Genomic DNA, 56691 nt, shown 5'->3' on the forward strand with positions numbered 1-56691 from the left:
CGACGGCCAGCCTGCCGAGGTCGGGGCGACCGCGGAAGTAGCGGAGCCCTTCGCCCAGTTCGGAGACGAGCGCCTTGAAGGACACCTTGCCCTTGACGGGGCCCGTGGCGCCGGCGGGGGGCTGCGCCGGGGCCGTCACCGGGTCCGGCACGGCTCCGCCGGGGAGGCGTCCCAGGGCCCAGACGGTCACGGCGTACAGCGCGGCCACGGTGGCCAGACCCTGCCCGGAGCCGAGCGCGACGACGAAGCCGCCGAGGGCCGGGCCGAGGAGCTGGGCGAGGAACATCTGGGTGGACTGCACCGAGGAGTTGGCGCGGGGCAGCTGGTCCTTGTCGACCAGCCGGGGCAGCGCCGACTGCGCGGCGACGTCGACGAAGGTGCCCGCGCAGCCGATCGCGAAGGCGGTGACGGCGAGCAGCCACAGCGGCAGCCGGTCGAACACGGCCAGGAGGCACATCAACGTCATCAGGACCAGGCGGAGCCCCGAGGCCCAGCGCATGACCGTGCGCGGTTCGTAGCGGTCGGCGACGACGCCCGCGGGCAGGGTCGCGACCAGCCACGGCAGCCGGACCGCCAGGCCGACCATCGCGACGGCGAACGCCGACCGGGTGACGCCGAGCGCGAGCAGGGGCGTCGCGATGCGGTAGATGCCGTCGGCGAGGTCGGAGCTGACGACGGCGGACTGGTAGATGCGGAACGGCTTGCCCAGCGGCTTCCTGTCGGTGTGCGCGGCGCTGGGCCGGAGGAGGGTCAGCACGGCCGGTCCACGAGGACGACCGAGCTCATCCGGGCTCCGTGGTTGGCGTTGAGGACCTGCCCGCCGGCCGGGACGCCGTGCCGGACGAGGACGCCGGTGGCGCGCCCCCCGAAGAGGAACGGGCCGAGGACGAAGGGGACTTCGGCGCGTTCGACGGCACCCGTCTCGGCGTGCGAGAAGTCCATGGCGATGAGGTCGGGTTCGGCGAAGCGCTGGATGATGTACGGGTGGCTCGCCCGTGCCGCCGCGGCGAGACCCGCCTCCCACTCGGCGTCGGAGACCGTCGGACCGAGCAGGACCCCGGAACCCCCGTAGCCGCTCGTGGGCTTGAGCACCAGCTCGGCCCGGTGTTCGCGGGCATACGCGAGCAGCTCCTCGTCCATGACGCCCGGTGTGGACAGCAGCGCCGTCCACGGCACGTAGGTCTCGACGAGCTGCCGGTCGGCGGCGTCGAGGAGCTCCGCGTCGGCCCAGAGCCAGGCCAGCGTGGTCTTGTCGCTCAGCAGCCACGCCGCCTCGTCGGTGTGCATCCCGACCCGGTCGTCGCGTACGGCGCGGATCAGGGCGTCCAGGCCGGGGCTGGGCGGCTGGTCCCCCTGGAAGAGCCGGAACACGGCGTCCACGGGCCTGCCGTCGAACGTCAGCCGGCCGGTCTCGTCGGTGGTCAGGTCGTCCATGGCGCAGGCGACCGTGTCCAGGCCGTGACGGCGGCCGCTCTCGCACATCGGGGCCATCCACGCGATGAACGCCTCGGCGTTCTCCAGACCGGGCGGCGTCCCCTTGCTGAAGGCCGGGATGACGACGCGGGCTCCCTCGGGCAGTCCGAGGGACGAGCGGATGACCGCGGACCGGGCGTCGACAGCGGAGTCGGGGGCGCTGAAGACGGGCGTCCCCTCGCCGTCCAGGTCCTGGCAGACCTGGTGGAAACGGCGGGCCAGGAGATCGGCGTGGAGCGTGCCGCCGATGGCGCCGTCGATGTTGAACTCGACGAACAACGGCACGCCGGCGGAGTAGACGATGTCCGGCCGGGCGGAGACGAGCAGGTCGTCGCCGAGGACGTCGTCGTGACGCAGCAGAGGAGTGTCCTCCGCCGGCACCCGGAGGACCTCCAGCAGCTCCCGGACGGTGCCCGCCCGGCGCCGGCACGCCTCCAGGACCAGCCGCATCAGGCGCTGCGACACCACGCCGAGCTCGGCGTAGTGGTCCCGGTCGAGGAAGACCGGCCGAAGGGGCCGCCACGGGCCCTTGGATCCCGAGATCCCGTCGTGCACGTCCGCGACCCGGGACGCCGCGTGCTGGGTCAGCGCCTCGCGTACCGCCGCGGGAAAGCGCTCCCACTGATCACCCGAGGTGCTTCCTCCGGGCATGCCTGTTGCTTCCACAATCTCTCCTGTGTCCTCGCCGATGGCGCTACAGCGCGTACTTCGCGATCTCGAACCCGAGGACCTCCTCCAGATCCGCGATCAGTTCCAGACCGCGGGCTCTGGCCTGCTCGGTGGTCTCCGCCGGGAGGCAGCAGAAGCCGAAGACCGTGAAGTTGCCCATCTGCTTGGGGATGTGCTGTCCGCTGCTGAGGTTCAGGGAGTACGCGATCGGCCCGTGCTTCTCCTTGATCCGCTCGATCCGCTCCTCCACGCCCTCGGGGAGCACGCCGCCGGTCACGCTGCCGAGGGCGATGGAGATGCCGGCGGAGCCGAACGGCGGCTGCTGGACGGTGAATTCCTCGCCCAGGTGCTCCTGGACCAGCAGGCGGAACGGGTCGTCCCCCGTGATGTGCCGGTAGACGAACGGCGCCATGCCGCCCATGATCCGGCCGTTGACCTCGACCAGGACCGGGCCGTCCGCGCTCATGATGAACTCGACGTGGTAGAGGCCGACGGTCAGGCCGAGTTCGGTGAACACCGCCTGCATGTAGTCCTTGACGTCGGCCTGTTCCGCGCTGTTCAGACCGGCCGGCAGGACCGCCGCGACCTCGTATAGGGCGTTGTGCGTCGCCTGCTCACGGCGGGCGATCATGAAGATCTCGATCTCGCCGCCGTTGGCGACGATCTCCGCCGAGTGCAGGACGCCCTGGACGTACTCCTCCATGAGCAGCTCGGTGCTGACCAGGGTGGAGAGCGTGCGGCTCAGCGCCTCGCGCGAGGCCGGCAGCTCCTCGAAGTACGCGGTGACCTCGTCCTCGGTACGGGCGATGGCCACGCCCTCCTTGCCGGCGCTGCGGCTCGGCTTGATGACGACCGGCAGACCCAGGTCGCGGGCGGCGGCGAGGGCCTCCTCGCGGGTCTCCACACGGAGGTGGCGGGCCGAGCGGATGCCGGCGGCCTTCAGGGCGTCCCGGCAGCGGTCCTTGGTGACGGCTGTCTCCATGGACCGTACGGACGTCGTCCGGATGCCGAGGGCCTCGGCGGCCTTGACGGTGGGGACGACGGCCGGCTCGGAGGTGGTGAGGACGGCGTCGATCCGCCGGTCGGCGTGGATCTTCTTCAGGGCGTCGAGGAGGTCCGCCTCCAGGTGGTCGATGGCGACGACCTGGTCGGCGTGGGCGAGTGCCGCCCGTAGGCGCTCCTCCGGCGTCTTGCCGAGCTTGAGGGCGGAGGCGTCCCCGGGCTGGACGAAGGTCACGAAGTGGCCCATGTCCTTGGCGGATTCGAGGGCGGGGAGGGTTGGGCCGGTGCTGTCGACGAAAACTACGTGGGTCATGTCGGGGTGCCTCCTAGAACATGGGGTAGATCGAGGAATCCGGCTTGGTCTTCTTGGACGAGCCGAAGATCCGCCGGAAGAAGGACAGGAGGGATGTCATGGGGTGTGACTCCGTGGGTTCCGTGGGGGCGTGGCGAGGGCGCGGGGGTCGGGCCGCCTAGAGGAGCTGAAGCAGCTTCCTGGCGACGAAGTCGTGACCCTCGTCGTTGAAGTGGATCCGGTCGACGAACAGCCACTGGTCGTCGGTGATCGCGTCGGCGAGCACGGGGCTGAGGTTGACGAAGCCGACGCCCATCTCCTTCGCACCGGTCTCGATGCGGGCGGCGTAGTCGAGGTTGACCTCGGTGCGCAGGATGTCGCCGTAGGTCGCGGTGAAGCCGCCGATGGCGTCGAGCTCGGCGAAGATCTCCTCCTCCTCGGGGGAGCCCTTCGGGCGGACCCAGCCCGCGAGCGGCTGGAGGACGTAGGTGAGCTTGGCGCCCAGGTCCTCCGCGACCGTCTGCCACTGCCTGAGGTGGCGCAGAGTCAGGTCGGTGGCGTAGTCGAGCTGTTCCTCCATCGACGGGACGGGCTCGTCCTGCGCCGGGCGGGAGGGGTCGATGCCGCGCAGCCGCTGGAACATCGAGGGGGAGTCGGCGGCCTCGGCGGGCAGCGCGTCGAAGAACTGGCCGGCGTTGAAGAAGGCCCCGTGGTCGCCGCGCCGCGACTGCGGCTGGCGCGCCAGACCGAGGTTGTTGAATCCCGAGAAGAGGACGATCTCCTCGACCTTGGGCAGCAGGTGCCGGTAGAGGGTGAGCAGCAGCAGCTCCTGGGTGGAGTTGAAGCTGCGGCCGCCGAAGTTCAGCCAGGGCTCGGGGCGGGGGTCGCGGGCGGTCAGACGGGACGGCAGGGTCCAGTCGTCGCCGGCGGCTCCGATGCCGAAGACGGTGGAGCTGCCCGCGAGGAGGCGGACGGAGTCGATGCCGTCGTGGTCGGCCACGGAGACGGGCCGGCCGTCGGCGGTGGTCGCGTAGCGGAAGCCGACGGAGTCGGTGTTCACGGTCGTGGAGCGGTGGCCGGCGGGGTGGAAGTACATGAGGTACGGAAGCCAGCGGACGTCCCCGCCGTCGGTGAACTTGGCCTCGTAGTCCTGCATCTGTGGCGTGAGTCGGGCTCGCGCGGACATGGCAGTCATCATCCTTGGGTTGTTCAGAGTGTCTCGGTGGGGTTCAGTGGGTGGCCGTCGCGGGGCGGGCGTGGCCGACGGCTTCGAGCGCGGCGGCGACCTCCCGCCGTACCGCGGGGATGAGCCCCTGGACCGGGCGGGGCAGGTTCCCCTCGGAAACCAGCCCGAACTGCTCGGCGGCGGCCGACATCACGCGCAGGCTGCCGTGCTCGCGAAACAGGGCCCAGAGCGGCTCCAGCCCGTCGGATAGCCGGGTGGCGCGCTCCGCGTCGCCGGCGGCCGCGGCACGGGTGACGGCCAGGGCCGCCTCGGGCAGGAGTCCGCCGACGACCGAGTACCAGCCGTCGCAGCCAGCGTTCAGACCGGCGGCGGCCTCCCAGTCGCCGCTCACGCCGATGGTGACGCTATCGGGGATCACCTCGCGGATGGCCGCGACGTGCTCCCTGGCCCTGTCCGCTCCGGCGGGCACGCCGGGGATCTTGAGGGAGCCGACGTTCGGCAGGCGGGCGATCCGGCCGTACAGCTCCAGGGAGAAGTCCACGTGGGTGGTGCCGGGGTTGTCGTACACGCACAGCGGTACCGACAGCTCCCGCGTGACGTCCTCGTACAGGCCGAAGACCTCGTCGTCGGAGAGGGCCTGGTACGTCATCGGGGCCAGCAGCACCGCGCTCGCACCGGCGTTCTGCGCGTCCTCGGCGAGGGCCAGGACGTCGGAGGTGCGCAGGGCACCGATCCCGACCATGACCGGCGTGCCGGCCGCGGCGTCCACGGCGATCCTCGCGGCGCGGGCGCGTTCGGCGCGGTCGAGGTAGGCGTAGCTTCCGGTGGAACCGAGCGCGCCCACGGAGTCCACGCCCGCGGCGGCCAGCCGGGACACCAGACCGGCGTACGCCTTCTCGTCCAGCCCTCCGTCCCTGACGGGGGTCAGCGGGAAGGCGCTGAGTCCCGTGAACAGGGCGGCGGCGGTGTGCGCGACGGCGTTCACAGGCACGCCTCGACGACCTCGCCGAAGCGCTCGACCATCGCGTCGATGTCGGACTCGGTCACCACGAACGGCGGGGCGAACAGCACGTGGTTGCCGGCCACGCCGTCCACCGTGCCGTGTCCCGGGTAGAGGAGGAGGCCGCGGTCGAGGCCCTCCTTCTTCATCCGTCCGACGAGTCCCGCCCCGCCGAGCAGGGGGGCGCGGCTCTCCCGGTCCTGGACGAACTCCACCCCGGTGAAGAGGCCGCGGCCGCGGACGTCACCGACGTGCGGGTGGTCGGCGAACCGCTCCAGGAGTCCCTTGCGGAGCTGCTCGCCGCGGGCCCGTACTTGGGGCAGCAGGTCCTCGTCGACGATGGTGCGCTGCACCTCGAGGGCGATGGCGCAGGCCAGCGGGTGGTTGACGTGCGTCTGGCCGTTCTGGAGCACGCCCGAGCCGTTGCCCAGCGCGTCGTGCACGGAGGCGGAGACGAGGACCGCGGAGATCGGCTGGTACCCGGCGGCCAGTCCCTTGCCGACGGCGACGATGTCGGGCACCACGCCGTCCTCCAGGTAGGCGTAGTGGTGTCCGGTCCGGCCCATGCCCGCCATGACCTCGTCGAGGATCAGCAGCACGCCGTGGCGGCGGCACACCTCGGCGACCTTGGCCAGGTAGCCCGTGACGGGCGGCACGGCGCCGTTGGTGGAGCCGACCACCGTCTCCATGACGAAGGCGGCCACCCGGCCCGGGCCGGTCTGCCGGATCCGCGCGTCGAGTTCGTCGGCGAGCCGCTGGGCGTAGGCCGCCTCGGTCTCCCCCTCCGCCTGGTCGCGGTAGGCGTAGCAGGGCGAGACGAACTCGGCCGGGCCGAGGAGGGGTTCGAAGACCGAGCGGCGCTGGCTGTTGCCGGAGATCGCGAGGGTGCTCAGCGAGCTGCCGTGGAAGCTCTGGCGGCGCGCGATGAAGACCTGCCGGTCGCTCTCGCCGCGCTCGCAGTGGTACTGGTAGGCGATCTTCATGGCGAGTTCCATCGCCTCGGAGCCGCCGGAGAGGAACTGCGCGTGGGACAGCCCCCCGGACTGGCCGACCAGCAGCTCGGCGAGCTCCTCCGCGGGGGAGGTGGTGAAACTGCCGGCGTGGACCCAGGACAGGTCCCGGGAGTGCCGCTCCAGGGCCTCGGCGATGCGGGGGTGGCGGTGGCCGAGGCTGGAGACGGCCACGCCGCCGCAGGTGTCGAGGTAGCGCTGGCCCTCGCGGTCCTCCAGCCAGACGCCGTGGCCGCTGTCGGCCCAAACGGGCTGCTTGCCGATGTTCTTGTACAGGACGCTGGACACTACATTTCCCAAGCGGTCGGGGCGCGGTGCGCGCGGGGGCTGAATCGGGAGGTGCCGGTCACCTTGCGCAGGAGCGCGGCGGGCAGGCAGACGGTGACGAACACGAGGGCTGCGTAGAGGCGCAGGAACATCTCGGATCTCTTCCTGGATCGCGAACGGTGGGGGCCGGCCGAGGGCGGGAGCCGGCGGTGGCGCGGGACCGGATCAGTCGAGCGGGACCAGTTCGCGCCAGTCGACGGCCTCGACGAACTCCGGCTGGTCCGCCTTCACGAGCAGGAAGCGGCCGAGGACGAGGACGTCGATGCCCGTGCGCATGAAGCACTGGTACGCCTCCTGCGGCGTCCGGACGATCGGTTCACCGCGCACGTTGAACGAGGTGTTGACCAGGACGGAGCACCCGGTCTCCTTCTTGAAGGCGCGCAGGAGCCTGGTGAACTCGGGGTTGCGGTCCTCGTCCACGCTCTGGACCCGGGCCGAGAGGTCGACGTGGGTGATGGCCGGCAGGTCGGAGCGCACCTCGTTGATGCTGCCGAGGCCCGGGCGTGCCGCGTCCTCGCCCCGGTGCACGGCGATGTGGTCCGAGACCCGGGAGACCATGAGCATGTACGGACTCTCCATCCGGAGGTCGAAGTACTTCTCCACGTCCTCGCTGAGCACCGCCGGCGCGAAGGGCCGGAAGGACTCACGGAACTTGATCTTGAGGTTCATGGTCTTCTGCATCTCGGCGTTCCGCGGGTCGCCGATGATGGACCGGGCGCCGAGGGCCCGGGGCCCGTACTCCATGCGGTCCTGGAACCAGCCGACCACGGCGCCTTCGGAGAGGTGCCCGGCCGTGGCGGCGTACACGCTCGCGGCCGACTCGGGGTCGTCGGTGAGCTCGGTGAACGGGTAGCCGTTCCCGGTGAGGAAGTCGCGGATCTCCTCGTCCTCGTAACCCGGCCCGAGCAGCGATCCGCTCATCCCGTCGCGGAGGACGCCCAGGTGCGGGCGGCCCGAGACGGGAACGGCCGCGCTGAGCGCCGCGCCGAGCGCGCAGCCGGCGTCACCGGCGGCGGGCTGCACCCAGATCTCGTCGAACAGGCCGGACTCGCTGAGCTTGCCGTTGGACACGCAGTTGAGCGCGACGCCGCCGGCCAGGCACAGCCGCCGTTCACCGGTGAGCTCCGCCGCCCGCCGGGCGAGGCCGAGGACGGCCTCCTCGGTGACGACCTGCACGGAGGCGGCCAGGTCGCACTCGCGCTGGGTCAGCGGTCCCTCGGGCTCGCGGATCGGCCCGCCGAAGAGCTTCTCGAAGGCGGCGCCGACCATGCGCCGACCCTTGAGGTACTCGAAGTACTTCAGGTTCAGCGTGAAGGAGCCGTCCGGGCGCAGGTTGATCAGTTCGCGTCGGATCAGGTCGGCGTAGCGGGGTTCGCCGTACGGGGCCAGACCCATCAGCTTGTACTCGCCGGAGTCCACCTTGAAGCCGCAGTAGTAGGTGAACGCGGAGTACAGCATGCCGAGGGAGTGCGGGTACGAGATCGAGTTGACCAGTTCGAGGGAGTCCCCCCGGCCGTGCCAGAGGGTGGTCGTCTGCCACTCGCCGACGCCGTCGACGGTCAGGACCGCGGCGCTCTCGAAGGGCGAGGGGAAGTACGCGGAGGCGGCGTGGGAGCGGTGGTGCCGGGACGCCCGCGGCGTGGGCGGGGTGCCGCGGCCCAGGGTCAGCAGCTCCCGCTCGACCTCGTCGAGCGCGTTCCGCTTCCAGCGCAGCCACTGCGGGTACACGGCGTTGAAGGCGCGGAAGCCGCCCGGGCCGGAGCTGCGGAAGGACGAGCGCACCCGCTCGTACTTGAGGCCGGGGTCTTCGTAGTACGCGACCTGGGCGAGGTCGCTCAGGTCGATTCCGGCGTGGTCGAGGCAGTACCGGATCGCCTCCCGGGGGAAGGAGGAGTCGTGCCGCACCCGGGTGAAACGTTCCTCCTGCGCGGCGGCGACGACGACCCCGTCCTTGACGAGCGCGGCGGCGCTGTCGTGGTAATAGGCCGAGATTCCGAGGATGTACGAGGTCATCTATCCGATCACTTTCACTGCGGGGTGGTGCATCGAGGGCCGGGGCGCGGGGACGCCCTGTCCGGTCCGGGAGGCGACACCGGTGGGGAGGAGCCGTCGGAGGGAGCTCCGCAGCGCGGCCATCGGGCCGTCGTCCTCGGGGGGCACGGTGGCCAGGGAGGCGTAGCCGACGCGTACCCGCTCCCACTCGGCCCGGAGACGTTCGGGCTCGGCGGTCGTGATCCGGCGCAGATGGGTGTCGATGGCCTCGGCGGCCCATGCGGAGTGCCCGGTCGACACGTTGTCGATGGTGTTGTGGAGGTCGACGAAGTGCGTGCTGAAGCCGTAGTGCTTCAGGAAGCGGCGGGCGCTGCGGTAGCTGCCCCCCACCCCGGAGAGCTCCATGGCCAGGTTCAGGCCGAGGATCTCCGGGAGGAACGTCCGGGGCAGCTTGCCGATGGACAGCCAGTACACCGGCAGACGCAGCGACTCCTCGCGGACGCGCTCGTCGTAGGCGAACTCCCGGCTGCCGGTGGGCGGCAGCTCGACGCCCATCTGCCGCAGCCCGTCCCGGTAGATCTTCGGGTGGTTGAGCGGCATCTCTCCGTTGCCGAGCTCGTCCCAGTAGATCTCGAAGAGGGGGAAGCCGACCCGTGAGGATGCCAGGTGGACGTCGGTGAACCCCTGCAGCCAGGCACCGTCGATCAGGGTGAGCGGAGCGAGCTGCACGGTGGAGTCGACGATGTCCTCGCGCGAGGGCAGCGCGCCCGGGTCCGACTCCGTGAAGGCGAGGTCGTGCTGGTCGTGCTGGTCCAGCAGCCAGGCCCGCAGGCCCTCCCGGGGCCACGCGGCCGGCAGCGCCCGGCCGTCGCGGTCGACGTTCTCGCGGCTGGCTCGCAGCCAGGCCTGTACGTAGTCCACGGCGTAGGCCCGGCTCCACGGGGACAGCGCCCGGCCCTGGAGCTGGTAGTACGCCTCGCGCAGTTCCATCGCCACCTCGGCCGCCCCGGGGGACGGCGCGGAGGCCGGGCGGGGGGCCGGCGCGGGGTAGCCCGTGACCGGAGCGTCGGCCGTGTCGTCGTCCGGAGCGGCGGGGAGGCTGTCGATCCACCGGTTGATGACGTTGACGTCCTCAGGGGTGAAGATGCGGAACATCCGGCCGCGCGGTCCGATCAGTCCGCGGACCAGGGGGCTGCGCGCGTGGTCGCCCGGCCTCACGAGCTTGCTGCCAGCCAGAGCCCTGACCAGCGGCAGCGGTTCCGTCTGGGCCTCGCGGAACCACTGGGCCAGCGTCCGGTCGCCGAGCGTGAAGTCATGGTGGTACACGGCCGCCTCGCGGGCGCGCCGCCGGATCAGCTCGGCCAGGGCGCGCTCGGGCTCCAGGGCGGCGGCGCAGCGGTCGAGCAGCGCGGAGCTCCAGCGGTCCAGCGCGCTCGCCATCCATGCCGCGCCCTGGGCGACGCGTTCCCCGGCGCCCGGCACCTCGTCGGCACACAGGCCGGCGAGGCGCGCGGACAACGCCTTCGGGTCGTCGAGGCCGGTCTGTCCCGAGGCGGTGCCGGGGTCGAGCCGGGACCAGTCGATGGCCGACTCGCGGTACGGGCGCAGGGCGGCGAAGGCCGGGAGCAGGCCCAACGAGCGCCAGACGAGGTCCGCGCCGACGAGTTCGAAGAAGAACGCGTCACTGCGCCGGCTCATCGCGAGCAGGACGGCGGGGAGGGCGAAGAGCGCGTCGTCGATGTCCGCCACGCTCGCCAGCTCCTCGGCGGGCAGCGAGTGCTCGTGGAGCAACTCGCGCTCCAGGAGCAGCCGGTACTCGTCGTACCGGGAGGCCCGCGGCCTTCCGACACCGATGTCGTCGGCGAGCAGCGTCAGGGCCTGGAGCTGGAGGTCGTCCTCGAAGACGCCCGGCGCGCTCAGCCCCTGAAGGCAGACGCCGAGCACGGACGCCATCGGGAGCGCCTCCACCAGGAGGCCGCGGATCACCAGGTCGAGGGCCTCGGGGCTCTCGTGGGCCGCCAGCCGCAGCTGGTCGGCGTGCCGCACGTCCTCGCGTTGGCGCTCGACCTCGCTCAGGATCCGGTCAGAGGTGCCGGTGTCCCGCTGTTCGCGCTCCGGCCCGGCGACCTGTTCCATGAGCGTGCGCACCTGCGACACCTCGAAGAGCGCCTCGGGCTCTACGGCCTCTGCGTAGAGTCTCCGCCACACTGCCTGTTCCCCCATCCCTTTTCCGTGGCCATGACGTTGGCCATGACGTTGGCCATGGCATGCGACATGACGGACTTCAGAGCTCCGTCGAACCGCCGTGCTCGATCACGCACCCCACTGGGAGTCCTGCGGAGCGGGGCTTCCCCACTGCGAGTCCCGCAGGACGGCGCTTCCCCACTGGGAGTCCTGCGGAGCGGGGCTTCCCCACTGGGAGTCGCCCGGGAGGGCGACCGACAGGGAGCCGGTGCCCGCACCGACGAGACCGGCGATGACGAGCACGGCCTGGGCGCTCAGGGCAAGGCGAAGCCACAGCTTGGACATGTCAACCTCTGCTTTCGTCGTCCCCGGTCCGCGTGTTGTCAGCGGATCCCCCGGCGGGACTTCAACCATCATGAGGTGCGGTTTCAAGCCAGTGAGTTGCATTTGGCAGCATGAACAAGCAATGCGCAAACACGTAGGGGGGACATATGTGCACAAACCATGGAGATCCATCCGGAGACCTCTGCGAGACGGGTCTGCGGTACTACTCCGATCTGCTCGGTGACACGCCCCCGAAGGGGGAACCACCGCGCTGTTTGCTGGAGTTCGACCTGGTCAGAAGGCTGTCGAACGATGAGTACACACCCCTGGCGCCTCGGATGGCGACCTCGGCCCGGATGGGCCGCCTGGAGGAGGCGATCCAGGAGAAGCAGCGCGCTCTGGAGGCCATGCGGGCCTCGGTGTTCGAGGCGGAGCGTGTGTATTTGGACAGCCAGGTCTGGGGGAAGGCGCGCCTCATCCGTGAGATCCGCGGAGCCGAGGCCATCAGTACGACACTCTCGGCGGCCGTCCGTTCCTGCCGGCGGGAGCTGCTCACCGCCCAGCCCGGCGGCGGACGCCCGCAGGAGCTCCTGGAGACGGCCCTCGCCGACGACCTCAGCGCCCTGGGCCGCGGAATCCGGCAGAAGACCCTCTATCAGCACACCATCCGGTCCCACTCGCCGACGCTGGCCTACGCGGAACGGATCTGCGAGGCGGGCGGCGAGATCCGCACGGTGGACGAGGTCTTCGACCGCCTGATCATCTGCGACCGAGAGGTCGCGTTCGTCCCGGATCCCGAAGCGGTCCGCAGCGACCTCGCCCTCGCCATCGAGCATCCAGGGGTCGTCCGGTACCTGGTGGGCGTCTTCCACCACACCTGGCAGCGCGCCTCGCCGATCCACTCCGAAGCGATGAGCCACGTGATCCCGTCGGTGACCAACGACATCCGTCGCGCGGTGCTCCAGCTCATGATCGAGGGCCACACGGACGCGGTCATCGCCTCCCGCCTCGGCATGAGCCTGCGGAGCGTCACCAATCACATGCGCTGGGCCTCCGACCTGTTCGGCAGCCGCAGCCGCGCCCAGCTCGCCTACCGGATCGCGCGCAGCGGTTTCCTCGACGAGCAGAACGGCGACCCACCGGTCGCGGAAGCGTGTTGACGTCCGCTTCCGAGGCCACCGGTCTCCGAAATGGGGCCGAGGCGGAGCAATCCTGGAAGGGCCCACCGGTTCCGCCGACGGCATCGGCTGCAAGCGTGGCCGGCTCGGGCACCGTGTGAGGGTCCGCCGGCGTGGCTCCTGTACGAAGCCGACGACGCAGCGTCGCAGCCGCATCCGCTGCGGCCCTCGCCGCGGTGGCGACCGCCGCTTTCCTGGTGACCGACCGGGACACGGCGTCCGCGACCGCCTTCGTGCCGTCCGTACCCGAGGTGATCGCTCACCGAGGAGCGTCCGCCGTTGCTCCCGGAGAACACCCTGATCTCGGGGGAGGTAGCGCGCCAGACCGGAGCGGACCGGATCGAAAACGATGTCCGGCGGAGCCGGGACGGCGGCCTCTACGTGGTCCACGACGCAACCGTGGACCGGACGACCAACGGCAAGGGCAACATCGGCAAGCTGACCGCGGTCGGAGATCGACGCCCTGGAAGCGGGGTCCTGGTTCACGCCGGAGTACAAGGGAACTCGGATATCGACGCTGGACGCCCAGCTCCCGGACCTGCGAGAGCGCGGCGGGGAGCTTCCTGCTGGACATCACCGGAAGGCGGACATCGAGCGCATCATCCAGGCCGTACCATCTCCGCCGCCCCCGCGTCGGCCAGAAGGGAAGCCTTCCTTCACGCGCTGGAGACGGCCGCCGTGGCCGACCGCACGTGCAAGAAGCACGAGGCGGTCCGACACGCGCTGATGGCGTCGCTGCTCTGGGCGGATCTCCAGCCGACCGACTCACCGGTCGTCGACGTCAACTGTGACACCGAGCAAGGCCTTTTCCTATATGAGGCTCTGGGCGCCGGACGCTCCACCTACGCGGATCTCCGCGAGGGTGCGACCCGACTGCTGGAGATCAACAGGACACTTTCGTCGGTGTCCCGCAGCAGTGCCAGGTGCGGCAGGACGACGGTCTCCTGGGCGGCCAGCTCCGGGGACCAGGCGGTGAGTAGGTAGGGGGCGAAGCCTGGCTCGCTGGCGTGGAGGCGGCCGAGGAGATCCGTGGTGCTCTCGGTGCGCCGCACATCGCAGCGCAGGGGGTACTCGGGCATGGGGTATCCAGGTCCTTGACAGAGGAGCTGGTGCCCCGCCGAGGCGGGGCACCGGTCGGTCAGAAGTGGCGGTTCTCGGTCGGCCGGTCGGCTTCGGTGGCGGCCTGGAGCAGTTCCGTGAGGTCGTCGGGCTCGGAGGAGCGCTGGTCGATCCACCAGCCGGCACGGGTGATGGTGCGAGCGGCCCCCTCGATCTCCTCCCACTCGGTCTCGCTGGTCTCGCCTTCGAGGACCAGGGCGGTGTAGGCAGCGGCCAGGACCTGGTGGCGACAGCGCACACCCCAGGGGACCGCTCGCTCGGTCCCCTCCAGAGGAGGCATCCGGTACTGCTGTGACCAGGCTTCGGATTCGGCCTGCTCTTCGGCCCGCTTGGCCTCCAGCCAGGCGGCCTTGTCCTGCTCGTCGCCTTCCTTGGCGGCCCGCCAGCAGTCGGTGCACTCCTGCTTGGCGAGCCATTCGGCGAAGCCCGCGCGACGGTCGGCTGCCCGGTCGGACAGGTCGCGCTCGGCCTGATGGCCGCATGAGTGGGTGATCTGCCAGATGGTCTTCACGGCCATGGGAACTGCTCCTTACGGAAGTTGGGTCAGCGACTGCGGGAGAACGCGATGCGCGGGTCGACCGGCCGAGCCGCCGGAGCGGACGCGGGGACCGGCGCCTTGCCCTGGAGGCCGGCGCGGGCTGGGCTGGTGGCGAGCGCGGCGGCGCTGATGGGGGACTTGCGGGTGGTGAAGCCCTGACCGCGCTCGTGGCGGGTTGCCGGCGCGGGTGCAGGAGGGTGGCGCGCTGCTACGTCCTGGGCGAGACGGGGCTGCACTGCGACCTGGAGATCGGATCGGTGCATCGACACCGTGGCGCTCGCGACCTTCTCCAGGGCCTCGCTGCGGTCGACGGTGGTGGGCAGCGTGTAGATGTCCAGATCCAGGTTCAGCCGCCAGCCGTGTTCCTCCAGGACGAGTCGACCGCCGAGCGAGGAGGAGTGGTCGCTGGTGGCGGCCACGATGCCGAGTCGCGGGTGCTCGGCGATGGCGACGTCAGGTTCACCATTCGGGCCCTGGCCGCGTACGGGTGCTGCATCGTGTGCCAGAGAGGGGCCGAGCGCGGCGTCCACATCGACCCGGTAGCCAGCCTTGCGTAGCAGCTCGACTGCTCGGGTCGTACGACCTTCCCCGTCACGGTTCTGATTGGCCAGCGCGTACAGCGTCGGCTGGTCTGGGACGGGGTGGAAGTCGAAACCTTTCAGCATCCATGTGCTGGCTGCGAGGTTCTTCGGGCTCGCGGCGACGATGCCGTAGACGGGGTGGCGGCCGAAGGCCAGATCGGGCAACACGTCGTAGTGGCTGGGCATGGAAGATCCATCCGGTGGAAGCTCGGGGGCCGGGGCGGTCGACGGTCGTGGTGGTTCTGCTGGTGCAGGAGATGGCGCACTCCGAGGCGGGAAGCGGTCAGCGACCGGGTACGGACGGGGGATGGGGGGCCGTCAGCGCGGGACGCACGGCCGAAGCCGCTGGCAGTGGTGGTGGGCTCGTGCGCTGAGCGTTCGGTGAGAGCGCGAGGGCAGCAGTCACGCGCGGCGAGTCAGAGCCCGGCCGTGGAGGCACGTCGAGCTGATCGAGACGCGCGTCGACGGCGGCGAGCAACTTCGGGACACTGCCGCCGTACCGGGAGTGGGGACCGTCTGGCTCCGAGTCGTAGATCACTTCGTGGACTGTGGAGTCGTCGGGATGCCCGCGGGTCACCAGCCAGCTATCGGGATGTCCGGGCGGATGGCCGGCCGACGGCTCCTGGGGTGGCGAGATGATCAACGAACTACCGTCAGGGAGCCCGACGTGGACGATGTAGTCGCTGAGGCCGTACTCGACGGTGCACTCCAGACCGCGCTGCCGAAGGGGGACCGTGAGGTGTCCGTACCCGTGCTCCCGTTCCGGGGTGTCGGCATTGGCGTGCAGAGGGAGATGGGGGCTGGTGTGTGCGGTGACGGCTGCAGTCTCCTGCGGGAGGGAGACCGAGAACTGGTCGGGGTGCATGTGGTTTCTTCTCCGTGACGGGTGCCCCAGCAACCGACGGCGAGAGCCGCAGGCGCTGGGGCAGCGACGTTCCACGAGGATCCGGCGATTGACCGTTTTGGTGCCGCCGAGATTCGGTGCTACAGGCGTCAGCGGGAGCGACCTGGGGCGGCCGGATTCGATGCGGGCGGTGCCGGAGGCGAAGCTGGGGGTGTCCCGCGGTTGCCTGATGTGGACCGAGCGTGGGCCGCCTGGGCACGTTCAGTCTGCGGAGGCTGATCCGAGTTCGCCCGGCTGGCCAAGTAGTCGCCCGCACGCGCGAGCGCAGGGCCTTGTCCAGCTACAACGACACCGGCCCCGACGGCGATCATCCACCTCTCTCGGCCGCCGCGCTTGACTCGTTCCTTCACGGGATGCTGACCTGCGAGGATCTCATCGTCGCCGGGGGCCTGCGGGTCACCGACAACTCCACGGGCGTCACTTTCCTGCCCAGTTGCTGCGATGGCCTGGAGACCTGGCGCGACTGGCACCAGTTCGTCGACAACGGCAGCCTGCTCGGATTTGGCCACGACCCCGTGTCACCAATCGCGGAGCGCTTCGGCGACACCGTCCGGCTCACCGTCAACGCCGATCAGGCCGACAGTCCGGTGATCAAGCTGTCCGCAACCGAGCTCCGCCGCCTGCTCACCGGTGTCGAGCACGACCTCACCGACTTCCTCACGCTGGCAAGCGACTGGTCCGCCAGGTACCTGCCCGACCAGTGCGCCCCCGTCACAGCCGCCCTCGCCCGCCTTCTCGGCCTTCCCGCTCCGGCCATACCGCCGAAGCTCTCTAGTCCTTGAGTCCCCGGTAGGTCAGGGCGACCGTGTCACCCCGGACGTGCCGAGTCGGCTCAGACCTTGATCAGCTAGGTCTCCGCGTACAACGCGACCTCAGGAGCAGCTTCCACCCCTTGCCCGACCGCGCCGTGCACACACGCAGGGGTGAGACTGAGCGATCTCGGCAACTTGGCGTGAGCGTGCAAGTACTGTCTGCATCCGGAGTATCGGGCATTTGAAACGCTTACAAGAACAGGCGGAACAAACATGAGGACAGCCTTCCGCGCCTGCGCGATCGCCGCAGCGAACCTCTTGGCGGTGGCTCTGGCCACGACGGCGGGGCAGGCCACGGCTGCTCCCTCAGACGCTGCGTACCATGCGGAGGGGTGCCGTAACGACGGCACATCGTTCACGGACAGACTCATCCCCGGCCACTGTCTCCGGAACGGCGGCTACCGCCTGGAGATGCAGTACGACGGCAACCTTGTACTGTACTCCGGCTCCCGCGCCTGCTGGGCGAGCGGCACCGACGGGACCAACGAGGTCTACGCGAAGTTCTCCGGGGACTGGAAGCCCGACTCCCCCTACATGACGCTGGAGTCGCCCGTCGGCGAGCTGCGGAAGTACCGCGGGAAGTACACCGGGCTGCACAAGAGCGGGAACGTCAGCCTCAACAACAAGGGCGAGATTTGGATCGCCTACGGCAAGATGGCGGGCTGCTGACCCGGCGCCAGGACGGCACCGCCGACATCAGATGTCTCCCTTCCTCCTCAGGGCGAGGTCGCTGTTAAGCGAGGGCCGTCAGGCTTTGGGCGAGGGAGCGGGCTTCGGGTGTGAGGCCGTCGAGGATGTCTCGCGCGTAAGGGGTGTCGCGCCGGGCGGCAAGATCTTGGACGCTGGCCCACGTATCGGCGATCAGCTGCAGGGCTTGGCGCGCTTGATTGATGGTGTCCCGTCGTTGAACGAGGAATTCCTCGGCCCGCTGGTGTGCCTGGCGCCAAGTGACGTCCCCCTGTTCGACGAGCTGAGCGAGGGGCAGGGCGGTGTCACCGTCAGCCAGGCGGATGGCGTCGGCGGCGCGCACATGGCGCTGAAGTCGTTCGTCCTCTTGGCGTTCGTCGAGAGTACTGATGGCGTCATCGAGGGTGAGGAAGCCGTCGGTGACCTGCTCGGCGAGATCAGGGGCGTGCTCGCGAAGGCGGTCGTTCTGCTCTAGGAGGGCGGCGGTCCGGGCCTTGTGTTCGAGGGCGGTGCGGTATGCGGTGTCGAGGCTGATTTCTCCGGTGCGGACCTGTTCGGCGAGGTGGCGGGAGTAGTTGAGGACGACGTTGGCGGCGGACAGGCGGCTGCGGCTGAGTCCGTGGAGCTTGGCCTGCTCGCGCAGCGAGTGTCCCGAAACGGAACAAGCCATGGCGGTGATCATTGCCTGCTGGCCTTTGCTGATGTGCCGACGGAGCAGGTTGCCGCTCAGGATCACGTGCATGATGTCGTTGCCCGTGTAGGTGGTGAAGCGGGGTTCGACACCAGCGATCTTGCAGGCGGCGAGGCGGTTGCGGCCGTCGAGGAGGGTTCCGTCGGTGTCGAGGACGATCGGGTGGTGCTGGCCTTGGGCCTTGATGGACTCGGCGAGGTCGAGCAACTCGTCCTCGCTGATCGGGAAGTTGTCTGCGGTGGGGTGGATCTTCAGGGCGTACTCCTAGTCGGATAGCGGCTGTGGATCAGAGGGCGCGGCAAGGCCGGCCGGGAGAAATGGTTCGTGTCTGGGGCGACGGGGTCACCTCGTAGGAGATGAGGACCGCGGTGCCCCGCAACAGTGCTGCGGGGCACCGCGGAACTACCTCAGGGAGTTGGCGCGTGCGCGCAGGAGATCGTTGAGCACGCGCACCGGAGACGTGGGGCACATCGCGAGCCGGGCGTCCAGCGCTTCTTCCCACCGGTCAGTCAGCCCGAGCAGGAGGCGCTGGCGCATGCCGGCCGTGACGTGGGCGTAGCGCGCGGAGACCGAGCCGTCGATGTGTCCCATGCGTTCGTCCATGAGGACCTTCTCGGTGCCGAGGTCCTCCATCATCGTCCGGTGCGTGTGACGGAGGCCGTGGGGCGTAAGGCCCTTGGCGATGGGGAGCCAGCAGGCGTCCGCGCGCTGGCTCGCGCCCCGTCCCCGTGCCGGGATGCCGGGCCACGGCTCGCCGAGGATGGGCACCGGGCGGGCCTCCTGGGGTGCCTTCTTCGGATACCAGCCTGAGACCGCTGGGGTGAACAGCCAGGTGGCGAAGCCGTTTCGGCGCCAGTGGGCTGCATGCTCCGACGTGGTGCCGCCCCGTACGAACCCGAGGTCGGCGATCGCCTGCTCGACGCGGACTCGGGTGTCTTCCCGCACCCGGTCGGGATGGTTGAGGACGTTGGACACCGTCCCCGTGGACACCTCTGCGAGGCGGGCGACGTCGATGAGTTTCGCGCCCTGGTGGCCGCCGGTGCGCGCTGCTCCCTGGCCTCGGAAAACGTACGTCCTGCCGTGGCAGGGGCACGGCGTCGGCTTCGTACGGGCAATGTGGTTGAAGACCAGGGCGGACAGCCAGTCCATCGCGTCGATGGTGCGGTAGCTGTCGTCCTTGGGTGGGCAGCGCACCAGCTCGCCGCTGTCCAGCTCGTACAGCTGCCACTCGACTCTGAACGCGTTGTGGCGCACGAACTCCGTTTCCAGGCCGACGATTTCGCCCCAGCGCTTGCCGGTGTACCCCTTGAGGACCACGGCGACGAACTCATCGTCGCGGCCGGAGAGCAGCGCGGCCCGCTCAGCGGTGAGCAGGATGCCGAGCGCGTCGGTGACGACCTTCTCCGGGCCGCGGTCACGAGAACGGCCGGCGCGCTTGCCGCGCCCGCGCCGCCTTGCTGCCGGGTTGGAGGTGAGCAGGCCCTCGTCGATCGCGTCCTCGAAGATCAAGTGCAGCGTTGAGCGCCAGGTCTTGACGCTGGAAGCTGCGTACTCGGCCCGTTCCTTCTTCTCCCACAGCTCCACGTCCGTGCGCAGGACGCCAGCGAGCGCCTTGTCCTCGAACTCGGGGAGCAGGTGCTCCTCGATGTGGCGCCTGTAGTTCTGCATCGTCGAGGCGGCCAGGTCCTGGGCGGCGTACCAGCGGCTCGCGTACTCGCCGAAGGTCTCCTGGCCCAGCGCCGGGTCACGCCAGTCGCCCCGCCGGAACTTGTTCTCCGCCTCGGCTGCTGCCCGTTGGGCCTCGCCCTTGGTCGCGAACTTGAGCGGCTTGCCGTCCTCGCCGACGACGGTGAGGTGCTTGCCGGGCGCAATCTTGTACCGGCCGCGCCAGTAGTTTCCGCGCTTCTCGCCGAAACCCATGTGTCCCTCCCCTCCTTCGTCGTCGTCCTAGGCAGCGGTCCCGAACTGGCCCTGGCGGCCTCGGCGTGGAGGCCGGGCGCGCAGGCGAGCCATGGGCACAGCAGACGGCGACGAGGGCTGAGGGACAGGCGGCTTGCGGGCAGGGGCAGTTGCCGCCGGCCGCTGCGGGAGGGCAGGGCGGGCCTCGTGCATGCGAATGATCTCTGCGAGGTGCTCGCCGGTGAAACGGTAGGCGCGACCCACGCGGGTGAACGGGATGAGGCGTCGGCGGGGCTATACCCGACGGGAAAGGTGTCATCACGTGGAACCGTGGCGAGCAAGGTGAGCTCCGTCGACGGAGACAGCGGGGCGATCAACTGCTCGTTTCCCCGCCCCAGCGTTCCGGTCCCACACCCCGCCAGTCGATCCACGGTGCCCCCGCCACCTCCTCAGGGTCGACCTCCAGCCCGGCTCGCCGAAGAAACTCGGCGACGTCGGCCACATTGTGGGCCAGCCCGAGGATCTCGCCGTCCACGCGCACGCGCCGGCCACCCGTGGGCGACGGCGGATGCACGATCACGCGAATCGGACCGGACATGCCTTCAGGATCATCCGGGACATGCGGCCTCGCATTCCAGCGCGTCATTGCTGACGCCGCTCACTCACGTCCCGGTCTGACCGGCCCAGCTCACGCAGGTCCTGCCACGCGGCGGGGCTTGGGCGCCGTTGCGGCCAGTAGGGATGGAAGAACAGCTGAGCCGACAGCCGGTACAGGCGCCAGCGCAGCTCGGTACGGCCGGGCCGCTCGGCGAGCTGCCGGTAGGTGACGCTCCACTCCTGCTGCGCCCGGGCGAGGTCGGCGGGAAACGATCGCATGGCCAAATTCAAGCATGTGTTCGATTTTCGAGACCACCATTGAGGCAAGGCGGCACTCAACTGTGAATGAGTTCTTCAGATGGCCCGTGAGCGGTTGAGTTGGCCCGGCGGAGCGTCGTAGTCGGCCTGTGCGTGTTCAATCGTGGGTAAGTGCGTGTTTCTGATCCATCGCACCAGTTATGCGACATCCCGCGGGTTCGTCCTGGCTTTCATCTCCCGTTGCCGCAGGTCAGCCCGGCAGGCGGGAGCGATGGATCCGCATAGATCATGATGGACCTTCGGGATTCCTGAAGAACCATCATGATCCCTTCATAGACGCACAGGCCGAGGGCGACGGGGTGCCTGGTAAGGCCCCATGCCGAGGAACCGAGGGGCACGGCGAACTCGCGGGATGTTGCACACGGCGGGGACGATGACGGCAGCCCGCGGATGCCGCTGATGTCGGCTATCACCAAGGACCTGATGCTGCGCGGCTTCGCCACGCTGCACACCCCGGACCAGATCGAGGAGTGGAACGCGCGGTTCGGCCCGTGGCTGCGGGAGGGACGCAACGTGTTCCTGCACACGGTCGTCGAGGGCGGCACCGGTCAGCTCCCGGCGGCGTGCGCCGCCCTGCTCGACCGCACGTACAGCAGCACGATGCTGGTGCGCATGAGCTGAGCGGCATCGCAGTACGGCGGTGGCGTCCCGGGCGCGGTCCGAGGCAGCCACCGTGTTTTCGTGAGTGGACACGAGGAAGGGAATCCCGTCGTGGTGACAGGAGACGTGAAGGTGCTGGACCATCGGGCTCTCAACCGGAGCCTACTGGCCCGGCAGTTGCTGCTGGAGCGGTCCGCGATGCCAGCGGGGCGGGCGGTCGCGCACCTGGTGGGCATGCAGGCACAGGCGCCGAACCCGCCCTACATCGGCCTGTGGACGCGGCTCGCCGGCTTCCGCATCGAGGACCTGGCCTCCCTCGTCAGGAACCGCGAGGTGGTCCGGGTGGGTCTGATGCGCGGCACGATCCACCTGGTCACGGCGGACGACTGCGTCGCACTGCGCCCCGTCCTGCAGGGCGCCCTGCGGCAGGGGCTGAAGGGCGCCTTCGGGCGCAAGCTCGAAGGGCTCGACGTCGAGAAGGTGGCCGAGCTGGGCCGCGAGCTGGTCGAGCGGGAGCCGCTCACGCTGGGCGGCCTGGGCACCCTGCTCGCCGAGCGGTGGCCGGACCGGGACCCCTTCGCCCTCGCCAACGCCGTGCGCAACCTGGTACCGCTCGTGCAGGTGCCGCCGCGCGGGCTGTGGGGCGAGAGCGGGCAGGCCGTGCACACCAGCGCCGAGGCGTGGCTCGGCCGGCCCGTCGCCGGGCTGGCGGCACCGGACCTGATGGTCGAGCGCTACCTGGCGGCCTTCGGGCCGGCCACGGTCAAGGACATCCAGGTCTGGTCCGGCATGACCCGGCTCGCCGACGCGGTGAACCGGCTCCGGCCGCGGCTGGCGGTCTTCCGCGACGAGAACGGCCGCGAACTGCTCGACCTGCCGGAGGCCCCCCGCCCCGACGCGGACACCCCCGCCCCGGTGCGCTTCCTGCCGGAGTTCGACAACATCCTGCTCTCCCACGCCGACCGCGCCCGCATCCTCACCGAGGAGCAGCGCAAGCTCGTCTTCACGCGGAACGGGCTGATCAGGTCGACGTTCCTGGTGGACGGGTTCGTGGCGGGCGTGTGGCGCGTCGAGCAGACGCGCGGTGCCGCCGTCCTCGTCCTGGAGCCCTTCGGTACCCTGCGTGCCGGGGACCGCGCCGCGCTCACCGAGGAGGGCGGCCGGCTGCTCGCGTTCGCCACGGCCTCCGCCGCCTCGCGCGAAGTCCGCTTCGCCTGATGCCCGGCCATGCGCACGGCGTGTGCAACATCCCGCGAGTTCGCCGTGCCCCTCGGTTCCTCGGCATGGGGCCTTACCAGGCACCCCGTCGCCCTCGGCCTGTGCGTCTATGAAGGGATCATGATGGTTCTTCAGGAATCCCGAAGGTCCATCATGATCTATGCGGATCCATCGCTCCCGCCTGCCGGGCTGACCTGCGGCAACGGGAGATGAAAGCCAGGACGAACCCGCGGGATGTCGCATAACTGGTGCGATGGATCAGAAACACGCACTTACCCACGATTGAACACGCACAGGCCGACTACGACGCTCAGCCGGGCCAACTCAACCGCTCACGGGCCATCTGAAGAACTCATTCACAACGTCCATGGAGAAATCCTGGAGATGATCTTGAGATCGAGGGCCCGGAGCACCAACGTAGACCGACGCACCCCAACCCTCTGACCTGCATATTTGCCACGAGCCGCAGCTCGGCGATCTTCCAGAGCCTAATTCGGGACGAAGAGGTCGTGGGTTCAAATCCCGCCACCCCGACGCTGGGCAGAGGGCACATACGGATCTCCGTATGTGCCCTCTGTCGTTCTCAGGGGGCCGCATAGGGGGCCAAAAAGTTCTGATCACGCCTCGCGGGCGGTCGCCTCGCGCCTCTGGGTAAAGATCACGTCCATGGCTTCCGCGTCCCGGTGCAGACGAACATCGCGCCTGGCCGGAACACCGCATCCACTCGGACTCCTAAAGCTGTCGTCGACGGCAGCCATGTTGACATCGACGCCGGCGGACAGGGGCAGCCGGTGACGGGCTGGTACGGCTGAGGTCGCCGGTCAGTGGCCTCCCTCACCGGGGCACATGTCGCTGCCGCGCGAAGGGGGTGGTGTCACACCCTGTGGATCAGGGGCGGGGCGAAGTGAAGCCTGTGGGCTGGATTGTTGGCTCCGAGCCTGGTAAATCAGCTTGTCATGGCCATGAGTGCGATTGAACTGCACAGTATCAATCGTTGGGAGGCGTCCTTCCTGCGCGAGGAGGTGGGCGGCTACTTCGCCCACGGCGTCGAGTGCACGCCGGGCGCGACGGTGCTCGACGTGGGGGCCAACATCGGTGTGTTCTCGGCGGCCGTCTATGAGCGGCTGGACGGGGACGTGCGGATCTACGCCTTTGAGCCGGTGCCGCCACTGCACGCGACACTCGACCGCAACGCCCGTGAGTTCTTCAACGGACGTCTGACCGCGCTCCCCTACGGCCTGGCGTCCCGTGCCGACGAGCTGGATTTCAGCTACATCCCGGCCGCCACGATCTTCTCGTCCTCGTCGCGCGATCAGGGGAACATCGAGGCCGAGCGGCGGCGGGTCACCGCCAGCGTCGTCGAAATGATCCGCCGGGGCGGCCTGGGACCGGCCCTGCGCCGCGTACCCGCTCCCATCCTCACTCTTCTCGTCAGCCGCAAGCTGCGGGTGATGCGGCGGCTCGAGACGCACCGGGTGAAGGTCAGGCCCCTGTCATCAGCGCTCGACGAGCAGGGCATCGACCACATCGACCTGCTCAAGGTCGATGTGGAAGGCGCCGAACTCGATGTGCTCAGGGGCATCGAGGAACGGCATTGGCCGCTGGTCCGCCAGGCCGTCGTCGAGGTGGAGCGCTGGGAGCAGAACCGCGACACGGTCTGCGAGGTCTTCCTCACGCACGGCTTCACGGTCAGCACCGAGCAGGACCCGGTGCAGCAGGCCGGCGACATCGGCATGGTGTTCGCGGTCAGGCCCTGACCGCGCGCGACCTCGCCGGGACCCAGCCGGGCCGCCCGGGACCCGAAGCCGTGGCGGGGCTCCGCCGTCTCGTCTGCGGTTTCAAGCCGCGGGCGGGCCAGCCCGGTTCCGGCGTCATGCCGCCCGCCGGCCGTGGTGGGGCCGGGCGAGGTCTCAGCCGACGGTGACGGCCATCTTGCCCAGCGCGCTGCCCGCTTCCATGACCCAGTGGGCTTCGACGATCTCGTCGAAACGGAAAACCCGTGCCGGCCTTGCCGGGAAGGTCCCTGCCTCGACCTTGCTGTAGATCGTGTCCAGGGGAACGTCGGCGAGCGGGAATTCGGGGCTGCCCAGGACGAACGCGCTGCCGAAGAAGCTGAGCCGTACGCCGGTGGGCAGATCGGCGATGGGATCGAAGTCGCGCACCGGCTCGAAGCCCCCGAGGAAGCCGAGTTGGCAGACGCGTCCACGGATACGCACCGTGGCCAGGGAGTCGCGCAGGACGTTGTTGCCGACGAGATCGAACACCGCGTCGATCAGGGTCGTGTCCTTGTCGACCTGCGCGGCCAGGTGGCCGTCGTCGATGAGGACGTCCTCGGCGCCGAGTTCCTTCAGGAGCGGCGCGTGCGCGGGGTTCCGGGTGGTCGCGAGCACCTTCGCGCCGTGGTCGACGGCGAGGTTGACGGCGGCCTGGCCGAGGGAGGAGGTCGCCCCGCGCACCAGGACCCGCTCGCCGGGCCGCAGGTCCAGGTTGCCGAACAGTCCGTACCACGCGGTTGCGTAGACCTCGGGAACGGCCGCCAGCTCGGCCCATCCCAGTGAGGAGTTCACCGCAGCCACGTTGGTGGCCGGTACCGTGACCAGCTCGGCGTAGCTGCCATTGCGGGTGCGGCCCATGCCGCCGAGGATCGCCACGACCGGGGTGCCGGGGGCGAGCCGGCCCGAGGGGTCGGCCTCGACCACGCCGGCGCACTCGATGCCGGGGACGGCCGCGACCTCGCCCCAGGCACCCGCGCGCATGTATGCCTCGGCGTGGTTGAGGCCGAATGCCTTGACCCGGATCAGCACCTCTCCCTGTGCGGGCACGGGGTCGGGCAGGTCGGTGAGGTGCAGGACCTCGGGAGCGCCATAGGTGGAGATGACGATGGCCTTCATGGTGGATCCATTCTTGAATACTGATTCAACTATTGGTCCGAAAAAAGAGCCACCGCATGCGGTGGCCCCAGAGGGTCGAGCGTCAGACGAGGACGACGAAGGCGTTGTCGACGATGGCGCGCAGCACCGTCGCGTCGGGGTTCGCCTTCCCCACGACCATCAGCCCCTGGCAGGTCGCGACCAGCACCTTGGCACTGCCGGCCGGGTCCACCGAGGCGCGCACCCGTCCCGTGTCGCGGGCGTTGCGCAGGGCCGTGGTCATGCACTGCTCGAGGCGAGCGAGATGTCCGCGGACGACGGCGGCGGCCTCGTCGTCCTCGGCGGCGTTCTCGATCGCCGTGTTCACCAGCAGGCATCCCTGCCGGCCTTCCGGGCTGAGCAGGTCGTGCACCAGGCCGTCGAAGTACCCGCGGAGCGCGGCCAGTGAGGCACCGGGCGCCGCGAGCTCGCCCAGCTTCTGGGGAACGATCAGCTTGGAGTACCGCTCCAGGGACTTCAGGAACAGGGTGTGCTTGCCTCCGGGGAACGCGCTGTAGAGGCTGCCGGGCTTCACCCCTGTCGCCTTGACGAGATCCTCGATGGACGTGGCCCGATAGCCCCGCCACCAGAAGCGCAGCATGGCCTGGTCCACCACGGCTTCGGGCTCGAACTCTCGGGGTCTGGGCATGGCACGAAGATACATGAGCGACCATTCAAGAACAAGCTCGGGCCGGGCCGCAGCTCTACGGAGCAGGCTGGTACGTCACGGTCGTACCGGGGCAGGCCTCCGCGAGCTGGTCGAGTGCTTCGAGCTCGACGGCGTCGCCGGTGAGTCCCCAACGGAGTTTGGTCGCGACCCATTCCGAGACGTACCGACAGGTGACTTCGACGGTCGGGGGCAGCCATTCGGCCGGGTCCTGGTCGGCCTTGCTGCGGTTCGCGGCTGCCGAGACGGCGACCAGGGAGGTCGGGACGTCGAGATCATTGGCGTAGGCCTCGCGCCGCTCCGCCGTCCACTGCGACGCCCCGGAGTCCCAGGCCTCGGCCAGCGGCACCATGTGGTCGACGTCCAGGGCGCCGGCCGAGGTGATCCACTTGGAGTCGTAGTACGACCACCAACGCCCGCCGGACAGCTTGCAGCCCGGGAGGACCTGAGGAGGGTCGACGGCCTCGGCGAGGAGCACCTCTGCTCGGGTGTTGCAGCCGTCGGCCGGGATCTTGCCCGCGTTCCAGTGCTTGAAGCTCGTGCGCTGGTAGCCGTCGCGCACCTCGGCGGCGAGCGGGAGTGCGTGAACCGCCGCCGCGATCGGGACGGTGAATACCGGGGCGGAACGATCCTGTGCTTGGGCTGGAGTGGGTACCGCGAGAGGCGCGATGAGGAGCACGGCCGCAAGGGCGGCACACCTGAGGTTCTTGATCACGTCAAGCAGAGTTGACCGTGGGTACCTCGTTCGAGGGGTTCAACTCGAATGAATGAGCCATATGGATGTCTCAGTTCACCGGACCGGAAACACCGGTGCCCCGATCCGCCACAGGGTGGGCATCGCCGGACAGCCGACGCGGGCACGGGCGCGTCGGCGATCGAGTCCCGCCGAACGACATGCTCAGTGGGGGGATGGCGAGGCTGGGAGCGGGCCGTGGGGGCGGTGCTCGTGTGTGGTGTCCGTCAGACCGTGACGGCGGAGGGGTCAGCAGCCGGGGTCGGTGGCGGGAGAGTCCGAATCGCTGCGGTAGCCACCAGCGCCGCCTGACGTGATCGGGAGCGACGCGGTGGGGCCTGGACGACCTCTCCGGCCCTCCGTGGGCAGCCGTGGTGATCGTCGCCCGTTCGACCGGCGAGGCTCACGGACCGAGGCGTGCGTCGGGGGCTTCCGTACCGCACGCCGTCGTCCCGGGCAGGGCCGCGCGAGCGCGCGGCCGTAGTCCCCTAACGGTCGTCCAGCAGCACGAGTTCCTCCAGTGCCTTGCGTACCCGGGGGCGCCAGTCGGCCTGGCCGACCTCGTGGTGGGCAGCGGTGAGACGGCGGGTGGGGAGCTTCTTGGTCCAGGAGCGCACATCAAGTGCCGCCCGCCGCACGTGGATCAGGGCTCCGACCACGTTCGTCTGGAAGACGACCTCCAGTTGTTCCGGGCGTCCAGGAGCGGATGCACGGTCCGTGAGGACGAATGACTCGTAGAAGCCGTGATTCTGTTCCGTATTCTGTTCCGTGTCCGGGATGTAGCCGTGGACGACGCGTGCGGAGTCGCAGTAGTACCCCTCTTCCGCGAACGCGTCCAGGACGGCCTCGTGCAGCGGCAGGGCCGAGATGTGCAGGAGGTCGTTGTCGACCTCGCTTCCGTCGTCGTTCCAGTCGCGGCGGAGTCTGGTCTTCACCGAGAGCACGACTCCCAGGGCCCGGCCTCCGAGTTCGCTCACCGGCGTCTCCAGGGCAGCCGGACGGAGAAGGTGAGCCGTTCCTCCGCACCCTTGTGCAGGGTGAAGCCGGAGGGAGTGGCCGAAGTGCTCTCGAACTGGTCGTCGCGCTCCTCGCCGTCGTACTGCGTGCTGCGGACCTTGAAGCGCAGGTAGACGCCTTCGACGGGCGTGTCGCGTGCCCCGCCCTTGACATGTCTGAACGCCGGCTGAGACCCGACTCGGAGCGGCGGGGGTGGGGGTGGGGCTGTCGCCGCCCAGCGTGCGCAGGGCGTGCTCGTGGTCCGGCTCACATACCGGAGACTTGCGCAACATTTAAACTGTCGCCGTGGAGACGACCGAGGTGACCGACGTGACCGACGTGACCGACGTGACCGACGTGACCGAGGTGGCCGGCTGGGAGGCCGCGGTGCTCGACGGAGGGCCCGCGGACGGAGTGCGGATGAAGGTCTCCGGGCGGCCTCGCGTGATCCAGGTGACGTACCCCTGCCAGGTCGAGGGCGCGCCGCCCGGTGTGCGCGCGGACGCGGTCCACCTCTACCGCCGCGACTACACCGTGACCGGTGAGCCGCTGCGGTACGGCTTCGACGTCGCCAGCCCCTGACGGCCCTTGCTCAGTACGGTGGAACCGGCCCAGTGCGCTGGAACCGGCCCGGAGCGGTAGGGCCGACTCAGAGCGGTGGACCGGATCGGAGCGGTGGGAACAGCTCAGTGGGTTCGGTGGTCCTCGGTGGCCGTCGGGTGGGCGGTCGCCGTCACGGGCTCCCCGGGGGACGCCTGGACGACCCGCGGCGCGGGCTCCTCGGACGCGTTCCCGGTCGGCGTGGTGGAGGGCGCGGCCGCGCCGTCCTCCTTCATCGCCTTCGCCTCGCTCTTGAGGATGCGCATCGACTTGCCCAGTCCGCGGGCGGCATCCGGCAGCTTCTTGGACCCGAACAAGACGATGATCACGACTGCCACGACCAGCAGGTGCCAGGGTTCCAGTCCGTTGCGGAGCATCCCGCCCACCCCTTCTCCACGCCGACGACGGTGCGGGCCAGACGTGCCGCACCTGCCGCCACGATTGCTATTTTGCGCAACTGTACAACCCTGGGGTGGGCCGGTCGCCGTCTCAGTCGTCCGAGTCGGGCTTGCCGCGCGCTGCCGCGTACGCCTGGGCCGGCGTCATGGAGACGCCGTTGAGGGTGACCGTCTTGTACGGGCTGACCTTGGCGCAGGTCTTCGCCTGGTCGGCGGTCTGGGCATGGGCGTTGGAGACCGCGGCCTTGGCGTCGGCGGGTGCGGCCGTCCCGCCGCCCGGGTAGCCGGTGCCGCTCGGCCAGTCGCTGCCGATCACCAGGGTCAGGCCCGTTCCGGTGCCCTGCTTCAGATGCGAGGCGGACAGGCCGAGCGCCTTGGCCGCCGTCTGCGCCTCCGCCTTCCGGCCGGTGCCGTAGGTGAGGGTGGTGGCGGCCGCGGGGCTCGGGGCGTTGGCGGTGGTCGTGTCCGGACTGAAGCCCTTGTCGGTCAGTGCGGTGGCGACATCGGAGGCGCGGCCGGTGATCTCGGTGCCGTTCTCCACCGTCACGGCGATCCGGGACGCGGGTACGGCCGACGCGGTGGCCGTCGCCTTCGCGTTCGCCGAGGCCGCCGCGGACTTCTTGCCCGAACCGGTGGTCAGCGACTGGTCGTCGGCGATGGTGGAGAAGAGGGTCTTGGCGCCCGGGCCGACCACCACACGGTCGTTGTCGCCCGGATCGGGGGCCGTCTGCATCGTCGTGAAGGTCATCCGCTTCGTGGGGACCTTGTTCACGTCGTCCGCGAGCGAGATCAGCTTCTTCACGGTGCCCAGACCGTCGTCCACGGTCAGCGCCTTGGTGGCCGCGTCCGCGAGATCGTAGACCGCGCTGGGGTCGGTGAGCGTGCCCGCGCTCTTGAACTTGCGGATCATCGCGCTCAGGAAGATGTGCTGGGAGACGGTGCGGCCCAGGTCGCTGCCGTCGCCGAAACCGTGCCGGGAGCGCACGAACTCCAGGGCCGCGACGCCCTTGAGGGTGTGGGCGCCCTTGGACAGCTTCAGGTGCGAGTAGGTGTCGTAGACGTTGTCGCTGACGCACACGGACACACCGCCGACCGCGTCGGACATCTTGACCACGCCGGAGAAGTCCAGCTTGACGAAGTGGTCGATGGGGATGCCGGTGAGCTGGTGGACGGTGGCCACCTGGCAGGCCGGGCCGTACTGGAGCGCGCTGTTGATCTGCCCGTAGTAGCCGGGCGTGGACTGGCCGTTCGCGCTGTCCCGGCAGGCGGGGACGCGGGCCATGGTGTCACGGGGAATGCTCATCACGGTCGCGTTGGAGCGGTCGGCGGATATGTGCACCACCATCTCCACGTCCGCGTTGCTGCCGGTCTGCACCCCGGTCTTCGAACAGCCGCCGCCGAGCTTGCAGTCCGTCTTGCTGGTACGGCCGTCCGAACCCATCACCAGGATGTTGATCGGTGTGCGGCCGAACGCGTCGGCCTTCTCCGTGCCGCCCTTGCCGTCGAGCGAGACGCTCTGGATGTTGCCGTTCAGGTGCTGGTAGAACCACCAGCCGGCACCGGCCGTGACCACGACGAGGACCGAGAGACAGATCCCGATGATCTTCAGTGCCCGCCTGCCGCGCCGCACCGGCCGGGCGCGCCGCCTCGACCGTGTGCCGCCGCGCGAGCGGGAGGCCGCCCGGGCCGCGGCCCGGCCGCCCGGAGGACGCGCTCCGTCGGCTCCGGCCGTGCGCTGTCCGGGCACCTTGGGGGTGCGGCTGCGCGTGGCCTGGCCGGCCGGACCGTCCCACGGGTCGCTCATCTCCCACTCCCATGCATGAACGGTCGGGCTCGGCAGGCGGGGCCGTCAGGTACGGCCGGGCATGCACGGCGGTGTACGGGGGTGGCGAAGCAGGGCTCCGCCCGGGTTGCGTAGTTGCGCAATCTAACAAACCCGCTGCCCGAGCAGTACGGATCCATACGCGATTCACAGGTGAGGCATCTCATGAAACCGGTGAGCCGGGGGCCGGCGAAGGGCCGGGGGACGGAGCCGAAGGCCGCGGGGAAAGCTGTGAGGAAGGCCGCAGGGAAGGCGGCGAAGGGGAGTGCGACCGGACGGACGAGCGGGTGGACGGGCGGGTGGACGAGCCAGGGACCGGGGTCGCCGCGGTCGCCGCGGGCGCTGCTGTCGCTGCTGTCGCTGCTGTCGTGGGGGAGGCGGATGCCCTGGCCGGAGGCTGTTCGTCGCCCTGCGGGGTGTCGGCCGCGCGCACGATGACGTACACCGCCACGGCGAAGACCAGTACGGGAAGCCAGCGCCAGCGCCTTCGTGCCCCGGAATCGGACATGTCCTGCCCTCTCTGCACCCCCGCCCTCGGCCAGCCCCCTTCTACAGCAGGACGGCTAAGGGTTGTGTGAGGCGGCACCGCGCATGCCCGGCGTGCCCTCCTCCCCCATGCGCTCCTTCACCGCGACGCGCTCCTCCCCCGTCCGTCCCTTCACCGCGACGCGCTCCTTGCCCCTGCGCTCCTCCCCCGCGCACGCCGTTCCCTTTGCCGCGCAGCGTCGTTCGTAAGCCGTCCTGGCCGCCACGAGGCCTGCCGCGTACAGGGCCAGGACCACGGTGAGCAGGACGTAGTACAGGACGGGGAGGGCGGTCAGGCCGAGTGCCGGGCCGAGCGGTGACGGCGGGAGCGCCAGGCCGATCACGGCCAGGCTGATCGCCGCCCAGGCGACCGGGCCGGGGCGGCGGCCCGCCGCGATGGAGGTGCCCCCGCCCGGACGGCGTTGCGCGTACCGGAGCCGGCCGACGCGCAGCAGGACCATCACCAGGGCCTGGGTGAGCAGGTTCTCGGTGAACCAGCCGGAGTGGAACACGGCCTCGTCGTCCCCGGTCCCGGGCCCGTGCAGGGCGAGCGCGAGAACGCCGAAGGTGGCCAGGTCGGCGACGGCGTTGAGCACCCCGAACGCGGTGATGAAGCGCAGCAGGTCGCGCGGGCGCAGCAGGGTGGGCCGGCGCAGCACGGAGGGATGGGGGCGGTCGTGGGCGAAGGCGAGCTGGGCCGCGTCGAAGCACAGGTTCTGGGTGAGGACCTGCGCCGGGAGCATCGGCAGGAAGGGCAGCAACAGGCCCGCGGAGAGCATCGCGATGACGTTGCCGAGGTTGGAGGACAGCGTGATGCGCAGGTACGTGGCGATGTTGCCGCCCGCGTGCCGGCCGGCGGCGATGGCGTGCGCGATCGCGGTGAGGTCCTTCTCCGCGAGCACCATGTCGGCGCCCTCGCGGGCCACGTCGGCGGCGTCCCGCGGAGCGATGCCGACGTCGGCGGCGCGCAGGGCGGGCAGGTCGTTGACGCCGTCCCCGAGGAAGCCCGTCGTCAGCCCGGCGCCGCGCAGGGCCCGGGTGATCCGGGCCTTGTGTTCGGGGGTGCAGCGGGCGAAGACCGTCGTACGGCGGACCAGCTCGGCCAGTTCGGTGTCGCCGAGGGAGTCGATGGCATCGGCGTTGACCACGTCGTCCGCCGCCACGGGGATGCCGAGGTCGCGGCAGGCACGGGCGGCGGTGCCCGGGTGGTCGCCGGTGAGGATCTTGACGGCGACGCCCTGGCCGGTGAGGACGTGCAGCGCGGCGGCGGCGGTGGGCGTGAGCGCGTCCCGCAGGGTGATCAGGCCGCGGAAGCCGAGGCCGCGTTCGTCGGCCGGGGTGTAGTCGCGCAGCCGCGCGGGGCGTTCGGCGGTGGCGACCGCCAGGACGCGGAATCCGTCGTCGGCCAGGCGGGCGGCCAGTCCCCGCAGGCGGGCGCGCTCGCCGTCCGTGAGCGCGCAGCGTTCCAGTACGGCCTGGACGTCTCCCTTGACGACCAGGGTGTGCGCGCCGAGGCGTTCGGGGGTGCGGACGACGGCGGTGGCGAGGCGGCGCAGCGGGTCGAAGGGGACGGCCGCCACGCCGTCGTACGCCATCGGTCCGGCCTCGTCGGACGTGTCCAGGATCGCCTCGTCGAGGGCGTCGGGCACCGGCAGGTCGGCGAGTTGCAGGGTCCACCATGCGTTGACGGCGGCCCAGTGCAGGACCTCGGGGTCGTCCGCGCCGTCGGGACCGAGGGCGCGGTCCACCCTCGGCCGGTCCTGGGTGAGGGTGCCGGTCTTGTCCACGCACAGCACGTCGACGGCGCCGGCGTCGTGCAGCGCGGGCAGCCGCTTGACGATCACCCCGTGGGTACGGGCCAGCAGCGAGGCACCGCGGGCCAGGCAGGTGGTGACGAGGACCGGCAGCATCTCGGGCGTCAGCCCGACGGCCACCGCGACGGCGAACGGGAGCGTCTCCAGACCGCGTCCGCGCAGCGCCGCGTTGGCCATGAGCACCAGCGGCGGGGTCAGCAGCATGAAGCGGATCAGGATCCAGGAGACGCCGTGCACCGAGCGGTCGAAGGCGCTCGGGTCCTGGCGCTCGCCGCCGCGGCCGTGCGCGACGGCGAACCGGGTCCGCGCGCCGGTCGCGGTGACGACCGCGGTGGCGCTGCCGGAGGCGACGCTGCTGCCCTGGAAGCACCACTGCGGACGCCCGAAGCCGGTGCTGCCGGCACTGCCGGTGCTGCCGGGGGTGCCAGCACTGCCGGACGTGGCGGGGGTGGCGGGGGTGCCGGGGGTGCCGGGGGTGGCGGGCCCGGCATCGGCGCCCTCTGCCATGGCATCTGCGGCGGGCACGAAAGTGGTGTCCGCGGCGGCCACGAAAGTGTCTACGGCCACCTCGGCGGTGTGTACGGCCACTTCGACGGCGTGTGCGGCCGGCTCGGCGGTGCGTGCGGCCACCTCGGCGGTGTGTACGGCCACTTCGACGGCGTGTGCGGCCGGCTCGGCGGTGTGTACGGCCACTTCGACGGCGTGTGCGGCCGGCTCGATGACGTCCGGGGCAGTCTCGACGGTGTCTGCGCCGGTCTCGCGAAGGTCTGTGGGGATCTCGCGGGGGTCTGCGGGGATCTCGACGGGGTCTGCGGCGGTCTTGTCGACGGGAGCCGACTCCCCCGTCAATGCGGACTGGTGCACGGCCAGTCCGCTCGCCCGCAGCAGTCGTACGTCGGCCGGCACCAGGTCGCCGGGCCCGAGCCGGATCACGTCCCCCGGGACCAGTTCACCCACCGGCAGTTCCCGGGAGACCGGCGCGGCCGTGTCGTCGGCGCGGCGCAGCACCGTGGCGGTGGTGGCGACCAGCTCGCGCAGCGCGGCCGTGGACCGGTCGGCCCGGTGCTCTCCGGTCGCCCGCAGCACACAGCTCACCCCGACCAGGAGGAGGATCACCGTGGCGGTGCCCCAGGCGAAGACGGCCGCGGACACCAGCCCGAGACAGAGCAGGACCGCGGTGAAGGGGTCGCGCAGGCTGCGCAGGAACAGCCGGGGCCAGGAGGCCTCACGCCGGTCCGGGAGGAGGTTCTCGCCGAACCGGGACAGTCGTTCCTCGGCCTGTGCCTCCGTCAGTCCGCGCGGACCGCTCTCCAGCTCGCGCAGGACTTCGAGCAGGGTCGGGGCGGAGGGTCCCGGAGGGGGTGGCACGGCGGGATCCCGGTCGCTGCCGGACGCCGCAGCGGCGCCGGGAGCCGGCGTCCGCGCGTCCCGTCCCGAGGGCGCGGTGCTCTCAGCCACCGATCCCGCGCAGCCGGTGTACCGCGGTGGGGGGCTGCTGCGAACGCGCGGTCAGCTGGACCACCATCACCCGCACCAGCATCACCACGTCGGGATCGTCGATGTAGTAGACCTGGCGCCGGCCCTCCCGCCGGGAGCGGACGAGCCCGGCGAGCTTCAGCTTGGCCAGGTGCTGGCTGACCGCGGGCAGCGCACCGCCCACCCGGTCGGCGAGGTGAGTGACATCGCTCTCGCCCTGCGACAGAGCCCACATCAGATGGAGCCGGGAGGAGGAGGCGAGCAGGCCGAACGCGGCGGCAGCCGCCGCCAGCACCTCGGCCGACGGGTCCTCGAAGCCACCGGCGATCTCCGTCACAGCCCTCTCCCGTCCCGCCCTGTTCACAGCCGGCGTTCACAGCCGACGCACATGCGCCCACCCATGGTAAGCGCCGGTACCCCGGCAGCCGTGCGCTGCCGGGATCGCCGGTCGGGCCGGTCCTCGGATCGGGTCAGTCCTCGTAGTAGTTGTTGACGACGTCCGGTTCGTCGTCGTCGAACGCCTCGTTCAGCAGCGCGCCGCCGATGAGGCCGGCCGCACCGGCGCCGATGAGCGCGCCGGTGCCGAAGCGACGGCCGCCGCCCTGCTGCTGGTGGTCGTAGTGGTCGTGGTGCTCGTGGTGCTCGTGGTGGTCGTAGTGATCTGCGTACGGCTGCCCGTAGCCGCCCTGCTGCGGGTAGCCCGGCTGGGGATAGCCCTGCTGGGGATAGCCCTGCGGCACCGGCTGCGGGTACCCCTGCTGGGGCGGGGTGTAGAACGGCGGCACCGTGGTCTGCACCCGCTGTGCGCAGCCGCCGCACACCTGGACCGGGCGCGGGACACCCCACTGCGGGGACCAGGTGACGGTCGTCGCACCGGGGCCGTGGTTGGGGTCGAAGAAGCAGGTCACGGAGGAACTCCCGAGGGGTTGCGAGGACGGGGCGAAGGCCGGGGGCGCGGGCGGTACGACGACCGGGGGCGGCGGAGGTACGACGGCCGAGGGCGCGGGCGACGGAGCTGCCGGGGGCGCAGGAGGTACGGCGGGCTCGGGGGCACCGGTGCTCTTCTTCGGCGACGTGACCGTGGCCGGGCCGGATGCCGTCGTCTCCCGCAGGACCTCCACGCCGTAGTCCGTGGCGATGCCGGCCAGCCCCGAGGCGTAGCCCTGGCCGACCGCGCGGAACTTCCATCCCGCGCCCTGCCGGTACAGCTCGCCGAAGACCACCGCGGTCTCGCTCGACAGGGCGCCGGTCGCGAGGTCGTAGCGGGCCAGCTCGGTGCCGCTCTCCCGGTCGAGGACGCGGATGTGCGCGCGGTGCACCTGCCCGAAGCCCTGGCCGCGGCTCGCGCCCTCATAGAGGGACACCAGGAAGACGATCTTCTCCACGTGGCCGGGGACCCGGGTGAGGTCGGCGTGGATCTGCTGGTCGTCGTCGCCGGGCGGGCTGTCCTGGCCGGAGTGACGCACCGACCCGTCGGGGCTGCTCAGGTTGTTGAAGAAGACGAAGTGCCCGTCGGACAGGACCTTCCCCGACCGGTCGCACAGCAGGGCACTGGCGTCCAGGTCGCAGCCGGTGTCCGTCTGCCAGCCCAGCCCGACCGTCACCTCGGTCAGGCCGGGGGCCTGCTTGCTCAGCGACACATTGCCGCCCTTGGTCAGGGACACACTCATGCACGGCCTCCGCAGCTGCTTCCGCTTCCCGCGTCCATCGTGATCAACGCGACCCTAACCCGTTCCAGTTCCCCAGTTGCGCAATGTCTTGAGCAAGTGACAGAACCTCGACGGGACATCACCAGAAGGGACGAGAGCCTCGCCCGGCGCTCGCCGTCCTCTCTAGGCTTGCGCAAACAGGCAATCCCAGTGTCGGCGTCCGGCGGACTGCGCGCGGATCCCGACCCGACCGAAGGACGACACCGTGGGCATCATTGGCTGGATCATCCTCGGCCTGCTCGCCGGAGCCATCGCCAAGATGCTGCTGCCCGGCCGCGACCCGGGCGGGCTGATCGGCACCACCCTCATCGGCATCGCGGGCTCCTTCATCGGCGGCTGGCTCTCCGCCCGCTTCCTCGACCGCCCCGTGGAGAAGCACTTCTTCGACCTCTACACCTGGGGCGCGGCGATCGGCGGCGCCCTGGTGCTGCTCATCGGCTACCGGATCCTGTTCGGCGACTCCCGCGACTGATCCGGCCCCAGGGCGCCTGCCCCAAGTGCAGGCCCTGGGCGCCCTCCTCACATCCGGCCCCAGGGCACATTCCTCAAGTGCAGGCCCTGGGCGCCTTCCCCACGTCCGGGCCTGGGCGGGCTCCTTACGTCCAGGCCCTTGGCGGGCTCCTCAGACGTTGACGCCGAAGTCGGCGGCGATGCCCGCCAGGCCGGAGGCGTAGCCCTGGCCGACCGCCCGGAACTTCCACTCGGCGCCGTTGCGGTACAGCTCGCCGAAGACCATGGCGGTCTCGGTCGAGGCGTCCTCGGACAGGTCGTAGCGGGCGAGTTCGGCGCCGCCGGCCTGGTCGACGACGCGGATGAACGCGTTGCGCACCTGGCCGAAGCTCTGGCCGCGCGCCTCCGCGTCGTGGATCGACACCGGGAAGACGATCTTGTCCACCTCGGCGGGCACCGCGGCGAGGTTCACCTTGATGCTCTCGTCGTCGCCCTCGCCCTCACCGGTGAGGTTGTCACCGGTGTGCTCGACCGAACCGTCCGGGCTGGTCAGGTTGTTGTAGAAGACGAAGTGCTGGTCGGACACGACCTTGGCGGAAGCGTTCAGCAGCAGGGCGGAGGCGTCGAGGTCGAAGTCGGCGCCGGTGGTGGTCCGCACGTCCCAGCCCAGGCCCACCACGACCGCGCTCAGTCCCGGCGCCTCCTTGCTCAGCGAGACATTGCCACCCTTGGACAGGGAAACACCCATGGTTCATCCCTCCACGCACACGGTCGGTTCGGGCCCTTGTCCTGGACCCCGTTTTGAATCTACAACACTGTAGAAACAAGCGGCAGGGCGCACGCGGCGTCACCACGGCATGGAGCGTGAACCGGCCACTGCTGCCCGCTTTGTACGATGTGACGCTCCTTCGGCGTGAGGGGTTGAGCGTGAGGCGGAAGGGAGACACCGCGTGGCGGAGCCGGATCCGCGCCGTCGGCGCAGGGCACAGGGCGCGCTGGAGACCCGGGTGCTCGCGGCGCTGCACGAGGCCGGGCGCCCGGTCACCGCGGGCTGGGTGCGGGAGCACCTGGCCGCCGACCTCGCGTACACGACCGTGATGACGGTGCTGGCCCGCCTGCTGGCGAAGAGTGCCGTCACGCGCAGGCGCGAGGGACGGTCGTTCGTGTGGACGCCGGCCGCGGACGAGGCCGGGCTCGCCGCGCTGAAGATGCGGAAGGTGCTGGACGGCGAGCGGGACCGCCGGGCGGTGCTGGCCAGTTTCCTCACCGCCCTGCCCGAGGGCGACGAACAGGTGCTGCGCGAACTGCTGGACCAGGCCGCCGGCGAGGACTGAGCACGCGCGGGGATCCTCGTCCTCCTCCCGCCGGCCCTGCCGCCCACGGCGGACCGAAGGCAGACCCGGCCGGTCCACTCACGGCGGACCGAAGGCAGACCCGGCCGGTCCACTCACGGCGGACCGGAGGCAGACCCGGCCGATCCACTCACGGCGGACCGGAGGCAGACCCGGCCGGTCCGCCCCACGCGTTCAGCCGGACCACCGTGTGACGCGGTCTCCCCGCTGCCGCATGAGCACTTCCTCCAGCCGGCCGAGCAGGAAGGGCACGACGCCCCGTTCCAGCAGGGCCAGTTCCCACGCCTCGCGCGCCCGCGCCGCGTCCCGCGCGGCCTCGGCCGGGGCACCGCCCGCACCGGCACAGCGGTTGCGCCTCGCCGTCAGCAGCAGCCGGGCCACCGGCCTGGCCGCGGCCAGCAGGGGCAGGAGCCCGGCCGCACCGCGTGCCGAGGCCGCCTCACGCCCTGTCGCACCGCGTGCCGAGGCCGCCTCACGCCCTGCCGCGCCGCGCGCCGGGGCCACCTCATGCCCTGCCGCGCCACGCGCCGGGGCCACCCCGTGCCCAGCCGCGCCGCGCGCCGGGGCCACCTCGCGCCCGGCCGCCGCCGACGGCGAAGCCGCCTCACGCGCGCCCTCCGCCGGGCCGCCCGGTCCGGTCACCGCGGACCGGGCCCGCAGGTATGCCTGGTACTCGACGGCGACCGCCGCGGTGATGGCCGTACGCGCCTGCAGGGCCCGGGTCCGCAGCTGTTCCCGGCTGAACGCTCCCGCGGCGCGGTCGAGGGCGTCCAGCACCTGCTGGGAGCCCAGAGCCTGATCGAGCAGGCGCTCGAAGACCACGCCGATCTCGGTCGCCGACGGCCCGGCATCCGTCATGTGTCCCCCGATGAAGAAGGCCTCGCGGCGCCTTTGGTGCATGCGGAACAACCGCACTGAGCTGCGGTCGATGACTGGCGTCTCTAATAGTTCCTGAATTGCGCAACTTTTAAAGACTCGCACCGCAGGGGCCACCCGCCCGGCGGCACCGGGCGCCTCCAGTTTGACGGCACGGGGCGCCCGGGCGGCCTGCCGCGCCCCCGCCGGGCCGCTCCACGCCCGGGACAGCTCGCGTAGGACGCGGGTCAGGCCTGCGGGCCTGTGCAGGTTCCGGCGGTCTTCGCCGTCCCACGCTGCCGACCCGCAACGTCTCCGCCGCTGCCCCTCACCTCGTCGCCGTCCCAGCCCCTCACCTCGTCTCCGTCGCTGCCGCTCACCTCGTCTCCGCCGCCGCTCGCCTCGTGGCCGTAGCTGCCGCTCACCTCGTGGCCGTCCCTGTCCCTCACCCCGTGGCCGTCACTGCCCCTCACCTCATCGCCGTCCCTGTCCCTCACCCCGTGGCCGTCACTGCCCCTCACCTCATCGCCGTCCCTGTCCCTCACTTCGTGGCCGTCCCAGCCCCTCACCTCGTCGCCGTCGCGGACATCCCCGGATCCGCTCCCGCCCGGACGGCCCCCGACCTCGGCAGGACGAGCACCATGGTGAGGCCGCCGCCCGGTGTGTCCTCGGCGTCCAGCGTGCCGCCGACGGCCTCGGCGAAGCCGCGGGCCACCGCGAGGCCGAGGCCGACCCCGGCGCCGCGAGGCGAGTCGCCGTAGCGCTGGAAGGGTTCGAAGATCCGGCACTTGGCCTCGTCCGGCACGCCGGGACCGCGGTCCACCACACGCACCTCCACCCGGTCGGCGAGGGCACTGGCCGACACCAGGACCCGCTCGCCGGCCGGGCTGTACTTGACCGCGTTCTCCACGACGTTGGCGACCGACCGCTCCAGCAGGCCCCGGTCGACGTCGACCATGGGCAGGGTCTCCGGGATGTCCAGGTCGACGCTGTCCTCGGGAACGCCGCCGAGCGCCATCGGGATCACCTCGTCCAGGTCGGTCTCGCGGATGATCGGCGTGACCGTGCCGGTCTGCAGGCGGGACATGTCGAGCAGGTTGCCGACGAGATGGTCGAGCCGGTCGGCGCCCTCCTCGATGGCCGCCAGGAGTTCCGCCCGGTCGGCCTCGGTCCATTCGACGTCGTCCGAGCGCAGGGAGGTGACCGCCGCCTTGATGCCGGCCAGCGGGGTGCGCAGGTCGTGGCTGACGGCGGCGAGCAGGGCGGTGCGGATGCGGTTGCCCTCGGCCAGTTCCTTGGCCCGGTCCGCCTCCTGCCGCAGGCGCCGGCGGTCCAGCACCACCGCCGCCTGGGCCGCGAAGGCGGCCAGCACCCGGCGGTCCTCGGCCGGCAGCACCCGGCCGGACAGGGCGAGGGAGAGCCGGTCGCCGACGGGTACGTCGACGTCCGCGTCCTCGGGCGTGGCACAGGGCCGCGGGCCCACGCTGCCCGCGCAGGTCCAGGGCGCCACGTCGTCCGCGCGTTCCAGCAGGGCCGCCGACTCCATGCCGAAGGTCTCGCGGACCCGGTCCAGCAGTGCCTCCAGGCTGGTCTCGCCGCGCAGCACACTGCCCGCGAGGAAGGAGAGGATCTCCGACTCGGCGCGCAGCCGCGCCGCCTGGTGGGTGCGGCGGGCGGCCAGGTCCACCACCGACGCGACCGACACGGCGACCCCGACGAAGATGGCGATGGCGACGATGTTCGCCGGATCGGCGATGGTCAGGGTGTGCACGGGCGGGGTGAAGTACCAGTTGAGCAGCAGGGATCCGACCAGGGCCGAGGCCAGGGCCGGGAAGAGGCCGCCCAGCAGTGCCGCCGCCACCGTCATCGTCAGGAAGAGCAGCATGTCGTTGGCCAGCCCGACCTCCGGCACCACGCTGCTCAGCAGCCAGGTCAGCAGGGCCGGCCCGGCGATGCCGGCCAGCCAGCCGCAGATGATGCGGGAGCGGCCGAGGCGCGCGCCGCGGGCGACGGGCAGTCCCCGGCCCTTGCCCGCCTCGTCGTGGGTGATGAGGTGGACGTCGAGGTCGGGTCCGGACTCCACGGCCACCGTGGCGCCGACGCCGGGTCCGAAGACGTACTGCCAGCCCTTGCGGCGGGAGACGCCGAGGACGATCTGGGTGGCGTTGACGCCGCGTGCGAAGTCGAGCAGCGCGGCCGGTATGTCGTCGCCCACGACGTGGTGGAAGGTGCCGCCGAGGTCCTCCACGAGGGTGCGCTGGACGGCCAGTTCCTTGGGGGAGGCGGCGGTGAGGCCGTCGCTGCGGGCTATGTAGACGGCCATGACCTCGCCGCCGGCGCCCTTCTCGGCCAGCCGGGCCGCGCGCCGGATCAGGGTGCGGCCCTCTGGGCCGCCGGTCAGGCCGACGACGATCCGCTCGCGCGAGCCCCAGATCGTGGAGACCCGGTGCTCGGTGCGGTACTCCTGCAGATAGGAGTCGACCCGGTCGGCCACCCACAGCAGCGCCAGCTCGCGCAGGGCGGTGAGGTTGCCGGGCCGGAAGTAGTTGGAGAGCGCCGCGTCGACCTTGTCGGGCTTGTAGATGTTGCCGTGCGCCATCCGGCGGCGCAGTGCCTCGGGCGACATGTCGACCAGCTCGATCTGGGCGGCCCGCCGTACGACCTCGTCGGGGACGGTCTCCTGCTGCCGGACGCCGGTGATGGATTCCACGACGTCGCCGAGGGACTCCAGGTGCTGGATGTTGACGGCGGAGATGACGTCGATCCCGGCCGCGAGCAGCTCTTCGACGTCCTGCCAGCGCTTGGTGTTGCGGGAGCCGGGGACGTTGGTGTGCGCCAGCTCGTCGACGAGGGCCACCTGCGGACGGCGGGCGAGGACCGCGTCGACGTCCATCTCGGTGAAGGTGCCGTCCCGGTAGGCGATCTCCTTGCGCGGCACCTGCTCCAGTCCGTGCAGCATGACCTCGGTGCGCGGCCGGCGGTGGTGTTCCACGAACGCCACCACGCAGTCGGTCCCCCGCTCGATGCGGCGGTGTGCCTCGGACAGCATCGCGTAGGTCTTGCCCACGCCGGGGGCCGCACCGAGGTAGATGCGGAGTTTGCCGCGTGTCATGGTCACCCTTCGAAGCGGTAGCCCATGCCGGGCTCGGTGATGAGGTAGCGGGGGCTCGAGGGGTCGCTCTCCAGCTTGCGCCGGAGCTGGGCCATGTACACCCGCAGGTAGTTGGTCTTGTTGCTCTGGGAGACGCCCCACACCTCGTGCAGCAGCTGCTTCTGGGTGATCAGCCGGCCGGGGTGGGTGACGAGGATCTCCAGCAGCTGCCATTCGGTCGGCGTGAGGCGGACGTCGCGGCCCTCCCGTACGACCTTCTTCGCGAGCAGGTCGATGGTGAACCCGTCCGTCTGCACCAGCGTGGTCTCCGGGACCAGCGGCAGTTCCTCGGTGCGGCGCACGGCGGCCCGCAGCCGGGCCAGGAGTTCGTCCATGCTGAACGGCTTGGTGATGTAGTCGTCGGCGCCGGCGTCGAGCGCGGCGACCTTCTCGTCGGAGGACTGCCGGGCCGACAGCACCAGGACCGGCACGCGGGTCCAGCCGCGCAGGGCCCGGATCACGTCGACGCCGTCCATGTCGGGCAGGCCGAGGTCGAGCAGCACCACGTCGGGCTGGCGGGCCGCCGCGAGCCGCAGCGCGGTGGCGCCGTCGGGGGCCGCGTCGACGCCGTAGCGGCGGGCCTGCAGATTGATCACGAGGGCCCGTACGAGCTGCGGGTCGTCCTCCACCACGAGCACCCGGGTCATGGGTGTGTGCCTCTCCTGTCATGCCTGCGGGAGCCGGTGTCATGCCTGCGGGAGCCGGCGGAACCGGGATGTCTCCCGGGCCGCCGACTCCCGTTGCGATGCGCACAGGCCGTCACTTCCGGGCCGCGAGGTCCTTGAGCGCGATGTTGAGTTCCAGGACGTCGACCCGGGGCTCGCCGATGAAGCCCAGGGTGCGGCCTTCGGTGTGGTCCTCGACCAGCTTCTCCACCGCGGGGACGGTCAGGCCGTTCTTCGCGGCGACCCGGTGGACCTGGAGTTCGGCGTACTCGGGGGAGATGGCCGGGTCGAGGCCGGAGCCGGAGGAGGTGACCGCGTCGGCCGGGACGTCCGAGGGCCTGACGGTGTAGCCGGGCACCGAGTTGTCCTTGACGACGGCGGCCTTGGCGTCCGCCACCTGCTTGACCAGGACCTTGCTGTCCGCGGACAGGTTGGTGGCGCCCGAGAGGATCAGCTTGTACTGCGTGTTGACGCTGTTGGCGCCGAGCCCGTTGGCCGGGCGGCCCTGGAACCACTTCAGGTCCGGGTCCGGGGTCTCCTGGCCCTTCTTCAGCGGCAGGTTGTACGACTGCCCGATCAGGGAGGAGCCGACGACCTTGCCGTCCGCCTTGGTCTCGGAGCCGTTCGCCTTGCCGTGGAACGCCGTCTGCGCAATGCCGGTGACGACCAGCGGGTAGATGACGCCGGTGACCAGGGTCAGGACGAGCAGCGCCCGCAGGCCCGCCCCCAGCAACCGGGCTGTGTTCACAAAGGAGTTGTTCATGTCCTTCAACCGATCCCGGGGATCAGAGAGATGATCAGGTCGATGATCTTGATGCCGATGAACGGCGCGATGAGTCCGCCGATGCCGTAGATCCCGAGGTTGCGCCGCAGCATCCGGTCCGCGCTCATCGGCCGGTACTGCACGCCCTTCAGGGACAGCGGCACCAGCGCGATGATGATCAGCGCGTTGAAGATGACGGCCGACAGGATCGCGGAGTTGGGCGAGGACAGGTGCATGATGTTCAGCTTGTCCAGGCCCGGGTAGACCGCCGCGAACAGCGCCGGGATGATCGCGAAGTACTTCGCGACGTCGTTGGCGATGGAGAACGTCGTCAACGCGCCCCGGGTGATCAGCAGTTGCTTGCCGATCTCGACGATCTCGATGAGCTTGGTCGGGTTGGAGTCGAGGTCGACCATGTTGCCGGCCTCCTTGGCGGCCGACGTACCGGTGTTCATCGCCACGCCGACGTCGGCCTGCGCGAGCGCCGGGGCGTCGTTGGTGCCGTCACCGGTCATCGCGACCAGCTTGCCGCCCGCCTGCTCCCGCTTGATGAGGGCCATCTTGTCCTCGGGAGTGGCCTCGGCGAGGAAGTCGTCGACGCCCGCCTCCTCGGCGATCGCCTTCGCGGTCAGCGGGTTGTCGCCCGTGATCATGACCGTCTTGATGCCCATGCGGCGCAGCTCCTCGAACCGCTCCCGCATGCCCTCCTTGACGACGTCCTTGAGGTGGATGACGCCGAGGACCCGGGCGCCCCGCTCGTCGTGGACGGCGACGAGCAGCGGGGTGCCGCCCGCCTCGGAGATGCGGTTGGCTATCGCGTCCGCGTCCTCGGCGACCGTGCCGCCCTGCTCCTCGACCCAGGCGATGACCGAGGCCGTGGCGCCCTTGCGGACCTTGCGGCCGTCGACGTCCACACCCGACATACGGGTCTGGGCGGTGAAGGCGATCCACTCGGCGTGCGCCAGCTCGCCCTGGTGGCGTTCGCGCAGCCCGTACTTCTCCTTCGCCAGCACGACGATGGAGCGGCCCTCGGGCGTCTCGTCGGCCAGCGAGGAGAGCTGGGCGGCATCGGCGACCTCGGCCTCGGTGGTGCCCTTGACCGGCACGAACTCGGCGGCCTGGCGGTTGCCGAGGGTGATGGTGCCGGTCTTGTCGAGCAGCAGCGTGGAGACGTCGCCGGCGGCCTCGACCGCACGGCCCGACATGGCCAGCACATTGCGCTGGACCAGCCGGTCCATGCCCGCGATGCCGATCGCGGAGAGCAGCGCGCCGATGGTGGTCGGGATCAGGCAGACCAGCAGGGCGACCAGCACGATCATCGTCAGGTGCGTGCCCGCGTAGTTCGCGAACGGCGGCAGCGTGGCGCAGGCCAGCAGGAAGACGATCGTCAGCGACGCCAGCAGGATGTTCAGGGCGATCTCGTTCGGCGTCTTCTGCCGGGCCGCGCCCTCGACCAGGTTGATCATCCGGTCGATGAAGGTCTCGCCCGGCTTCGTCGTGATCTTGATGACGATGCGGTCGGACAGCACCTTCGTACCGCCCGTGACGGCGCTGCGGTCGCCACCGGACTCGCGGATGACCGGCGCGGACTCACCGGTGATCGCCGACTCGTCGACGGAGGCGACGCCCTCGACGACATCGCCGTCACCGGGGATGACGTCACCGGCCTCGCACACCACCAGGTCACCGATCTTCAGGTCGGTGCCGGGGACCTGCTCCTCGGACGTGCCGTCCGCGAGCAGCCGGCGCGCGACCGTGTCGGTCTTGGCCTTGCGCAGGGTCTCCGCCTGGGCCTTGCCGCGGCCCTCGGCGACCGCCTCCGCCAGGTTGGCGAAGATCACGGTCAGCCACAGCCAGGCGCTGATCGCCCAGCCGAACCAGTCGCCCGGGTCCTTGAAGGAGAACACCGTGGTCAGCACCGAGCCGATCCACACCACGAACATCACGGGCGACTTGACCAGCACCCGCGGATCGAGCTTGCGGAACGCGTCCGGCAGCGACCTGACCAGCGCCTTGGGGTCGAAGAGGCCCGCTCCGACACGGCTCTCGGCGGGCTTGTGCCCGGTGGGGACGTCGCTGTGCGGCGCCCGGGTGGGTGTGGCTGTGGACATGGAGTCCTCTGGGTTCTCTGTACGGGTGGTCATCACGCCAGCCCTTCGGCGAGCGGACCCAGCGCCAGGGCCGGGAAGTACGTGAGACCGGTGATGATCAGGATCGCGCCCACCAGCAGGCCGGTGAACAGCGGCTTCTCGGTGCGCAGGGTGCCGGCCGTGACCGGGACGGGCTTCTGCTCGGCGAGCGAGCCGGCCAGCGCCAGCACGAACACCATCGGCAGGAAGCGGCCCAGCAGCATCGCGAGTCCGGTCATGGTGTTGTACCAGTCGGTGTTCGCGTTCAGGCCGGCGAAGGCCGAGCCGTTGTTGTTCGACGCGGACGTGAAGGCGTACAGGACTTCGGAGAATCCGTGTGCGCCGGAGTTCAGCATCGAGTGCGGGGGCGTCGGCAGCGCCATGGAGGCGGCCGTGAAGACGAGCACCAGCGCCGGGGTGATCAGGATGTAGCAGGCGGCGAGCTTCATCTCCCGCGCGCCGATCTTCTTGCCCAGGTACTCGGGCGTACGGCCGACCATCAGACCGGCGATGAACACCGCGATGACCGCCATGATCAGCATCCCGTAGAGGCCGGATCCGGTGCCGCCGGGCGCGATCTCGCCCAGCATCATGCCGAGCATCGCGATACCGCCGCCGAGGCCGGTGAAGGAGGAGTGGAAGGAGTCCACCGCACCGGTCGAGGTGAGCGTGGTCGACACCGCGAAGATCGACGAACCGCCGATCCCGAAGCGGACCTCCTTGCCCTCCATCGCCCCGCCGGCCGCCTGCAGCGCCGGGCCGTGGTGGGCGAACTCGGTCCACATCATCAGGGCGACGAAGCCCAGCCAGATGGTGAACATCGTGGCGAGGATCGCGTAGCCCTGCTTCACCGAGCCGACCATCACGCCGAAGGTGCGGGTCAGCGAGAACGGGATGACGAGGATCAGGAAGATCTCGAACAGGTTGGTGAAGGGCGTCGGGTTCTCGAAGGGGTGGGCGGAGTTGGCGTTGAAGTAGCCGCCGCCGTTGGTGCCCAGCTCCTTGATGGCCTCCTGGGAGGCGACCGCGCCGCCGTTCCACTGCTGCGAGCCGCCCATGAACTGACCGACCTCGTGAATGCCGGAGAAGTTCTGGATCGCACCGCAGGCGACGAGGATCACCGCCGCGACGGCGGCGCCCGGCAGCAGGATCCGCAGCGTGCCGCGCACCAGGTCGGACCAGAAGTTGCCGAGTTCACCGGTGCGCGAGCGCGCGAAGCCCCTGACGAGGGCCACGGCGACGGCGATGCCGACGGCCGCGGAGACGAAGTTCTGCACGGCCAGACCGGCGGTCTGCACGACGTGACCCATGGTCTGCTCGCCGTAGTACGACTGCCAGTTGGTGTTGGTCACGAAGGACACGGCCGTGTTGAACGACTGCGCCGGGTTGACCGAGGAGAAGCCCATCGAGCCGGGCAGGACGCCCTGGAGCCGCTGGAGCAGGTAGAGGAAGAGGACGCTGACGGCCGAGAAGGCGAGGACACCGCGCAGATACGCGGGCCAGGTCATCTCGGCGTCGGGGTTGGCGCCGATGCCCTTGTAGATCCACTTCTCGACGCGCAGGTGCTTGTCGGAGGAGTAGACCCGGGCCATGTAGTTGCCGACGGGGACGTAGACGAGTGCCAGTGCGCCTATGAGGGCGAGCAGCTGGAGCAGGCCGGCCGATACGGGACCCATAGGTGTCTCAGAACCTCTCCGGGAAGATCAGGGCGAGGACGAGATAGCCCAGCAGGGCGACGGCCACGACCAGGCCGACGATGTTCTCGGCGGTCACAGCTTCGTCACCCCCTTGGCGACAAGGGCCACCAGCGCGAAACCCGCGAGCACGGTGACGACGAAGGCCAGATCGGCCATCGCGAACTCCTGGAGTGAGGTTCGGTGAAACGGACGATTCGAGGAAAGCGCCTGGCTGGCCGGATCCGGTCGCCCGTTGACGACTCTCTTACGGCAGCCCGTACGGCTTTGACGGGGCTCTTACGGCTCCTCGTCCGTACCGACGGGTAAGGGGGCGTGACAGCAGGTGACCGCGGTCACAGCCGGAGCGGTCACAGCCGGAAGCGGAGGCGGCAGATCACCGCGTCCGTCTCACGGCGTACGGCGTACGCGACGACGGCGCCCCGCTGGTTCTGCAGCAGCCGCTGCCACAGCCGCTCGGGTTCGGCCTCCGGGATCAGGACGGTGACCCGCGTGCCCGGCTCGGCGGTGGCCGCCGCACGGGCGTACGCGGCGATGGGACGGCCGAGCGTGCGCCGCTCGCAGGCCAGCCGGACCAGGGGCACCCCCGGGTCCCACTCGGCCCAGGCGCGCTCCAGGACGTGCAGCTGGGCGCGGTCCTCGGGGTCCGGGTAGCAGACGGTCACCGCGCGGACCTCGTCGCCGAGCGAGGCGGCCGCGGTCAGCGCCTCGGAGGTGAGCCGGGACAGGGACGAGACGGGGACGATCACCAGCGAGCGGTCGCGATGCGGGGCCTCGGGGATGCGGCCGAGCCCGAGCCGCTCGCCGATCCGGGCGTAGGCGCGGTGCACGGCGAGGAAGCCGGCGACCAGCACGGGCAGTGCCACCACGATCAGCCAGGCGCCCTCGGTGAACTTGCTCGCGGTGACGACGACGGCCGAGACACCGGTGAGCAGCGCGCCGAATCCGTTGAGCAGCGCCTTGCCGCGCCGGCCCCGGCCGCTCGGCTCCCGCCCGCCCACGCCGGTCCGCTCCCGGCCACCCGCGCGGCTCTGCTCCCGGCCTTCCAGACGCCAGTGCTTCACCATGCCCACCTGCGCGATGGTGAAGCCGACGAACACACCGATCGCGAACAGCGGCACCAGGGTGTTGGTGTCGCCGCCCGAGAAGACGAGCAGCGCAGCCGCGGCCACGGCCAGCGCCAGCACGCCGTGCCGGTGGACCTGGCGGTCGGCCTTCAGGGCGAAGACGTGCGGCAGGTAGTTGTCGCGGGCCAGGAGCTTGAGCAGCACCGGAAGCCCGCCGAAGGAGGTGTTCGCGGACAGCGCCAGCAGGAACATCGTCGCGAACTGGATGACGTAGAAGGCCCAGTTGTGGCCGAGCGCGGCGTCCGCGAGCTGGGCGAGGACGGTGACGCCGGCGACCGGCCGGAGGTGGAAGCGGGAGATCAGCACCGACAGGCCGACGAGCATCAGGCCGAGCACGGCACCGAGGGCGACCTCCGCACGCTGGGCGCGCCGCACGCGCGGGACGCGGAAGGAGGGCACGGCGTTGGCGATGGCCTCGACCCCGGTCAGGGCGCTGCACCCGGAGGCGAATGCTTTCAGCAACAGCAGGACGCCCACCGTCGAGGCGTTGTCCGCGACCACCGAGGCATGCCCGGCGGCGGTCGCCGTGCTGACGGGGTGGGAGCGGAACAGGCCGACCACGATGAGCACGAAGACGGCGCCGACGAACACGACCGTCGGCACGATGAAGGCCCTCGCCGACTCCACGATCCCGCGCAGGTTGACGCCGGTGATCAGGACGAGCACCGCCAGGCACAGCCACAGCCGCTCGCCGTAGAGGCCGGGGAAGGCGGAGGTCAGAGCCGCCACGCCGGCCGTGACGGCGACGGCGACGTTGAGCACGTAGTCCAGTACCAGCGATGCGGCCGCCACCAGGCTGGTGCGCGCCCCCAGATGTGTCTTCGCGACGGCGTAGGAGCCACCGCCGTCCGGGAAGGCCGCGATCACCTGCCGGTAGGAGGCCACCAGCACCGCGAGCAGGCCCGCGATGGCCAGGGTCACGGGCAGCGTGAAGCCGAGCCCGTGGGCGCCCGCGGCCGCCAGCACGAGGACGATCGCCTCGGGGCCGTACGCCACCGACGCCATCGCGTCCAGTGACAGCGCCGCGAGTCCTGTGACGGCGGTCAGCCGGTGGCGTTCGCCGGTATCGGGCGGTTCCTCGCCGGCGGGAACGGCGTCCGGTTCGGTGGTCAGGACGGTCATGGGTGCGTGCTCCTTCGTCAGGAACCGCGCACGAAGGACGAGGTGTGCGCGGTGCACCCAGGTTCTGACCGCTTCCGCCCGTATCCGACCGTTCCTTGCGGCATCTTCGCGCCCATGAGGCGTACCTTGACGGGATCTTGACGGCCTGTGATCCGGTCGGCGGCCACGGACCGCACCCCGCCCGCATGACCTGCGCCAAGATTCACCCCGGAGCCGTCAGAGTCGCGTCAAAATGCGGGGTTCCGGTCCGGTTCGTCTCTACCGTCGGCGGAATGCGACGCCGCGACAACACGCGCAGGGCACCGGCCGGCGCTCACGCAGGGACGTCCGGGGATGCAGAGGCATCCGTGGGTGCAGGGACGTCCGGGGATGCGAAGGCATCCGTGGGTGCAGGGACGTCCGGGGATGCGGAGGCATCCGGGGATGCGGTGCACGACCGCCGCTGGGCCGGGGACGTCAGGGAGGCCGTCCGCTGCGCCGGCATGCTGCTCCTCCTGCTCCTGCTGGTCGACTGGGGCTCGGGCCGGATCGCGCTCTGGCGCGGCCTGTTGTGGCTCGCGCTCTCCCTGCTGCTGTTCCTGGTGCTGTTTCCGGCCCGGGTCTCGGCCGGCGAGAACTGGCTGGCCTCGCGCCGGCTGCTGCGCGAACAGCGCGTCCGCACCGACCTGTTGGTCTCCGTGCGGTGCCTGGGCGGCGTCTCCCAACGGCTCCTGCTGCGCGACGCGTCCGGCGCGCGGGTCGAGGTGGACCCCGAGGTCCTGGTGCACAACCCCCAGCTGTGGCACCGCCTGGACGAGAGCGCGCGGAAGGCGGCCGCCGGCGGTCTGCTGCTGTGCGGGCAGACCGCGCTGCACCGCCTCTCCACCCGCGTGGACCGCGAGACCGCACAGGCCGTGTTCAAGGCATCCGGGCTGGAGTAGGCACCCCGGACACCTCCCGAGCCCCGCCGGACGCCGCCCCGGTCCCGCCGGACGCCGCCCCGGTCCCGCCGGACGCCGCCCCGGTCCCGCCCGACGCCGCCCGGGTCCACCGGGGCGCCTTCCGAGCCCCTGGGCGCCTCCCGGGTCCCGGCCGCCCCGGTGTCACCACCCGCGGACCGGCCCCGACGTGTCCAGCGCGGCCCCGGTCTGGTCGGCCAGCGTCACCGCCACCAGCCGGGCCGGGAGCCCGGGTACGTCGCCCGGGCCGGGCGTGAGCATGAAGCGGCCGAGGTAGTGGCCGTTGCCGTACGCGCGCAGCTCGATCTCGCCCTCGGGCCAGCCGTCGGTGTCGGGGTTCCGGCTGCGCCGGCCCACCGTCACGGTCCCGTCCTTCTCCAGCCGCGGCGGCCGGCCCAGCAGGGTGCCGTACTCGAAGCGGCAGGAGCGCAGGCCGAGCAGGTCGGTCAGCTCACGGCGGACGTGGTCGACCACGGTGTCGGCCGAGCGGGCGGACTGGACCAGGTCGGCGGTCCGGTGGATCCGGGCCAGGTGCGCCGCGTCCGTCACCGTCATGACCTCCAGCCGGCGGGCGCGCGCCGCGAGCTGGGAGACGATCGCGCCGACGGCCAGCAGCAGCACCGCCGTCCCGATGTCCGCGGAGGCGTCGATGTCGAAGGTCCGGTACGGCCGCGTGAGGAAGAAGTCGAACCAGGCCGCCGCCGACAGCGCACCCACGGCACCCGCCGTGCGGCTGCCCAGCGAGGCCACGGCGACGACCACGACCACGAGGACGAGGGCCGCGTCGGTGTGCGACAGGCTCGTGCGGAAGGGGACGAGGAGGAGGGCCGCCAGGAAGGGGGCGACCAGGCCCGCCGCCAGGGCGAGCCGGTCGCGCAGCGGCCAGGAACGTGCCGTGCTGCGCGCCCCGAGCGGGCGGTGCAGCCTCCGGGTGCCGGTCATGGTGCTCATCACGCACCTCCTGGGCTCTGTTCGATCACGGAAGGTCCGGCACCCACGGCCTGCCCGGCGAAGGGCAGCGACACGACCATGGTCAGGCCGCCGCCGGGGGTGTCCTCGGCAGTGACGGTGCCGTTCATCGCCTCGGTCAGTCCCCGGGCGAGGGCCAGCCCGAGGCCGAGTCCTGTGGTGTTGTCGGTGTCGCCGAGCCGCTGGAACGGCTCGAAGAGCCGGTCCCGGCCGGCCGGGGGCAGTCCCGGACCCCGGTCGACGACCCGAAGTTCCACCCGGCCCGCCAGGGCACTGGCGCTGACCAGCACCCTCCGCCCCGGCGGGGTGTGCCGGGCGGCGTTGCCGACGAGGTTGGCTATCACGCGCTCCAGCAGCGGCGGGTCGGCGAGCACCGGCGGGATCTCCTCCGTGTCCGCCACCTCGACCCCGGCAACGTCCGCCAGTGCCATGGGCAGGACCTCCTCCAGGGAGGTCGGGCGCAGGTTCAGGGTGAGCACGCCCGCCTCCAGACGGCTGAGGTCCAGAAGGTTCTCCACCAGCCGGTTGAGCTTGGTCATGGACTCGTCGGCGGTGGCCAGCAGCTCGTCGCGGTCCTCCGGGGAGAAGTCGACGTCCCGGCTGCGCAGCGAGGTGACCGCGGCCCAGCCCGCCGCCAGCGGCGTGCGCAGATCATGGCCGACGGCCCGCAGCAGCGCCGTACGCATCCGGTCGGCGGCCTTCACGGGTTCCACCTCGGCGGCCGCCTCGGCCAGCCGGGCCCGCTCGACCGCGGAGCCGACGTGCGCGGCGAACGCGGCCAGCACGCGCCGCTCCGAGGACGACAGGGTGCGGCCGCGCAGCACGAGGTGGGCGCCGGGGCCGGCCGGCACGAAGGCCGTCGCGTCGGCGTCCGGCGGCTCGTCCGCCAGCTCCGCCGACTCCATGCCGAAGGTCTCCCGCGTCCGCTCCAGCAGCGCGGGGATCGTCGCCTCGCCGCGCACGATGGTGCCGGCCAGGGACGACATGGTCTCGGCCTCGGCGGTGGCGCGGGCCGAGCGCCGGGACAGCCTGAGGGAGCGGTCCACGACCCCGGCCACGGTGGCCGCGACGACCGCGAAGACGGCCAGCGCGAGCAGGGCGTTGGGATCGTTCAGGGTGAAGGCGCCGATCGGCGGTATGAACCAGTAGTTCAGCAGCAGCGAGGCCGTCACCGACGCGATCACCGCCGAGGTGACCCCGCCTATGCACGCCACCCCCACCACGGCCAGCAGGAACAACAGGGCCTCACTGGTCAGGTCCAGCGTGCCGCGCGCCTGCGCGAGGACGGCCGTCAGCAGCACGGGCAGCACCAGACCGGCCACCGGTCCGGCGATCATCCGGGCCGTGGACAGGGTGCGGCGCCGCGACGGCAGCAGGGTGCCGCGTCCGGCCCGCTCGTGGGTGACCCGGTGCACGTCGATGTCACCGGACAGCTCGGTCACGGTCTCCCCCGTGCCGGGTCCGGTCAGGAACCGCGTCAGCCGGCCGCGGCGGCTGGTGCCGAGGACCAGCTGGGTGGCGTTCTCCGCGCGGGCGAACTCCACCAGGGTGGTGGCCACGTCGTCGCCGACCACCGAGTGGTAGCTGCCGCCGAGGTCCTCCACGAGCCTGCGCTGCCGGGTGAGGGAGGCGGCCGAGACGCCGCCCGCCAGCCCGTCGCTGCGGGCCACGTGCACGGCCAGCAGGTCACCGCCCGCGGACCGGTCGGCGATCCGGGCGGCCCGCCGGACCAGCGTGTCGCCCTCCGGGCCGCCGGTCAGCGCGACGACGACCCGCTCCCGGGTCTCCCACACCCGGCCGATGCCGTGCTGCGAGCGGTACTCCTGCAGCGCCTCGTCGACCCGGTCGGCCACCCAGAGCAGCGCCAGCTGGCGCAGCGCGGTCAGATTGCCGGGCCGGAAGTAGTTGGCGAGGGCCGCGTCGATCTTCTCGGGTGCGTAGATGTTGCCGTGCGCCATCCGGCGGCGCAGGCCCTCGGGCGGCATGTCCACCAGCTCGACCTGCTGGGCGCGTCGTACGACCTCGTCGGGCACCGTCTCGTGCTGCGGTACGTGCGTGATCTTCTCGACCACGTCGTTGAGGGACTCCAGGTGCTGGATGTTCAGCGCCGTGATGACGTCGATGCCGGCGGCGAGGAGTTCCTCGATGTCCTGCCAGCGCTTGGGGTTGCGGCCGTCGCCGGGGACGTTGCTGTGGGCGAACTCGTCGACGATCGCGACCTCGGGGCGGCGGTCCAGCACCGCGCCCAGGTCCATCTCCTCGAAGTCACCGCCGCGGTAGGCGCAGCGGGCGCGGGGGACGGCCTCCAGGCCGTCGGTCATGGCCTGCGTGTGCGGACGTCCGTGGCACTCCACGAAGCCCACCACCACGTCCGCGCCGCGCGCGGCGCGGCGCCGCCCCTCGTCGAGCATCCGATAGGTCTTGCCGACCCCGGGGGCCGCCCCGAGGTAGACCTTCAGCCGTCCGGGCCGTACGTCATTCATCGCCGCCGACGCGCTCCGCTCTCTGGATCAACTCCCCTGTACCGAAGGGGGACTGCTCCCAAGGAAGCGCTTGAGCGGGCCGGCCGGGGCAGCCCTTAGCGGTTCCTTGGCGCAGGCCGGGGTGACCTTGACACTGTCTTGACGTGACCTGGGCCGATAGGGTGAAGGCGGTGTGCCGGGAAGTCTGGTCGGCGGGGAGCCAGGGTGGCTCCTTCAGGGATCCAGGGGGACGGCATGCGCAGCGTCGGCACCGTACTCGCGTTGGTCATTCTGGCCACCGTGGTAGCCACCTTCGCTCGCCGGTGGCGCATTCCGGCGCCCTCGCTGCTGGTCGTGGCCGGTCTGGCGGTGGCCCTGCTGCCGGGCACGCCCCAGATCGAGATCAGCCCGCAGATCATCGCGCTGGTGGTGCTGCCGCCGCTGCTGTACGCCAGCGCCGAGGACATGCCCTGGCGGGAACTGCGCGCGGTGTGGAAACCGGTCGGTATCCTCGCCATCGGCCTGGTCCTGGCCTCGGCGGCGGCCGTCGCCGCGGTGGCGGCCCTGGTGACCCCGCTGTCCTGGCAGATGGCGTTCGTGCTGGGCGCGATCCTGGCCAGCACCGACCCCGTGGCCGTGACCGCGCTCGGCCGCAGGCTCGCCCTGCCGCCCAAGGTGCAGGTGCTCGTCCAGGCGGAGAGCCTGTTCAACGACGCCACCTCGCTGGTGCTGGTCCGGGTGGCGGCGGGCATCGCGATCGCGTCGGCGGCGGCGAACTGGGGCGCGGCCGGCGGCCAGTTCCTGGTGCTCGCCGGGGGCGGCACGGTGATCGGGGCCGCGGTGGCCGGGGTGGTGGCCCTGATCCGGCGGCGCACCGAGGAACCGGTGCTGGAGACGGTGATAGCACTGGTCACCCCGTACGCCGCATACCTGCTGGCGGAGGCCGCGCACACCTCCGGGGTCACCTCGTGCGTGGTGGCCGGAGTGGTCCTCGGCGGCCGGGGCGACCGGCTCACCAATGCCCGCATACGCCTGCAGCTGCACGCCGTCTACGGCACCGTCGTCTTCCTCCTGGAGAGCGTCGTCTTCTCGCTCATCGGGCTGGCGCTGCCCGCGCAGGTGCGGGCGCTGGCCGACGGCGACCGGGGCTGGCCGCTGTACGCCCTCGCCGTCGCCGCCACGCTGATCGCCGTACGCCTGCTGTGGCTCGCGCCGCTGTCCGCGGTCGTGCAGCGCAAGGGCGGGATCGGCCGCCTGAACTGGCGGGTGCCGGTGGTGCTGACCTGGGCGGGCACGCGCGGGGTGATGCCGCTGGCCGCCGCGCTGTCCATCCCCGAGGTCACCCGGAGCGGTGCCCCGCTCACGGACCGGCCCCTGGTCCTCGTCCTGACCACCTCGGTCGTGGTGGTCACCCTGGTCGTCCAGGGCTTCACCCTGGCCCCGGTCGTGCGCCGCTCCGGCATCGCCCTGGAACCCGCGCACACCGAACGCGAGGAGGTCGAGGCCCGCTCCCGCCTCGCGCACGCCGGACTCGCCCGGCTGGAGGAGCTCGCGGAGCTGGAGGCGGTGCCGGACGTGGTCGTCGACCGGCTGCGGCGCGGCCTGACCGCCCGCCTGGACGACGCCCGCGACCGTCTCGCCGAGAACAACGGCACCGCCGCGGCGACCGAGTCCGCCGACCGGGTCTACCGCCAGCTGCGCCGCGACCTGATCGCCGTGGAGACGACGGAACTGCAGCGCCTGTACGACGACCACCGCATCAGCGACACGACCCGCCGCCGCCTCCAACGCTCCCTGGACCTGGAGGAGGCCCGCCTGGCAGACGCGTGAGCGGGCAACGCCGGGCAGCTCCCCGAACGTGCACCGCAGACCGCGCCCCAAAGGGGCGCGGGGAACTGCGCGACCAGCCACAACGCCCCCGCACCCGACACACGGACCCCCGGCAGCCCCCCGGCACAGGCCCGCCTGGCAGACACCTGAGCCGACCGCCCCGGGCAGCCCCCCGAACATGCACCACAGACCGCGCCCCAAAGGGGCGCGGGGAACTGCGCGACCAGCCACAACGCCCCCGCACCCGACACACCGACCGGCAGACCCCCGGCGCCCCCGGCGAAGCCCTCAGCGGTACTCGGCCAACCGCGGCCGAAGCCCCAGCCCGGCCAGCACCACCGCCGCCAGCAGCAGCCCGTCCGCCCAGGGCAGCCCCCCGCCCACCGCCGCCCGCCCCTCCCGCACCGCCGCATCGAAGTGCGCCCGGTTGATCCCGCTCACCTGATCCAGCGCCGCCATCCACGCACCGAAGTGCGCATTGGAGGTCCCCGCCCCCCACCCCATGCAGAACTCGGCCGCCTCCCGCTCCCGGCCGGCCGCCACCAGCGCCCGGATCTTCCGGTCGTCCCGCTCGTAGACGGCGTACGTCCGCACCGTCCGCTCCGCCGCGGCCCGCTCGCCGGGAAAGGTGATGTTGTCCAGCTCCCGCCGGAACTCGCCGGTGAACTCCAGATCGTGGTGGTCCCGCTCGTACGCCTGCCAGGTGGCGGCCAGCCGGTCGTCGTACGTGGCGAGGGTCGCGCCGCGGATGCCGTACAACCGCTGGGACTTGGCGAGGAACGACTCCTCGTACTGCTCGCGGCGCTGGGGGTCGAGCAGATAGCGGCTCTCGTCGGCGTTGGCGTCGTAGGCGACGGCCCGGGCCCGGGAGAGCGCGACGACGGAGTCGAAGGCGTCGTGGCGGGCCACGCGCAGCCGGCCGGCGGAGGCGGAC

The 56691-nt window shown here is 71.1% G+C and carries 51 protein-coding genes and 2 pseudogenes (2 of these 53 only partly in view); 12 read left to right on the plus strand and 41 right to left on the minus strand.

What is annotated here, in order from left to right; all coding sequences use genetic code 11:
* The 10 genes from ACZ7P3_RS00905 to ACZ7P3_RS00950 all read right to left on the minus strand — a co-directional run.
* On the minus strand, positions 1-757 hold the 5' portion of the coding sequence (locus tag ACZ7P3_RS00905) for an MFS transporter (RefSeq protein ID WP_472078218.1). It extends 536 nt beyond the left edge of the window; 757 of the gene's 1293 nt are visible here — the first part of the coding sequence; it begins with the start codon at positions 755-757; its stop codon lies beyond the left edge, outside the window.
* The gene (locus ACZ7P3_RS00910; RefSeq protein ID WP_472078219.1) at positions 751-2124 is read right to left on the minus strand and encodes an ATP-grasp domain-containing protein; all 1374 of its coding nucleotides are present in this window, start codon (positions 2122-2124) and stop codon (positions 751-753) included. The genes ACZ7P3_RS00905 and ACZ7P3_RS00910 overlap by 7 nt, the downstream gene beginning before the upstream one ends.
* Before the next feature lie 43 nt (positions 2125-2167).
* The gene (locus tag ACZ7P3_RS00915) at positions 2168-3457 is read right to left on the minus strand and encodes an ATP-grasp domain-containing protein (protein ID WP_472078220.1); all 1290 of its coding nucleotides are present in this window, start codon (positions 3455-3457) and stop codon (positions 2168-2170) included.
* Between the two features lie 157 nt (positions 3458-3614).
* The gene (locus ACZ7P3_RS00920) at positions 3615-4622 is read right to left on the minus strand and encodes an SGNH/GDSL hydrolase family protein (RefSeq protein WP_472078221.1); all 1008 of its coding nucleotides are present in this window, start codon (positions 4620-4622) and stop codon (positions 3615-3617) included.
* A gap of 43 nt (positions 4623-4665) precedes the next feature.
* Positions 4666-5613, minus strand: a complete 948-nt coding sequence (locus ACZ7P3_RS00925; protein WP_260146132.1) for a dihydrodipicolinate synthase family protein — start codon at positions 5611-5613, stop codon at positions 4666-4668.
* Positions 5604-6920 carry an aspartate aminotransferase family protein gene (locus ACZ7P3_RS00930; protein ID WP_472078222.1) on the minus strand — a complete coding sequence of 439 codons (1317 nt, stop codon included), beginning with the start codon at positions 6918-6920 and terminating at the stop codon, positions 5604-5606. Before ACZ7P3_RS00930 ends, ACZ7P3_RS00925 begins: the two co-directional genes overlap by 10 nt.
* Positions 6920-7051, minus strand: a complete 132-nt coding sequence (locus ACZ7P3_RS00935; RefSeq protein WP_260146133.1) for a hypothetical protein — start codon at positions 7049-7051, stop codon at positions 6920-6922. Before ACZ7P3_RS00935 ends, ACZ7P3_RS00930 begins: the two co-directional genes overlap by 1 nt.
* Positions 7052-7124: 73 nt before the next feature.
* The gene (locus ACZ7P3_RS00940; RefSeq protein WP_123513543.1) at positions 7125-8972 is read right to left on the minus strand and encodes a carbamoyltransferase family protein; all 1848 of its coding nucleotides are present in this window, start codon (positions 8970-8972) and stop codon (positions 7125-7127) included.
* Positions 8973-11174, minus strand: a complete 2202-nt coding sequence (locus ACZ7P3_RS00945) for an iron-containing redox enzyme family protein (protein WP_472078223.1) — start codon at positions 11172-11174, stop codon at positions 8973-8975.
* Between the two features lie 90 nt (positions 11175-11264).
* Positions 11265-11480: a hypothetical protein gene (locus ACZ7P3_RS00950; RefSeq protein WP_472078224.1), complete on the minus strand. Its 216-nt coding sequence runs from the start codon at positions 11478-11480 to the stop codon at positions 11265-11267.
* Positions 11481-11797: 317 nt separating this feature from the next.
* Between ACZ7P3_RS00950 and ACZ7P3_RS00955 the strand changes: the two genes are divergently transcribed.
* Positions 11798-12619 (plus strand): helix-turn-helix domain-containing protein, encoded by an 822-nt coding sequence (locus ACZ7P3_RS00955; RefSeq protein WP_472078225.1) that lies wholly within the window; start codon positions 11798-11800, stop codon positions 12617-12619.
* Between the two features lie 297 nt (positions 12620-12916).
* Positions 12917-13072: pseudogene (locus ACZ7P3_RS00960) on the plus strand (glycerophosphodiester phosphodiesterase family protein); the annotation flags it as partial.
* A 407-nt stretch (positions 13073-13479) separates the two neighbouring features.
* On the opposite strand, the gene ACZ7P3_RS00965 reads toward ACZ7P3_RS00960, so the two are convergent.
* From ACZ7P3_RS00965 to ACZ7P3_RS00975, 3 genes are read right to left on the minus strand one after another with little or no spacing between them, the layout of a single operon-like run.
* Positions 13480-13716: a hypothetical protein gene (locus tag ACZ7P3_RS00965; RefSeq protein WP_472078822.1), complete on the minus strand. Its 237-nt coding sequence runs from the start codon at positions 13714-13716 to the stop codon at positions 13480-13482.
* Between the two features lie 59 nt (positions 13717-13775).
* Positions 13776-14273 carry a hypothetical protein gene (locus ACZ7P3_RS00970; RefSeq protein ID WP_472078226.1) on the minus strand — a complete coding sequence of 166 codons (498 nt, stop codon included), beginning with the start codon at positions 14271-14273 and terminating at the stop codon, positions 13776-13778.
* Positions 14274-14299: 26 nt separating this feature from the next.
* Positions 14300-15061, minus strand: a complete 762-nt coding sequence (locus ACZ7P3_RS00975) for a hypothetical protein (protein ID WP_472078227.1) — start codon at positions 15059-15061, stop codon at positions 14300-14302.
* 990 nt (positions 15062-16051) lie between these two features.
* Here ACZ7P3_RS00975 and ACZ7P3_RS00980 point away from each other — a divergent pair.
* Positions 16052-16561 (plus strand): hypothetical protein, encoded by a 510-nt coding sequence (locus tag ACZ7P3_RS00980; protein ID WP_472078228.1) that lies wholly within the window; start codon positions 16052-16054, stop codon positions 16559-16561.
* 243 nt (positions 16562-16804) lie between these two features.
* Positions 16805-17260 (plus strand): hypothetical protein, encoded by a 456-nt coding sequence (locus tag ACZ7P3_RS00985; RefSeq protein ID WP_472078229.1) that lies wholly within the window; start codon positions 16805-16807, stop codon positions 17258-17260.
* Between the two features lie 64 nt (positions 17261-17324).
* Here ACZ7P3_RS00985 and ACZ7P3_RS00990 read toward each other — a convergent pair whose 3' ends face one another.
* The 5 genes and pseudogenes from ACZ7P3_RS00990 to ACZ7P3_RS01010 form a co-directional block, all read right to left on the minus strand.
* Complete coding sequence (locus ACZ7P3_RS00990; RefSeq protein ID WP_472078230.1) at positions 17325-18176, minus strand: hypothetical protein; 852 nt, start codon at positions 18174-18176, stop codon at positions 17325-17327.
* 195 nt (positions 18177-18371) lie between these two features.
* Complete coding sequence (locus ACZ7P3_RS00995; protein WP_472078231.1) at positions 18372-19889, minus strand: LacI family DNA-binding transcriptional regulator; 1518 nt, start codon at positions 19887-19889, stop codon at positions 18372-18374.
* Between the two features lie 27 nt (positions 19890-19916).
* A pseudogene (locus ACZ7P3_RS01000) lies at positions 19917-20159 on the minus strand (DNA-binding protein); the annotation flags it as partial.
* 82 nt (positions 20160-20241) lie between these two features.
* Positions 20242-20466, minus strand: a complete 225-nt coding sequence (locus ACZ7P3_RS01005) for a hypothetical protein (RefSeq protein WP_472078232.1) — start codon at positions 20464-20466, stop codon at positions 20242-20244.
* A gap of 44 nt (positions 20467-20510) precedes the next feature.
* Entirely contained in the window at positions 20511-20744 is a 234-nt protein-coding gene (locus tag ACZ7P3_RS01010; protein WP_472078233.1) for a hypothetical protein, read from the minus strand.
* 438 nt (positions 20745-21182) lie between these two features.
* Between ACZ7P3_RS01010 and ACZ7P3_RS01015 the strand changes: the two genes are divergently transcribed.
* The 3 genes from ACZ7P3_RS01015 (at position 21183) to ACZ7P3_RS01025 (ending at position 24358) form a co-directional block, all read left to right on the plus strand.
* On the plus strand, positions 21183-21404 hold the full coding sequence (locus tag ACZ7P3_RS01015) for a hypothetical protein (RefSeq protein ID WP_290356877.1): 222 nt from the start codon (positions 21183-21185) through the stop codon (positions 21402-21404).
* A gap of 90 nt (positions 21405-21494) precedes the next feature.
* A complete protein-coding gene (locus ACZ7P3_RS01020; RefSeq protein ID WP_472078234.1) occupies positions 21495-22601 on the plus strand; it encodes a winged helix DNA-binding domain-containing protein in 1107 nt (368 codons plus the stop codon).
* Between the two features lie 962 nt (positions 22602-23563).
* Entirely contained in the window at positions 23564-24358 is a 795-nt protein-coding gene (locus tag ACZ7P3_RS01025) for an FkbM family methyltransferase (RefSeq protein WP_472078235.1), read from the plus strand.
* 153 nt (positions 24359-24511) lie between these two features.
* Here ACZ7P3_RS01025 and ACZ7P3_RS01030 read toward each other — a convergent pair whose 3' ends face one another.
* The 5 genes from ACZ7P3_RS01030 to ACZ7P3_RS01050 all read right to left on the minus strand — a co-directional run bounded on the left by ACZ7P3_RS01030 (position 24512) and on the right by ACZ7P3_RS01050 (position 28177).
* The gene (locus ACZ7P3_RS01030) at positions 24512-25492 is read right to left on the minus strand and encodes a zinc-binding dehydrogenase (RefSeq protein ID WP_472078236.1); all 981 of its coding nucleotides are present in this window, start codon (positions 25490-25492) and stop codon (positions 24512-24514) included.
* Between the two features lie 82 nt (positions 25493-25574).
* On the minus strand, positions 25575-26159 hold the full coding sequence (locus ACZ7P3_RS01035; RefSeq protein WP_472078237.1) for a TetR/AcrR family transcriptional regulator: 585 nt from the start codon (positions 26157-26159) through the stop codon (positions 25575-25577).
* A gap of 55 nt (positions 26160-26214) precedes the next feature.
* Positions 26215-26892 (minus strand): HNH endonuclease family protein, encoded by a 678-nt coding sequence (locus ACZ7P3_RS01040; protein ID WP_472078238.1) that lies wholly within the window; start codon positions 26890-26892, stop codon positions 26215-26217.
* A gap of 506 nt (positions 26893-27398) precedes the next feature.
* Positions 27399-27887, minus strand: a complete 489-nt coding sequence (locus ACZ7P3_RS01045; RefSeq protein WP_472078239.1) for a sporulation protein — start codon at positions 27885-27887, stop codon at positions 27399-27401.
* Entirely contained in the window at positions 27884-28177 is a 294-nt protein-coding gene (locus tag ACZ7P3_RS01050) for a hypothetical protein (protein ID WP_472078240.1), read from the minus strand. Before ACZ7P3_RS01050 ends, ACZ7P3_RS01045 begins: the two co-directional genes overlap by 4 nt.
* 35 nt (positions 28178-28212) lie before the next feature.
* On the opposite strand from ACZ7P3_RS01050, the gene ACZ7P3_RS01055 reads away from it, so the two are divergent.
* The gene (locus ACZ7P3_RS01055) at positions 28213-28488 is read left to right on the plus strand and encodes a hypothetical protein (protein ID WP_472078241.1); all 276 of its coding nucleotides are present in this window, start codon (positions 28213-28215) and stop codon (positions 28486-28488) included.
* A gap of 104 nt (positions 28489-28592) precedes the next feature.
* Here ACZ7P3_RS01055 and tatA read toward each other — a convergent pair whose 3' ends face one another.
* The 5 genes from tatA to ACZ7P3_RS01080 form a co-directional block, all read right to left on the minus strand.
* Positions 28593-28883: a Sec-independent protein translocase subunit TatA gene (gene tatA, locus ACZ7P3_RS01060; protein ID WP_472078242.1), complete on the minus strand. Its 291-nt coding sequence runs from the start codon at positions 28881-28883 to the stop codon at positions 28593-28595.
* 112 nt (positions 28884-28995) lie between these two features.
* Positions 28996-30708: an LCP family protein gene (locus ACZ7P3_RS01065; RefSeq protein WP_472078243.1), complete on the minus strand. Its 1713-nt coding sequence runs from the start codon at positions 30706-30708 to the stop codon at positions 28996-28998.
* Between the two features lie 581 nt (positions 30709-31289).
* Complete coding sequence (locus tag ACZ7P3_RS01070; protein WP_472078244.1) at positions 31290-34523, minus strand: HAD-IC family P-type ATPase; 3234 nt, start codon at positions 34521-34523, stop codon at positions 31290-31292.
* On the minus strand, positions 34516-34878 hold the full coding sequence (locus ACZ7P3_RS01075; RefSeq protein WP_472078245.1) for an ArsR/SmtB family transcription factor: 363 nt from the start codon (positions 34876-34878) through the stop codon (positions 34516-34518). Before ACZ7P3_RS01075 ends, ACZ7P3_RS01070 begins: the two co-directional genes overlap by 8 nt.
* 133 nt (positions 34879-35011) lie before the next feature.
* A complete protein-coding gene (locus ACZ7P3_RS01080) occupies positions 35012-36211 on the minus strand; it encodes a TerD family protein (protein ID WP_472078246.1) in 1200 nt (399 codons plus the stop codon).
* A gap of 244 nt (positions 36212-36455) precedes the next feature.
* Between ACZ7P3_RS01080 and ACZ7P3_RS01085 the strand changes: the two genes are divergently transcribed.
* Positions 36456-36722 carry a GlsB/YeaQ/YmgE family stress response membrane protein gene (locus ACZ7P3_RS01085; protein ID WP_472078247.1) on the plus strand — a complete coding sequence of 89 codons (267 nt, stop codon included), beginning with the start codon at positions 36456-36458 and terminating at the stop codon, positions 36720-36722.
* A 150-nt stretch (positions 36723-36872) separates the two neighbouring features.
* Here ACZ7P3_RS01085 and ACZ7P3_RS01090 read toward each other — a convergent pair whose 3' ends face one another.
* Complete coding sequence (locus ACZ7P3_RS01090; protein ID WP_472078248.1) at positions 36873-37448, minus strand: TerD family protein; 576 nt, start codon at positions 37446-37448, stop codon at positions 36873-36875.
* 202 nt (positions 37449-37650) lie between these two features.
* On the opposite strand from ACZ7P3_RS01090, the gene ACZ7P3_RS01095 reads away from it, so the two are divergent.
* Entirely contained in the window at positions 37651-38034 is a 384-nt protein-coding gene (locus ACZ7P3_RS01095) for a BlaI/MecI/CopY family transcriptional regulator (RefSeq protein ID WP_472078249.1), read from the plus strand.
* 192 nt (positions 38035-38226) lie between these two features.
* On the opposite strand, the gene ACZ7P3_RS01100 is transcribed toward ACZ7P3_RS01095, so the two are convergent.
* From ACZ7P3_RS01100 to ACZ7P3_RS01140, 9 genes are all read right to left on the minus strand, one after another.
* The gene (locus ACZ7P3_RS01100; protein ID WP_472078250.1) at positions 38227-38952 is read right to left on the minus strand and encodes a hypothetical protein; all 726 of its coding nucleotides are present in this window, start codon (positions 38950-38952) and stop codon (positions 38227-38229) included.
* A gap of 203 nt (positions 38953-39155) precedes the next feature.
* Positions 39156-39476, minus strand: a complete 321-nt coding sequence (locus tag ACZ7P3_RS01105) for a hypothetical protein (RefSeq protein WP_472078251.1) — start codon at positions 39474-39476, stop codon at positions 39156-39158.
* Positions 39473-42019 carry a DUF4118 domain-containing protein gene (locus ACZ7P3_RS01110; RefSeq protein WP_472078252.1) on the minus strand — a complete coding sequence of 849 codons (2547 nt, stop codon included), beginning with the start codon at positions 42017-42019 and terminating at the stop codon, positions 39473-39475. Before ACZ7P3_RS01110 ends, ACZ7P3_RS01105 begins: the two co-directional genes overlap by 4 nt.
* A 2-nt stretch (positions 42020-42021) precedes the next feature.
* The gene (locus ACZ7P3_RS01115; RefSeq protein WP_472078253.1) at positions 42022-42705 is read right to left on the minus strand and encodes a response regulator; all 684 of its coding nucleotides are present in this window, start codon (positions 42703-42705) and stop codon (positions 42022-42024) included.
* Positions 42706-42817: 112 nt separating this feature from the next.
* On the minus strand, positions 42818-43486 hold the full coding sequence (locus ACZ7P3_RS01120) for a potassium-transporting ATPase subunit C (protein WP_472078254.1): 669 nt from the start codon (positions 43484-43486) through the stop codon (positions 42818-42820).
* A gap of 5 nt (positions 43487-43491) precedes the next feature.
* Positions 43492-45630: a potassium-transporting ATPase subunit KdpB gene (gene kdpB / locus ACZ7P3_RS01125; RefSeq protein ID WP_472078255.1), complete on the minus strand. Its 2139-nt coding sequence runs from the start codon at positions 45628-45630 to the stop codon at positions 43492-43494.
* A complete protein-coding gene (gene kdpA, locus ACZ7P3_RS01130) occupies positions 45630-47291 on the minus strand; it encodes a potassium-transporting ATPase subunit KdpA (RefSeq protein ID WP_472078256.1) in 1662 nt (553 codons plus the stop codon). The genes kdpB and kdpA overlap by 1 nt, the downstream gene beginning before the upstream one ends.
* 7 nt (positions 47292-47298) lie before the next feature.
* Complete coding sequence (gene kdpF / locus ACZ7P3_RS01135; protein WP_016434100.1) at positions 47299-47388, minus strand: K(+)-transporting ATPase subunit F; 90 nt, start codon at positions 47386-47388, stop codon at positions 47299-47301.
* Between the two features lie 271 nt (positions 47389-47659).
* Positions 47660-49558 (minus strand): APC family permease, encoded by a 1899-nt coding sequence (locus ACZ7P3_RS01140; RefSeq protein ID WP_472078257.1) that lies wholly within the window; start codon positions 49556-49558, stop codon positions 47660-47662.
* Positions 49559-49941: 383 nt separating this feature from the next.
* Between ACZ7P3_RS01140 and ACZ7P3_RS01145 the strand changes: the two genes are divergently transcribed.
* Positions 49942-50478: a hypothetical protein gene (locus ACZ7P3_RS01145; protein ID WP_472078258.1), complete on the plus strand. Its 537-nt coding sequence runs from the start codon at positions 49942-49944 to the stop codon at positions 50476-50478.
* A 162-nt stretch (positions 50479-50640) separates the two neighbouring features.
* Here ACZ7P3_RS01145 and ACZ7P3_RS01150 read toward each other — a convergent pair whose 3' ends face one another.
* Together ACZ7P3_RS01150 and ACZ7P3_RS01155 are read right to left on the minus strand one after the other, a co-directional pair.
* The gene (locus tag ACZ7P3_RS01150) at positions 50641-51447 is read right to left on the minus strand and encodes a DUF4118 domain-containing protein (RefSeq protein ID WP_472078259.1); all 807 of its coding nucleotides are present in this window, start codon (positions 51445-51447) and stop codon (positions 50641-50643) included.
* A complete protein-coding gene (locus ACZ7P3_RS01155) occupies positions 51447-53948 on the minus strand; it encodes a sensor histidine kinase (RefSeq protein ID WP_472078260.1) in 2502 nt (833 codons plus the stop codon). Before ACZ7P3_RS01155 ends, ACZ7P3_RS01150 begins: the two co-directional genes overlap by 1 nt.
* Before the next feature lie 234 nt (positions 53949-54182).
* Between ACZ7P3_RS01155 and ACZ7P3_RS01160 the strand changes: the two genes are divergently transcribed.
* Positions 54183-55757, plus strand: a complete 1575-nt coding sequence (locus ACZ7P3_RS01160; protein ID WP_472078796.1) for a Na+/H+ antiporter — start codon at positions 54183-54185, stop codon at positions 55755-55757.
* Between the two features lie 288 nt (positions 55758-56045).
* Here ACZ7P3_RS01160 and ACZ7P3_RS01165 read toward each other — a convergent pair whose 3' ends face one another.
* Positions 56046-56691, minus strand: the 3' portion of a protein-coding gene (locus tag ACZ7P3_RS01165; protein ID WP_472078261.1) for a hypothetical protein. Its footprint extends 923 nt past the window's final position; only the last 646 of its 1569 coding nucleotides appear in the window; its start codon lies off the right edge, out of view — the gene reads right to left on this strand; it ends in the stop codon at positions 56046-56048.

It is taken from the genome of Streptomyces sp. NPDC107581, from assembly GCF_055657175.1.

Excerpts from the sequence above, each read along its gene's own strand:
- ACZ7P3_RS00910 (WP_472078219.1), bottom strand. The coding sequence starts at position 2,124 with ATGCCCGGAGGAAGCACCTCGGGTGATCAGTGGGAGCGCTTTCCCGCG.
- ACZ7P3_RS00915 (WP_472078220.1), bottom strand. The coding sequence starts at position 3,457 with ATGACCCACGTAGTTTTCGTCGACAGCACCGGCCCAACCCTCCCCGCC.
- ACZ7P3_RS00920 (WP_472078221.1), bottom strand. The coding sequence starts at position 4,622 with ATGTCCGCGCGAGCCCGACTCACGCCACAGATGCAGGACTACGAGGCC.
- ACZ7P3_RS00935 (WP_260146133.1), bottom strand. The coding sequence starts at position 7,051 with ATGTTCCTGCGCCTCTACGCAGCCCTCGTGTTCGTCACCGTCTGCCTG.
- ACZ7P3_RS00940 (WP_123513543.1), bottom strand. The coding sequence starts at position 8,972 with ATGACCTCGTACATCCTCGGAATCTCGGCCTATTACCACGACAGCGCC.
- ACZ7P3_RS00945 (WP_472078223.1), bottom strand. The coding sequence starts at position 11,174 with ATGGGGGAACAGGCAGTGTGGCGGAGACTCTACGCAGAGGCCGTAGAG.
- ACZ7P3_RS00950 (WP_472078224.1), bottom strand. The coding sequence starts at position 11,480 with ATGTCCAAGCTGTGGCTTCGCCTTGCCCTGAGCGCCCAGGCCGTGCTC.
- ACZ7P3_RS00955 (WP_472078225.1), top strand. The coding sequence starts at position 11,798 with ATGGCGACCTCGGCCCGGATGGGCCGCCTGGAGGAGGCGATCCAGGAG.
- ACZ7P3_RS00965 (WP_472078822.1), bottom strand. The coding sequence starts at position 13,716 with ATGCCCGAGTACCCCCTGCGCTGCGATGTGCGGCGCACCGAGAGCACC.
- ACZ7P3_RS00970 (WP_472078226.1), bottom strand. The coding sequence starts at position 14,273 with ATGGCCGTGAAGACCATCTGGCAGATCACCCACTCATGCGGCCATCAG.
- ACZ7P3_RS00975 (WP_472078227.1), bottom strand. The coding sequence starts at position 15,061 with ATGCCCAGCCACTACGACGTGTTGCCCGATCTGGCCTTCGGCCGCCAC.
- ACZ7P3_RS00985 (WP_472078229.1), top strand. The coding sequence starts at position 16,805 with ATGAGGACAGCCTTCCGCGCCTGCGCGATCGCCGCAGCGAACCTCTTG.
- ACZ7P3_RS00995 (WP_472078231.1), bottom strand. The coding sequence starts at position 19,889 with ATGGGTTTCGGCGAGAAGCGCGGAAACTACTGGCGCGGCCGGTACAAG.
- ACZ7P3_RS01005 (WP_472078232.1), bottom strand. The coding sequence starts at position 20,466 with ATGTCCGGTCCGATTCGCGTGATCGTGCATCCGCCGTCGCCCACGGGT.
- ACZ7P3_RS01010 (WP_472078233.1), bottom strand. The coding sequence starts at position 20,744 with ATGCGATCGTTTCCCGCCGACCTCGCCCGGGCGCAGCAGGAGTGGAGC.
- ACZ7P3_RS01015 (WP_290356877.1), top strand. The coding sequence starts at position 21,183 with ATGTCGGCTATCACCAAGGACCTGATGCTGCGCGGCTTCGCCACGCTG.
- ACZ7P3_RS01025 (WP_472078235.1), top strand. The coding sequence starts at position 23,564 with ATGAGTGCGATTGAACTGCACAGTATCAATCGTTGGGAGGCGTCCTTC.
- ACZ7P3_RS01030 (WP_472078236.1), bottom strand. The coding sequence starts at position 25,492 with ATGAAGGCCATCGTCATCTCCACCTATGGCGCTCCCGAGGTCCTGCAC.
- ACZ7P3_RS01035 (WP_472078237.1), bottom strand. The coding sequence starts at position 26,159 with ATGCCCAGACCCCGAGAGTTCGAGCCCGAAGCCGTGGTGGACCAGGCC.
- tatA (WP_472078242.1), bottom strand. The coding sequence starts at position 28,883 with ATGCTCCGCAACGGACTGGAACCCTGGCACCTGCTGGTCGTGGCAGTC.
- ACZ7P3_RS01065 (WP_472078243.1), bottom strand. The coding sequence starts at position 30,708 with ATGAGCGACCCGTGGGACGGTCCGGCCGGCCAGGCCACGCGCAGCCGC.
- ACZ7P3_RS01080 (WP_472078246.1), bottom strand. The coding sequence starts at position 36,211 with ATGAGTGTGTCCCTGACCAAGGGCGGCAATGTGTCGCTGAGCAAGCAG.
- ACZ7P3_RS01090 (WP_472078248.1), bottom strand. The coding sequence starts at position 37,448 with ATGGGTGTTTCCCTGTCCAAGGGTGGCAATGTCTCGCTGAGCAAGGAG.
- ACZ7P3_RS01100 (WP_472078250.1), bottom strand. The coding sequence starts at position 38,952 with ATGCACCAAAGGCGCCGCGAGGCCTTCTTCATCGGGGGACACATGACG.
- ACZ7P3_RS01110 (WP_472078252.1), bottom strand. The coding sequence starts at position 42,019 with ATGACACGCGGCAAACTCCGCATCTACCTCGGTGCGGCCCCCGGCGTG.
- ACZ7P3_RS01115 (WP_472078253.1), bottom strand. The coding sequence starts at position 42,705 with ATGACCCGGGTGCTCGTGGTGGAGGACGACCCGCAGCTCGTACGGGCC.
- ACZ7P3_RS01120 (WP_472078254.1), bottom strand. The coding sequence starts at position 43,486 with ATGAACAACTCCTTTGTGAACACAGCCCGGTTGCTGGGGGCGGGCCTG.
- kdpB (WP_472078255.1), bottom strand. The coding sequence starts at position 45,630 with ATGACCACCCGTACAGAGAACCCAGAGGACTCCATGTCCACAGCCACA.
- kdpA (WP_472078256.1), bottom strand. The coding sequence starts at position 47,291 with ATGGGTCCCGTATCGGCCGGCCTGCTCCAGCTGCTCGCCCTCATAGGC.
- ACZ7P3_RS01140 (WP_472078257.1), bottom strand. The coding sequence starts at position 49,558 with ATGACCGTCCTGACCACCGAACCGGACGCCGTTCCCGCCGGCGAGGAA.
- ACZ7P3_RS01150 (WP_472078259.1), bottom strand. The coding sequence starts at position 51,447 with ATGAGCACCATGACCGGCACCCGGAGGCTGCACCGCCCGCTCGGGGCG.
- ACZ7P3_RS01155 (WP_472078260.1), bottom strand. The coding sequence starts at position 53,948 with ATGAATGACGTACGGCCCGGACGGCTGAAGGTCTACCTCGGGGCGGCC.
- ACZ7P3_RS01160 (WP_472078796.1), top strand. The coding sequence starts at position 54,183 with ATGCGCAGCGTCGGCACCGTACTCGCGTTGGTCATTCTGGCCACCGTG.